Consider the following 57671-nt stretch of genomic DNA (forward strand, 5'->3'; position numbering starts at 1 on the left):
ACCGAGGCAGACGCTCAACTTTGAAACACCGGCCGAACGTTTCCAGCGATGTGTTGCAACGACCGGCTGAAGTCGCAGTCGAATGCGGACATTATTGTCCTGTCACCAAGGGATCAGGGTTACGAGTAGCACCAAAGCAAGATACCCAACAGGCGCTGACAAGAGCCCTAGGCCAAAGCGCCTCAGATTTCCCGCAGGCCTTCGAAGAAACGAGACCGCGAAGCCACCGAGTGCTGCCGCCACATAAGCGGCGAAAGTCATCACCCACATTGCGAAGAACGCAAAGATGTCCGACTTCCCTCTGGAAACCAGGTAGCTGATCGTGACCGCGACGTACAACAGGAGCGCTGGAAATACCGCGCCAAGGACCACGATAGCTCGCGGCGTAGCCTTTGGTTTGAGCGCCATCAGGACAATCAACGCGAGTGGGAGGCCCAACTCAACGGCGATAGCGCCAACATTCATCTGCGTTTCGGTCACTCTGCCCCCTCGGTAGATGTTGGCCTTGCGCTTTGGTCCGCTTTGGGTCGGAAGCGGACCTTACCGTGCCATCTGGTAGAGAAGGCTGCCCACAAAGCCAGCTGCCAGGCACATGTTAACGACCACAACCACTCGAAGCGCCCTGACGCGTCCCATCACGGCGACTGGGGCTCGGCTTCGAAACAACACCCACGAATTTACCGGCCCGAGGCGATAGAACACCTGATCAAATGGGGGTGTATAGAGCTGGGCGGCATAGCTCGGGTCTGCATCCACGATGGACTTCCAGAACGCACCGGCCACAGACATTGTCACCACCCAACTGGCGGCACCCATAAGCCCAAGGATGAGTGGAATAGGCAAATCGACCTCTACGCTCGATAGCAGGACGGGAAGCTCTTCGTAATGTCTGCTGTGGGTCGGAAGCGGACCTGCTATTTTGATCGCTGACTCTCTTGCCGGCGCTTTACAGCGAGAAGAATCTTATAGGCCTCAGGCTCGCTTATACGAAGCCGGCGGGCCTCATCTTCGAAGATTTCGTCTTCTCGGTACTCTGCGACGATGCCACCCGCGTCGTACTTGGCAAATACCCGACCATCACGCCGGAAGACCACAACGCCGAAGGCTTCAAACATAGGCTCATCCATCGTTCCCTCTCCGCGAGGTCCGTATATGGACCCCTCCCCAGTTGCAAGCATCCCGCGCTCTGGCGTTCGTGTCGACTGCAAACGTATATCCGGCCTCCGCCACCCTCGCTCCGGAGGATGCTGGGCCTTGATGAGCTAGTCGCGCGCCGGCTCCCAATCGCTTTGTCGTGCTCGTGGCACGTGGACCTTTCAGGGTTTTGCCAGCGCCGGTCCGACCGGTTCGTCATCGTGCAGGGTGCTTCGCAATCGTAAGGTAGGGTTTGCTCGGACGTTACGCTCAGGCGGCCGCCAGCGCCGGTTGATAGTCGGTGCCATGGCGCAACATGGCCCAGGCCATGCGCGCCGTCTTGTTGGCCAGCGCTACGCAGGCCACGTTCGGATGGGATCGCTCCGCCAAGCGCGTGACCCATCGGCTTAACGCATCGTCCTTGGTGGCGGCCGTGCGCAACATCGCGCGGGCGCCATGCACCAGCAGCGCGCGCACATGGGCGTTACCGCGCTTGCTGATACCCAGCAGTCTTTCCTTACCACCGGAGCTGCTCTGGGCCGGCGTCAGGCCCAACGATGCGGCGAGCTGACGACCGTTGGTGTATTGCCTGGCATCGCCCATCGCGGCCACCAGCGCGGTGGCGATCATCGGTCCCACTCCACGCAGCTGCTGCAGGCGCACCGCCGCCGCGTCGGTTTTGGCCATGACGGTAATCTCCTGATCAAGCTCGGCCACGCGCTCATCGAGCAGCATCAGGTCGTGCCACAAGCCGTCGAGCAAGTGGCGGAAGCGCGTCGTCAGTCCGTTATCCGCATCTTCCAGCCAGCGCGGAATCGCGCAGCGCAGCGACGACAGTTCCTTGGGCGCCACCAGGCCGTACTCGGCGACCAAGCCACGGATCTGATTGCCTTTAGCCGTCCGTTGTTCCACCAGACCGGTGCGAATGCGGTGCACGGCCTGCATGTCCTGCTGCTCGATCGTCTTGATGGGCACGAACGTCATACTCGGCCGGCTCATCGCTTCGCAGATGCCTTGCGCATCCTTGGCATCGTTCTTGTTGCGCGGCACGTACGGCTTCACGTACTGCGGCGCCATCATCTTCACGCGAAAACCACGCGCCTGCAGTTGCCTCGCCCAATGGTGGGCACCGGCGCAGGCCTCCATGCCGATCTCACATCCCGGCTCGGCCGCTTCCGTCACCGCTTGCAACCAGTGGTCTCTCGATAGGCGCTTGCGCCACACCGTCTTCTCTCGCTGATCCACGCCGTGGACCTGGAACACGTTCTTGGCCAGATCGACCCCAATGCGCTTAAGCTTCATGGGTGGACTCCTCTTCGCCGTTGACTGGTTCTATCGCTTCCAGTCTGGCACTCGATGCCGAAGGCGGGGAGGAGTCCATCTCATTGCTTTGGGTCGGAAGCAGACACTTCAGTTATCCGAACGAAGCTGTTGAACAAAGCTCTGGACAGACTGTTCAAGATGGCTCGACTCCCCGGATCTCGCTTGACCGTCAGTCCCACTTACCATGACGACGCGACCCTTTAGGTTGACCAGCTCTGTGTACACCTGGCTACCATCCGGCATCTGTAAGGAAGCACATGCGCGATCGGGTTGATCGCACGTTAGACGTGCACCCCCTAGCTCGCTGGCAAACCTGTTCTTGACTGAACTGAACTCAATTGAACGTATCGGCACAGGTCCAGACCTTACGTCATCAAGGACGACTATCACCTGCCGAGGTTCCGGCGATTGAACCACCGCGGTGCTTGGAACAAAGGCACCAATGAATAAGCTTTTGTCGACTGCTTGACCTAATCGCGTGTTTGTTGCGGGGTCGACAAGCAAAGGTTGCCAGCCAGACGGAACGCTCATGGCGAGCGAACTCTTAGGCATACGGCCGACTCGTAGATGCGTTTCACCGCGCGGTTGGCAATGTGCGTTGTCACCAACGCCAATGTGGATGGAAACCGATTTGAGACTGGTCGGTTGCTTGCTTTCATTTGACGCAGGCGAAGCAAATTGCCGATCAATCAGAAGCCAGTCATCCTCTATCCGATAGCCCATCTCTGCTGGCGGGGCCTTGGGCTTTCCTGTGACGGCATCAACGGGGGTAACTCGAAGGCGGCCTGGGCCGACTACCTCGTAAGTCGAGAGAGTCTCCGTTACGCCTCTCTCGTCGTGGCAGCGCGAACGGGATTGAGCACCGTCGTACTCGACGACGCAATCACCATTGATATCGCGGTGAATGCCGTCAGGCATCGTTAGCTCAACCTGCTGACTGCGCCAGCATCCTTGGAGAGAAGGACCTTGCCCTGCCGCGGCTGCGCCGCACAGGGAAGCCGCTAGAACAAAGGTCAAACCCTTGGCTTTGGATCGCACGAATCTCTTCCCCCAGTGATGTTGCGATGACACTCCACTTTCCATTCACACAGGTCAGCCCGTCAATTCCTGACCGCTAAAGGTTCTTAGCAATGTCCGCTTCGGGTCGGAAGCAGACCTTACAAACCCGTCTGGCGCTTCGCTATTCACGACGTAACTACATGCGTCGCAGTACTTATCCCCGCTGGGATTTTTACGCTCGGCGCCGTTCATACATGTGAAGCCGGAGTCCCAAGCATCGCTTTCGCCCTTTTGCGCGGAGCACAAGGAAACGTTCGGCGGTGGGATCCAAGCTCGGTATGGACCACCAACCGGTCGATAAGGAGCATCGCTCATGCCTTGCAGCCGGAGTATGCCATGTCGCCCCCGGGGCCTTTTGCGCCCTAGCCTGCTTGCCGCAGCGTTGTCGTTGGTCTTGGCCCATCCGGCGACGGCACAGACCACCTACACGGTTAATGCGTCCGCCACACCTAACTCCACCACGGATAACACGCTCGAGGCACTGCGGTTGGCGGTCGGCACGTGGCAGTCGGGGGATGTTATCAACATCTATAACAGTGATAACTCCCTCACTGCGGGCTTCCGATTTGGCGCCGCCAACATCACCATAAACAACATGCAGGCGGGTGGCGCTCCGATAACCATCGGTCAGGCCACCGTTAACGACGGCACGCCGCTGTTTGGCAATGCCAACAACGCCACCACCGGCAGCATCACCTTCAACGGCAACTTCGTAGCCAACGGGGTCGTGTCGAGTACCTACCACGGCGGTGTCATCAGCACTGGCAACTTCGACGTGCCTGTGAGCTCCTCGTTCATTCGTATCAACGGGAACGCGACGTTTGCAAACGACGCGCAGACTGGCTCCTCCTCCAACTACGGTGGTGGCGTACTGACCACAACGGGATCCGTGGTGATTACGGGTGACGTCAGTGCCACCAGCAATACCGCCTTCAACGCGGGCGGCATGATCTATTCGCAGGGCCCGGTGGCCATAGGCGGCCACTTGTATGCACAGGGTAACCAGGTCACCAGTGCAGGTAGTGCGGGTGGCGTCATCAAGTCCGCAGGCATTGGGCCTACGGGCGAAATCACCATCGGCAATGGCGCCACCTTGATAGGCAACACGGCGGGCAGCGTGGGCGGCGCCTTCTACGTCTGGGACGACCAAAATGTATCCGGCGAGTACGTCGCGATCACCGGCCCAACCATCTTGCAGAGCAATCGCGCGGGTGATGCGGGTGGTGCCATCTATTCCTATGGCAACATCGTTCTCAACGGCGACGTAACGGGAACCAGCAATAGCGTCACCAATGGCGGGAGTTTCGGCGGCATGTTGGTGGCCCTTGGCGGCGACGTCGACATAACGGGCAACCTGACGGCAAACGGAAACACAGCGGGCGCTCATGCCGGCGCTATTTACGCCGCCGGCAACGTTACCGTAAGCGGTGGAAGCACTATCGGGATGGATAGCAACATCGCAGGCACCGCGCGAGGCGGCGCCATTTATACCTATGGCAACACCTCGTTGAGTGCAAGCTCCTCTCTCTCGTTGACCAACAACAGGGCCGGGTCGACGGGCGGCGCCATTTATACAGTGGGCTCCACCAGCCTCGACAGCCCGGGCTTAGTTGTTCGGGGCAATACGGCAGGTTCGTACGGTGGCGCCATCTACGCGGCCACCAATATTTCAGTGACGGGTGCAGGTACGTTCACAGGTAACACGGCGGGACTCGACGGTGGCGCTCTCTGGTCCAATGGCACGGTGACCCTGAGCACCAACGGGGGCGACCTCGGCTTTACCAACAACATCGCCACGTCACACGGCGGTGCGATCTACCTTGACCCCACTGCACTGATACTCAATGCGACCGGCGGCAATCTGATTTTCTCTGGCAACACACAGGAAATCTCGGGTACACCACGCGCCAACGCTGTCTATATCGCCAACGTAGGCGGTGGCACGTCGGTGACGCTCAACGCCAGCGCGCCATACGGCATTCTGTTTTACGACCCCATCCAGAACGACGGCACCAAGGGACTTATCACCGTCACAAAGACTGGTAATGGCTTGGTGAGCTTTGATGGCACCCACTTCCCCACCCTGAGCGACCACCAGGACCGCTGGTCGCAGATCTACGCCAATACCGAGGTACAGGCCGGTACCTTTGAGGTGGCCAACGCGGCTGCGTATGGCGTGCGTGCGGCGGATGTCGGCAGTACGACGCCAAGCACCTTTACGGTAGACCCTGGTGCCGTGTTGCAAGGCGGTGTGTTTGGCAACGTGTTGGCCGACGAGGTCGAGTTTGCCAATGGGTCGACGCTCAATCTGGCCGGACGCCAACCCGGCGTGCGTAGCGTCTTCGCTATCGATGCCGCTACGGTGCATTTCACTCCGGGCAGCACGATCCTGTTCAACACCGAGCTCAATAGCGGCGCGGTGCAGAACAGCGATCTGCTGGTGATCAGTCGCGCTGCGGTGAGTGGCACAGGATCGATTCTGGTCAACAACATCGGTGGAACAGGTGCACTGACCGTCGGCGATGGCATTCGCTTAGTGGCCACCATCAACGGGGCCACCACTGCGCCGGATTCGTTTGTGCTCGGCAACCGCGTTGTGGCGGGTGCGTACGAGTATCTCCTTGAACGCGGAGGCGCGCAGAACGGCGACGATTGGTTCCTGCGCAATACCGTGGAGCCACCCGCGCCACCCGCGCCACCATCACCGCCTGCGCCTCCGGGCCCGCCTGATCCGCCGGTGCCACCGGCTCCGCCCAATCCGCCCGCGCCACCCGAGCCAGAGCCACTGATACCCATCTATCGCCCAGAGATGGGGGCCTATCTCGCGAATCAGGCAGCTGCGGCGGCGATGTTCACCATGACCTTGCACGACCGCCTGGGTGAAGTGGACTTCACCGAGCGCCAGCGCGGCGATGGCAATGACCCGAACGGTGCGGCCTGGGCTCGCGTGCAGGGAGGGCAGACCAATGCACGAACGGGCGAGGGGGAGATCAGCACCCGGACAAACAGCTGGCTGCTGCAGATTGGCGCCGAGCTGACACGCTGGGACAGCGGTGACAATCGCTATCACCTGGGCGTGATGCTTGGCACCGGTCAGGCCGACACCGACGCAGCGTCCAACCTCATTCCTTTTGATGCTCGCGGCCATGTGCGTGGCAACAGCGGTGGCATCTACGGCACCTGGGTGGCCAATGCAGAGCAGCGAACCGGACTGTACGTCGACACTTGGGTGCTGTACGGGCACTACGACAGTCATGTGAACGGACAGGGTCTCCCTCAGGAGGACTACAGCAGCCATACGCTCACTGGTTCAGTGGAGGTCGGTTACACCATGGATGTTGGTCGCCAGGGAAACGAGGCTTATTTGCTTGAGCCGGAAGCTCAGGTGATCTATACGGACTATCGCGGCGGCAACCATGTGGAAGTGAATGGTACTGACGTGCGCCGTGTCGATGCCGGCGGCCTGGTGACGCGTCTGGGTGCGCGGTTCTTCATTCGTCCATGGGACCTGTCTGCCTATTCGCTATTGGCTCAACCATTTTTTGAAGCGAACTGGTGGCATCACGATCGCGATAACAGCATGAGCTTCGACGGTATCAATCTAAGTTCTGGAGCGACTGACGTGGGCGAGATCAAGGGTGGCGTGCAGTGGGAGTACGGGCATGGCTGGACCGGCTGGGCGTTTGTGGGCGTGCAGCTTGGCGATAAGCATTACCAAAGCGTAGGTGGCTTGATGGGGGCGAAATACAGCTGGTAGCCACGACATTTTGAATTGCTAGCAAAGAGGCCAGTCTCAACAGGAGAACCCGTATACCAAGCGCGCTTCACGGGTCCTGCGCTACATCTTCAAGCGTGTATCGGCTTGTCCGCTTTGGGTCGGAATCGGACTTGGCGCTTTTCATTTCTCACCGAAATCATAAGGATCGGAGCCAGCTAACGGATCGGTCAAGGGCACGCTTTCCAGCGAGGATCTGGAGGTTGAACTGATACTCGTGACCAAGCGGCGGCTGGTAGTCCCGTGGGTAGAAAAGGGTTGTCACATTGACGTGATGGCTTGAGAGCGCCATGGCTAAAGCAACTGATTGGGGACCCAGTGGATCGGCATTACCTGCACTAATGTATGTGGGTGGGAATGTAGAGGCTATATGCGGCGTGATCGACATGGTTCCGAACCCAGGGGCCTCGTGCCAGTCCCTCTTCCCGCTGTACGCCCAAGTGGTCGACCTCACGAACCAACCGATGACCCCGCTGCCTTTCCCCATGTCGGTGATGTCATAGACCCCGCAATAGAGAAGAGCTCCAGCAATCTGGTTACTGGAAATGCCTGGGGCGATCCCCAGGGCCTTCGCATACTCTGGGTTCGTCAGCATCGCGGCCGTCTGTGCGGCAATTTGGGCGCCAGCGCTGTCGCCGGCTACGACAAGCTTGTTCACATTGATCTTCAGCTTTGTGCCATTAGCAGAAATATAGGTGAGGGCTTTGTTTGCCTGTCGAATCGGTGTGGGATACGTCGCCTCTGGGGCAATCGTGTAGTCCACATTGACGACCGTAAAGCCTTGCCCGGCCAAAATTCTTAGGTAGTTACTGATGTCGGCACGCCGGCCGGAAACGAAGCCGCCGCCATGAAACCAGATGACCACGGGGCCATCCAGAGTGGCGGCGGCTCCACGGTAAATATCGAGCTGCGCATCAGGATCATTCGCGTCATAGGTCAATCCTCGTTCGACCATGACATCGACTGGGACCAGGGGCATGAGCGCTTCGGATGCCTGCTTTGCTCCGTGGTCGAAGACGGAACGAATGAGGAAAACACTTGGCCACGGAGAGACATAGAAAGTAGCGATCGCTATGGCCCCTACCACGAGGACTGACATTGCGACTATCTGCTTCGCCATGCGACAACTCTCCCCGGGGCTACACTGGGCCAACACTACAATCGATCGGGCCACCGTGTTCGCCCAATGTTCGCTATCAACCGTGGAATGTCCGCTCCGGGGCGGCAGCGGACGTAAGAAACCTCTTCAACCTCGAACCAACGTGAAAGAGAGATTTCCTCGTTTGGCGAAGTTCTGGAGCTTTAGGTGAGCATTTCGTGCCAGTCGACCAGCCGCCAACTTGCCACCACTCCGTTAAGCACGAATGGGTCCGCCTGAATGAACGCTTCTGCCTCATCCCGGCTGGTGAAAACTCCAAGGGCACCTTCTGGAGGGTTTCCCCAATGGTCCAGCCATCAGGAGCGTCCCTCGCGCGTGGAACTCATGTAGACGCGCTCGATGGGCCGAGAGGTTAGCTGGTACTCGGGCTAACCCGCCCGTGGCCAAGTCATAGATCATGAGCACTTTCATTGCGACTCCCCCGAATCGACCTGCTCTTCGCAGATGGTAGCAATATCTAGAAAGCCCAGACATTCAAGCGGACCGCGCGAGGAGCCTTCTACCAACGCAAGACCGTCCGCTGTGGGTCGGAAGCGGACGCTTCGATCGACTATGTATAGGGTATGCACGTTGCCGTCACAAATTCGCCCGATTGATCCTGGACCTCAACCGGAATCGCATACTGCGTAATCGCGCGGTTCAATGCAGTGATGAATTGCCCAGGCATCTCTACCCTCGTATCGAGTAGCAACCGTTGCCTGCTCCAGAGGGGAAAGCGGGATTCGACTTTGCCTATGATCTGAATTTCCTTGAATGGCTCGGGCAGGTTTCGCCCTTGGGCATCCCGGACTGTGACGAGGGTGACGTCCGACCAGTTCGCGGTCGCCCAGGTACTACCGAAAGAACGCCTGCAGACGCCGTTTGTATCAACGTGCGTATCGGAGAGGGCGACCAAGCTAAGGCAGCCGACATAGAGCATCACCAGGAAGGCCCCTGCGATAAACAGGAACTCTTGGCTATAGGGGTCAGTACCGTACAGGACTTGGCCGAAGATAAGGCAGAAAAAGAAGCCGGCCGGTGCAAGGGCAATCAGAGAGATTCCTTTCACCAGTCGACCGCCAAAGCACTCAAAGGTCTGACCTCCCACTGTCTGGTCCATGCTTCTTCCCCTCATATTAGGTCCGTCACGGATCGGAAGCGGACGTTCCCGACTTGAATCCCCAATCCGCGATGCAGTGGTCCTTGACCGATCCACGATCTCCCATAACATCGCAAAACACTTGCCAAAGGGGGCAGCAGTGCAACGGCTCATCATAGTTCTTGTGATCATTTCGACACTTGCCGCTTGTACCCCAAGGCCACAGGTCCGTGGATATGCGGCCATCAGGACAAGGTTCGAATTCACGAATGAGAATCCAGATGTGCCTTTGCAACTAACTACGTACGAAGACGACTACGACTGCTTTGGCCAGAACATATGGCAGTTCGCGAAATTATGGTCACAGTTCGCGATGACGGAGGGGCAGCGCCCATACCAATCGGTGAGCTACCACTATATGGGTATTGGGAATGAATACGGGCACCTCGAATCGATTATTTGTGGTGGTGTCGTTACATTCAAAGCCGATGAGTCAAACCTGTACAAGATAACCACATCAAGGTCTTCAGAGATGTGCAGCATCAAGGTGCTGAAGTCAGATTCTTCGGCTCCCACCGGGTGGACTAGCGTGCCTACGTTATCGAGGACCGAGCATGTACCTTTGATCGATCATAATGGTCCATGGTGCAGCGCAGGTGCCGAATTTAAGGGCTCATCGGTACTAGCTGTACCCAGGGGCTAATTCCATGGAGCTGGCCGCTTGGGGTCGGAAGCGGACTGTTTAGTTAAAGCGCGTTTCTCGCTGCCAGGGCTTGCTCGGCCTCAGCGATCCGGTCAGAAAGTGGAGCCGCCGTGCCCGAAATGGCAAATTCCCCAGTGGCTTTCGAGATCACATAAGGCCCGTTCCCTACGATCGACTGGGAAAAGTCACCCGACTCTACCCAAGGCTTCGATTGATAGTGAATGACCCAAGACAGTTCGCGCTCGTCTACACGCACAACGACTAGCTCGGGCATATCCGGCCAGTCCAGGTTTGGCTGATTGATTTCGCGATAGCAGATAGCTGTCGCCTGTTCCTTACTGATCGACGTCATCCATTCCCCCCCCTGCTATCCAATCGCGCCAAGGTCCGCTACGGGTCGGAAGCGGACCTTAGAAGTTAGCCAACCACATCTATCCGTTTGAGAACCAATTACCCACTGCTGACCCAAGCGACACCAGGACAACGACCAGCCAAGCAAAGCCGTTCAGAGACAATCCTCTCCAGGTACGGACAGCATTGGCGAGGCCTACGCCCGCAGCAATGCCAACGGCAACGAGAGGTTTGAACAGGCGAGCATCGAATACGGCAGATACGAGCATCAGCGCGATAACCATAGCTAGCGCGCTCAGAAATGACATACCAAAGGAATTCAGGACTTTCATAGGCACCTCCCTATACTTGATCGCATGACTATGTGGCAGGCGTCCCACACCATTTTCCGCGAAAAGGTCACTTCGGCTCGGAAGCGGACCAATGCGCACTATCAACGCTTCGGCATACAGTCGAACCGAAACAGGACGCCCTCAACGTTCTCCGGCCAAAACTTTCTTGTCGACCAATACGTCAAAGGCCTTGCCAATTTGCTCATGCGTAAAGTCACAGTGCCCTTCGCCTACTGGCGGCAACACCGTCACTTTCGATGAATTGCCTACGGTCTTTGCGAGGTCGGGATAAGCCGCATCAAAGCGTGCCGGAACCGTCTGGTCGAAGACGTTTCTCTGCAGTACGACAGGTGCGGTGATTCGCCCAGTTAAAGTCACAATCTTGGCGAGATAGGCCATCGCCGACGGCGCACCTTTATAACGACGCACTTTGCTGTTGAAGGAACTATCGTCCGCAAATTCGGAGTAGTCGGTCTTTGTTGTATCAACTGGCATGCCGCCCGCGCGCTGCCCGATCTCACGCAGCACCATATAGTCAAGCATCAACGCGCCAGGCAAGGTCGCACTGGTTTGCTGCAACCGCTCCTCGAGCCGGGCGGCTTTGGTCTGGTCGGTCTGGAGTGCTTCTTGAATTCGATCAGGGGCAATCATAGGCGGAGACGTTGAATCCGCTAGATCTGGCAGCACCCCCGGGAAGTACGTATCAAAGGCGACCAGAGGGGTCACAACGCCGCGCGCGACAATATCCGGGGCCGAAATATTCACGCCGCAAACTGACAACGCTCCGCTGTACTCATGACCATGGCGTTCAAGAGTCGCCAGCGCCTCCAGGCCGCCCAGCGAGAATCCGACCACGTAGGTTCTGCGTGGCTTTCCGTTCTTCCTGATGAAAAGCTGGCGAAGCTGCTCGCTGTCCTCCAGTGCGTCCCCTACGGCCCAGCCTTGGGAGGCAAACGCGCTGGCGGCAACGGCATAGCCACGAGAGAGGAAAACGGGAGCCTCTTCATTTTGCGGCCACGGACTCTGTCGCGGCACGCCTTTGGGCTCGTAGCCATGCATAAGCACGACAAGGTTGCCATTCCAGTTCTTCGGTATATCGATTCGGTAGGGAACACCTTTGAGCGAGCCCACCGACGTACTAATCGTCGTCTCGGCAGCCACATCCGATGCGGCCATCGACGTATTGAACGGGTAACTGACACCACAGGCCACCAGCAGGCCAAAAAGCAAACTTCCGGGTTCGCAGCGCATGCAATTCCCCTTGGGGATTGGATTTCAGGCTAACACGGCCTTGGCGTCCGACCGCGACGAAATTTCCAACCAACCGCAAGACTTCCAGTAGCCAGCAACGACAACGCTAGAGTCCGCTCCGGGTCGGAAGCGGACATTTGCTGAAATGTATCCGATACAGATTTGCTACGTATAACTACCTAGACCGTGCCCGTGCTTATACGGTTGATCACGCTGAGCAGGTCTCACAGTGTATGGGCAGTACCCTGATCGTCGATGCAGAAGGTCGACAAAGATGGCGCCCACAACTCTCGGAGACCAGGGCCATGGCTAAGCGGATAGTGCTCTCGTTGTTAATGGCCGTTCTGGCCTTCCTATCAGGCGTCCAGGCCGTGACGGCGCAGAAGATTCTTCCCCGGCCGGAGCAAACATTCTCCGACGCGAAGATCGGGCAGAGCTTCAAGGACTCCAAGCCTGGCACGATCAACCTGGTGAAGGCGCCACCCGGTGCGCCCAACATCCTCTACATCCTCATCGATGATGCGGGATATGGGCAATGGGGCACGTTTGGCGGGCAAGTGCCGACACCCAACCTCGACCGTATCGCGCGGATGGGCCTCCGTTACACAGACTTCAACACCACGTCGCTTTGCTCTCCGACGCGAGCGGCCTTGCTTACCGGACGTAATCACCACTCGGCGGGTACAGGAGTGATCACCGAAGTTGGTGACGGTTATCCCGGTTATAGCGGACAGATTCCGAAGAGCACCGCCATGTTTGCGGAGGTGCTGCGCCAGAATGGATACAGCACAGCCTGGATCGGCAAGAACCACAATATTGCTGATTGGGAAACGAGCATCTCGGGTCCATTCGACCGGTGGCCCAACCTCCAAGGGTTCGACTACTTCTACGGTTTCGTTGGCGGCGAGATGGACCAGTGGGAGCCGGTGCTGTATCGCGACAATCAGCGCGTATCTCTGGAAATTCCCAAAGGAAAGGAAGGTCACTACACACTGAACGATTCGCTCGCCGATGACACCATCCGCTACATCAAGCAAGAGAAATCAGTTACCCCGGATCGTCCCTTCTTCGTGTACTACGCTCCTGGTGCAACGCATGCCCCGCACCACGTTCCCAAAGAATGGATCGAGAAGTTCAAAGGGCAGTTCGATCAGGGCTGGGACAAGTACCGAGAAGAGACCTACCAGCGCCAGTTAAAGCTTGGGGTCATTCCTCCCGGTACGAAGCTGACTCCGCGTCCCAAGGAAATCCCCGCGTGGGATTCGTTGACGCCTGATCAGAAGCGGGTGGAAGCACGGCTAATGGAAGTCTTTGCAGCGTACACAGCGCAGACCGACTATGAGGTAGGCCGCGTACTGGATGCGTTGGAAGAAGTTGGGCAACTCAACAACACACTGGTCTTCTTTGAGGTTGGTGACAACGGTGCATCGATGGAAGGCACGTTGAACGGAGCATTCAATGAGATCGCTACGTTGCAGGGCGTCCAGGAAGACACGGAATTCCTTGTTAAACACATGGACGAGTTCGGCACGACCAACGCTCACAATCACATCCCCGTGGGTTGGGCATGGGCTGTCAACACGCCATTCCAGTGGGGCAAGCAGGTTGCATCGCATTTCGGTGGAACGCGTAACCCGCTGGTGGTCGCTTGGCCGGATCGCATCAAAGACGCTGGGGGCGTCCGCGACCAGTTCCACCATGTCATTGACATTGCGCCCACGGTACTGGAAGCCGCGCACCTTCAAGAGCCCACCGAAGTGAATGGGGTCAAGCAGAAGCCCTACGAGGGCGTCAGCATGGTGTACACCTTCGATGATGCAAAGGCCGCTGGGCGCCATCACATTCAGTACTTCGAGATGTTTGGCAATCGCGCCCTGTACAAGGACGGATGGATAGCGGTCGCCCGTCACGGCCGCTTGCCGTGGCAGACGGTGGGCGGAAGTACGGGGGACTTCGACCACGACAAATGGGAGCTTTATAAGCTCGACGATGATTACAGCGAGGCAGACAACCTGGCGTCGAAGTATCCGGATAAGTTGAAGGAGTTGCAGGCGGATTTTTTGCTGGAGGCCAAGAAGTACAACGTCTTCCCGCTGGACGACCGCTTTGCCGAGCGCGGCGACCCTCGCCTTCGCCCCAGCCTGATCGCCGGACGAACCCACTTCGTGTACTACCCCGGCGCTGAGATTCCGGAGCCCTCGGCGGTCGACACCAAGAACAAGTCACACAGCATCACGGCCACCATCGATGTACCCAAAGGCGGCGGCGACGGTGTACTCGTCGCGGAGGGTGGAACTACCGCAGGGTTCTCGCTTTACGTGAAGGGCGGCAAGCCGGTCTACGAATACAACTACTTTGGGCAACAGCATTACAAAATCGCTGGTAACGCGCAGCTTCCCCAGGGCCCGGTTACGATCAAGGTGGATTTCAAGTCGGACGGTGGCATTGGCAAGGGCGGCTCGGTGACCATGTTCGTCAATGGCAAGCAGGTCGGCGAAGGACGGGTCGAGAAGACGGTCTTCGGGCGATTTGGCGGCGAGAGCCTGAGCGTGGGCATGGATACCGCCTCACCAGTCAGCGATAGCTACGAGTCGCCATTCACCTATGCCGGCGATATCAAGAAAGTAGAAATCGACATCATTCCTGTGGCGCTGAGCGCAGCCGATGAAGAGAAGGTGCATGGCGCCAAGCGCGACACGGCCCTTGGGACAGAATAATCGGCGGGCCTTCGTAATATGGCGGCGACCTACGCCGCCATCGGCTCGAATCGCGGGAGTGGCCGCTTCGGGTCGGAAGCGGACCTTAACTAGATAATGCTCGGTATGTCGTACCCATCCACTGGTTGACAACCGGTTGCCGGGCAACAGCAATTTTCAATTCTGCCCAGAGTGGTCTTCGTCATTCAGGTGATACTCAAACCAGCAGCCGCCCCAAGGGCCACTGTCTGGTGGATAAACTATTACCTGCCCGCCAGATAGCGCGTTCGTCTTTTGATCAAAGACTCCCGCCCTCTGGCTGATAAGTAACGTCTGCCCCTTGTACAGCACGGGATAGTTATCGATCAGTAGCGCAGCAGGTCCCCGCTTGACACGCAGGTCCGGGCCGCTCAAGTCCGGCAAAATCACAAATGTGCGACTCCAACGAAACGACGTGCTGCCCGGACAGCCCGGAATGGCTCGCGAGCCAGCCTTCGACGACAAGAGCGCAATCGTTTGGATCCCGGAAGGAGCTGGGTCTTTCGGTGTATCACCGAAGTACGCAAGCAGATGCGTATGCCAGATTTGGAGCGTGTAGCCTTCTCTTACGAGATCTCTGGCATGGGTGCGCGCACGCTCCCATTCTGGCGGTGGATCTTCTTGCAGTGCTTCCCCCCAACGCGGGGAAACCGGCACACTGACATAAAGCAACTTCGCGATTAGATCAATGTGTTTGCTAGCGTCGAGCGTCTCCCAAGGTGGACTGTTGAACTCGGGATACGTCGGGACGGCCACTGACGTACAGCGGGCGCTTGTGTGATTCAAACGATAGAGCAATGCTCGACACAGCTCTGCGTTTGGGGCGTCGGGATGGGTCGTGGATACCCATCCGGCCGCATACGTCGCAGAAAACCCCAATAGATAACAGCCAGCTACACGCGCCATCCATTTCAGGGAAGTCAAGCGAGCACCCTCCAGTCTTCTGCTCATGCGCGGTCTCTTTGTGTCTCCTGGAACCGTCCGCTTTCCGGGTCGGAAGCGGACCTTACGATCCCAGATCGTGCAGTCTTAATCAGTGCCTTTAGGCGCATATTCACTCGCTCCTGGGCCACTTTCAGTTGGGGTTACACTTGGGATACTGAGCAAACGCGCATGCGGTGGAGGTAAAACATGGCTGGCATAGCTAGTGGGACATCGCCAAAAACATTGACGGCAAAAATTGTCTGGTGGTGTGCATTTTCGATTGCGGTACTGTTTGTTCTGTACGTGCTGAATGAGAACCTGCACTGGTTTTGAAGCGCGTCGCAATGACTGGTTGCCTCATCGTTGCATCATGTTTGGAAACTGCCGCTTCGGGTTGGAAGCGGGCCTTAGACAATTCCAGAACGGATGGCATCGATATCAAACACTTTCACCACACTCGACGGCAGATCTCCCTTTACGGTCAACCAGTACGTGCCCGCCGGAATGACCGCCTTGTGCCCTTTACCAATGGTAGTGGTGTGACTGTCTATCACTATCTCGACTGTACCGCCCAATACAAATATCTGGTGTTCTTTGCCTGTCCCCGGAAACGAGGTTCCTGCCTGGTATAAGTTGGGCGACACCCGAAACCTCGCCGGTGGTTGAAACGCGGCTCTTATCTCGTCCACTGAAGAAAACGTGTGGGGAGATATCTCTCCAATGCCCCCGGTCATGCTTCCCCCTAATTCCGTTCTTTCACATTTTGAGCGTCCGCTTTGGGTCGGAAGCGGACATTTTACTCAGCCGTACAGACCAAGCTCGTACTTGCACTGAGTCTGGCACGGAGAAACGCGGACGCTCGGCGCCGCGGCCCCAAATCCGTTTCCGGTTCTGCTTCGTCGGGCAGATCGCTCAGGGAGCTCGGCAAGGAACTGACGCCGGCCACATTGCACAGAAGATCGAAGTAGTAATAGTCGACATCATTGGCATCGACGGGCGAGCCTTGTAGAGAGAACTCCAAACCTTCTGCGCTCGCGATGTACCCCGGCACCTCGTCGAACCGATCGGTCTCCACTAGCCGCTGAGGTGCCAAGAGGACATTCAGCTCATCGGCAACAGCGTTAAGTGGCCGATCCGCGACGATCGTGACGGCTCCCCAGTAGCGCTTTGTCATCATCTCCCCCTCAGAATCCCTTCCGTTCCGTGATGTCCGCTATGGTCGGAAGCAGACGTAAGAATCTCATCGCCCCTTCGGCTTCCAAAGCGCCCTTGGCACGTAGGGAACCCGTCCTGTCCCATCATTGACGGTGATGACCTTGTGCCCAAAACACTCCAAAAAGGCCACCATGCAACCCGTGCCGCCGAACGGGTAACTTTTCGGATTGAATAGCAAGTGATGGCTGTGTCCGCGATCCTCGATGGTAATCAAGTCGTACTCGCCATCGGCAAGGGAATCCAGCATAGATCCGAGATCCCACTGCGGCCCTGGCAGCAAGTGGCGTTGACCCGGTGGTGTTCCAAACCACATCGCCGACCATTCCGCTCGCTCTTCTTCCGACGGACTCCAAAAGAACGACCTTTCTGCCTCAGTTAGCTGTGCGGAGAACACCGAGTCGTCCAAAGTCGCCCCTACTTGTTTCGAGGCTCGAATTTGTTCGAACAACGCCGCTGTCCGGGCCAGCGCGGCAGCGTCGACTGGCACGAATTCGACCGAACAGCAGTCCATTCTCTCCCCCTGTTAGGTCCGCTACGGGTCGAAGGCGGACATGCCGATGACGATTGCAGACCAGCTCGACCGCGAGACTAGGTCAGCGCGATTGTCCCGGCCGTGATAGCGACCAGGCCCGCAATCCATAGCCCAATGATTGCTCGGTAATACTGATGCTGCCTGATCCCAACGAACAGGTAGCCCGGAACCACAAGGAATGCCAGCCCCTTCCCGGGGCTCATGCCAAAGCAAAGTATGGCAGCGGTTAGCTGTGCAAGCGCCGAAGCGAACAATCCCGAGACGACAACAGTCACCCAAACCCCTTCCATACACCCTCCTGATGATTGGTCAGCCTAAGCCGTCGAGACTGGTCGAGCTGCGTTGATTATGTCTGCTTCGGGTCGAAAGCGGACCTCTCCATCTTGCAGAGCCAACCGCTCTGGCCGCACTCAGTACTTGGTGGTTCCGAAGGTTGCGTTCACGGCAAAAATGTCACCTGAGGCGTACGTCAGCTCGCCACCCCTCTCGACAAAGCCGTCGAGCAGACTTTTGGCGAGCGATATCGCCAAGCACAGCGCTTGAAGTGAACTTCCACCATGGATGTCTCGTAGATTCTCGTACAGCGGAAAGATCTTGAGCGGGCACGCCCACTCTTTTTCATCTCCCTGCCACTGATAGGGAGTCCCAATTTCTACGACAACTTCAAATCGCTCACCGTCCGCAACGCGACCGAAGAGCGCTTCTTTGGCTATGGTCTCCATTTTTGCCCCGACGGTTCCCTCTAAATGAGACTAGGCGCGAAGCGCCAACATTGATGTCCGCTCCGGGTCGGAAGCGGACGTCCTCAATTGGTCGTTATTTTCTTGAGCTCTCGGTCATAAGCCAGGGCATAGTCCTCTGCGACCTTGATCAAACGTCGGTGCTCCACACTTTCAGCGGCATCGCTAGTTCCGTCGAGACATCGAATGCCAAACTCAGGTGGCGGCAGGTTGCCTTCGGGGCCGGGAATGCTGCAAGTGAACCCATAAATGCCTACGGGCCTTACGTCCCCCTGGGCTGCGCGCGCTCTAGCATCCGCGCCAGGGTCTTTCAGATTCAAAGACGAAAGCGTAGCCCTGAGGCGCGCCGTTTGAGCCCCAGAGTGTCCCTCAGAATGGCCACCGCCTGAGCATGCAGCCACAAGTGCACCCGGTAGGACCATTAAAACCAGCCGTCTCAGGATCAATCCTGCTCTCCAGTAGTTAGGGTGACTAGCTAATGTCCGCTACGGGTCGGAAGCGAACCTCCTCTACCACCCAAGCATCACACCGGTTATGCCGACTGCGACAAGCGCCAGTCCGATAAGGATGGAGAACGCCCCAATAGCCGTAGCATCTCGCCCGATATAGGTTTGGCTCGGCCCGAATCTTCGTTCCTTCACCGTTATGCGTCGACGAACGATGCCGATGACACCGTGCGTTGCAGCCAAAAGGCCGATCACACCCACTCCAATAAGGAATCCGCCTCTATCGGTCATCGCCCGGTCACTCTCCCTACCATCAGATTCTATGTCTGCTTTGGGTCGGAAGCGGACCTTAGCTCTTACGTCATTAATGAAGCGATTTTGTGCGGTCGCTCATTGTTCGAGCGGGATGCTCGGCTGGAACTATCGATGTCGGCACGTCCTTCATCAAGAGAACCGGCATTTCCAGCGCCCGACGTACGAGTTCTTCATCCGTCATTGGATCAAAACACTCAACGATGAGTCGATATGCCCCAAGCGGGTCGGGACAGCCGGCACAGAAGTTGATGAGCACCAGCTCAAGTGCCGCTTGACTGAGCCCATGCTTTCTAGGCTGGCTCATTACACCCAACATTGCCAACAGGTCTTCTTTGCTTGCGATCCTGTCCACATCTTGCCCCTGGATGGTCCTTATTGGACGTGTCCGCTTCGGGTCGGAAACGGACGTCACTCTGGATGATAGTCAAATCGTGAATACCGGCTCTCGTAGAACTCTTCCAACGAAGTATTCGCCTCAAAGAGCTCGGACCAAACTTCATAGCCATCAATCAGTCGGTCCCCGTCCTGCTCGTAACCCACCTGGTCAGGATGGGCTACAAAGCCCAGCGCTTTTGCATAGGCATCGGCTTCGGTGTGCGCCTTCGCGTGAGCCTCATCCCAAGAGGTCGCCTCGAAGACAACGATCCTCTCTTCGAAGACCGCAGTACCGTCGGTCTTAGTGCCCCAGTCGTACACGGTGCGGATGGCATACCACGACATAAGCTAATCCCTTAGTTTCTAAGTACCCAAAAACTGTCCGCTATGGGTCGGAAGCGGACATTAGCCAGACTCGCTTCTGCAAGAACCGTAGAAGTCCAGCGCTTCCCGCACCAGCGAGGTTAGGTCGCTTCCATCGCAACGAAAGAACTCAGTTTCTCCAAGCCTTCCTCCTGACAGAACGACCGTATAGATGTCAGGGCTACCCGCCAGCAGTCGGGCGCCATCCACCTTTATGACTGCCACTGCCCCCTCTTGGGCCAGCGCCTCGATCTCTGAGAACGCCGCCATGAATAGTGCGTCCATGCATCCTCCTAGGTTTGGAGCTTTATGTCCGCTTCGGGTCGGAAGCGGAATCTCACCTAGTAATTGCGACAAAGCCGGGCAGCCCTGCGCCCCCAAAGTGCCACGCTTCCGGACCGGTTGCCCGAGGGTCCGAGGTTAGAACAGATACCTTGGCGCCATTAGCGAACGAGATGGACAGATCGTCGTTTGCGCCACGCTCAACAGCAGTGACTTTTGACGAGATGAGCGAAACCAGTTCGTCACAGAATCCCGGCTCACCAGGTCGAAACCTCTCGCCGCCACTGGTTAAGGTCGGTGGTGTCAGAAGCGTGAAGTACACATCTTGAAAGACGAGTTGTAGATAGTCGTGGATGAAAACGACTTGGCTCAATTCGTCCTTTGGAGTCATGTCCATGCTCGCAACTCTCCTTGTGTCGGGTCGCCCCTTAATGTCCGCTTCGGGTCGGAAGCGGACCTAAACAGCTTGCCGGGAAGGCTGCCGACCGGCAATGCCCCGGAGCCGCTAGCGGCCACCTTGCCTTGTCGGTCTGCCGGGCCCGCTATAGCCGGGTCCTTGTTTCCTTGAACCAGGGAGAGAGCAGCGAGCCGCTTCTGGCTAAGCCCCATTTCTTACGATTCGAGGCTTGCACAGCGATGAGGCTCCGCCCCTTGTCCGACCAACTACACCTCTGCAACCTCGCACGGCATGATGTGGAAACAAACCAACTGATTGAGACCGGCGAATGCATGTCTTTCGGGTACCTGTCGATCCATCCAAGCTCCTGGACATTCCAGAATCAGCCCGAGTCTTCTTGGTCGGGGCCGCACATATCACAAACGAAGTAACGCTACTTCAGCGGCTCTGCACGGCCTTTCCAACCAACCCCCGACAGGCAACCTCAGGCGCTGAAGAACTAATCGGCACGATGCAGACTCTATCGGCCATGCGTCTGCTTGCAGGAAAGCTCCTAGAGGGATGGGAGTTCATCAATAAGGCATTCTTTGCAACGAAGCTCGGTTGCACATGGAATGACGAGGCTATCGGCAGTGATGCGGCCGAAGCACTTTCCAAGATGAAGAAATACTTTCAGCCCAAAGACTGTCCAATACGAATCGTTAGGAACGAGTTCGCCTTTCATCATGACCACAATAATCTTGCCAAGGGCTTCGATCACGTCAGCACAAGCGAACCCTTGGAACTCGTGCTAGCAACTGGATCCGCAAATACGTTCTATCTACTCGCAGACCTCATCGCGAACGCTGCGCTTCTAAATCGACTCCCGGTAGCTGAAGGCGAAGAACCAATGAGTAAGTTGGTGGCTGATGTCCTACAAGTCTCTCAAGCATGGCAACACTTCATTCAAGGGTGCTGGCTCCACGCATTACAAACGTACCTAGCACCTGCGGGAGACATTAATAATTGGACCGCAATCAACATTGACTCTGCGCCACGCGTTACCGATTTCTTCATCCCTGTATTTTTGAATCCAGGAGACCCTCAGACAACTTTACGGTAGCGTCCGCTATGGGTCGGAAGTGGACATTACGTTGAAGGCCTATTCTCTGCCGTCAGATGTCGAAAAGTAATTATCGACATAAACAGGGACGCCAAACTCGGCCAACCTTACTAGTAGCGTTGCAGAGAAGGTAGGCCCGCCATCAAAGCTGGTTTGGAAGTGCCCGCACCACCAAATGACATCGAACCGGCGTGAATATGTGGCGATCAAGGCGCGTTTCGACCAAAGGGCATCCATGACCGAAAGCAGCCCTTCCTCTAGGCTGTCCCACTTCCTTATCTGGCCATCGACCGAAGCGCCGTAGGACCACATGGAGTCGGCCCAAAGCTCGCTAGTGCTCCTCGGCTGCCCCTTCCCTCTCACTAGATTGGGCATCAAGCCGAGATCTTCGGTGATCTCGTCAGGGTGAAGCTCCACACCACTGATCCTAAGTTGCACGGAATACGTGTGCATGGTCGATCTTTCCATGTCCAAATACTTTCCACGGCCGATATCAAGGATGTCCGCCATGGGCCGGATGCGCACATCAATGATTTGCCATCGGACGAACCTATTTTAGGCTCCACCAGGTCTAGTCGCTTGGGCCATTGATCGGCCATGTTCAATTCGAAAATATCGACACGGCTGCTAAGAACCAACGAACTGCACATCAGCGCCAGATAAATCGCGCGCGCGCCAAAGACTGCTGCGCACGCGCGCATGGCCGTGCGGCCACATCGCCTGGATCAGTTCGACCGAGTCGTCGAGCGCCGGACATAAATCGGAACCGAGCCAATCACCTCAGTAGGGAATGCGCTGAGCTGATTGGTCTCAGCCTTGCTCAACTTCCACGAAGATCAGTCAAGCTCCGGCGGCTTGAGATTTGGGTGTATTTCATACAACGGATTTAAGATATCCAGAAGGATAGTTCCCATAACTTTACCAATCGCACGTCTATATGCTTTAAGTTCCTCCGGCCCACAACCGGATTGAACGAGAGCAACCGAGCGATCAAGTTTTCCACCGCATTCAAGCAAGACCTCACTGATTTGTTTGGCAATATCTGCGTTCTGAATCATCTGTATGCTCTCTTTCGAAACTAAGTGTTCAAGTGGCTGGGTTCAAAGCCAAACCAATAAGAATGAGGATAATCGCTGTCAACGCGGAGGTTGCTGTTCTCTGCTGCGTCTGAGGGTCCGGGGCAGGTATTGACGGAACCTGATCAGGCTCTGGAAGTGGCTTGCCACCTGGGCCGCAGCCATGCGCTTTTAAGTATGCATTGACACAGTTCCAGAAACGAAAACCGTTGTCGCCTGACGGCAGCGCTGTGTCAGAACATATTTCAAGAGCATCTTCATGAACTTTACGGCAGCGATCCTCCTCGCACAGCCCCAACGGATCCGCGATGTTCAATGGCCGACCACCGACATAGTCGTATAAATTCGGCCCGGCTTTGAGACCCATGGGATCTGGCTGTAGGTAGCGCCCCGTCACTGCTTCATAAGAGCGGTTTACGTTGTACGACAGCCCGCTTTCTGCATCGAAGTACTGGCCGGGAAATCGGAAGTTCAATACAAACCCACTCGTGCTTGACGGCTGCTGCTCAGCAAAAGGATTCCCTTGGTAAGCAAGCTGCCAAACGGTGGTAGCACTGGCGTTGGCCACTGCACGCGGCGTGTTCAGACCATCCGCGTGCACATAGTTCACGGTGCTGGTCGTACCTGAAGTATCGACGACGGCGACCGGAAGATTGTCCAGCCAAATGTAGTCACGGGTGTTGCTGCCGTACTCACCAATAAGCTGACTGTTTTCGTCATAGACAAAACGCAGACTGATCGATGATGGAATGGTGGCGACTTTTGCTGTGCGCTGCCCCAGCGCGTTGTAGGTGTAGGTACCTACGGTGCTGCCATTGCTCTGCACAACCGTCATCCGATTGCGTCCGTTGTAACCAAAGCCATAGGTGTTGCCACCCACCGAGCTGGCCGTAGTGTTGCCGTTGACATCAAAGGTCCGCGCCGCATTACCGATGCTGGTGAGGTAGTGCGTACCCGTCTGGTAGGCGTAGGTTCCTGTCGCCAAACCGCTGGCGGTCTTGCTTAGGCGATCACCGGCCTTGTTGTAGGTATAGGCCTCCTCCACCGTGCCACCGGCGTTCTTGAGCCCCGTCAGACGATACAGTGGATCGTAGCTGTAGGTTTCGGTGGCCGGGTTGGCGCCGGGCGCGTTGCCGAGGGCGATGATGTCGCTCATTGCATCGCGAGCAAAGTGAAGGCCCAGCACCGGACTTGCCACGTCGGTCAGTGCGTAATTGGCATCATAGGTGCGCGTGACCGTCTGGCCGTTGCCCAGCGTATAGCTGGCAATTGGGCCGAATGGCATGTAACTGATCGTCGTCACCGCATTGCCCGAGCCACCGCCACCCGTCCCCGGGGGCAGCACCGTCACACCACTAATACGACCCGCGGCATCCCGGGTGTACTGCGTGGAGGTACCACTTGGCGTCAGCGTGCTGGCCACGCGATCAGCCAGGGTATAGCCGTACCCCATGCTATCTGTGTTCGTGCCCTGCGTTTGCTGCTTGCGGATCACATTGCCGCGCTGGTCGTAGCAATAGATCGTGGTGACAGCATTCTCGATGAGTCGCGTCAACCGGCCAACTGGATAGGACGTCACGCACCCTGTGACGCTATTCGCATCGTCGTAGTGATAGCCGATATTGAGCGTGCTGTCCGTGTAAGTCGTGGCGGTGCGCCGGTTCAGCGCATCGTAGGCCATCGTGGCGACCACGCTCTTGGCATCGGTCCGCTGGATGGCATTGCCGGCAGCGTCATACACGTAGGACGTGGTGCCTGTATCGGGGCTGTGCACGGCCTTGGCGTTGTTCAGGCCATCGTAATCGTAAGTGGTGTTCAAGCTTGTGGGATCACTGACACCATTCAGATTATTGCGTTCGTCATACGCGAAGACGCTCTGGGTATTCTGGGTGGACTGATCCGTGCCGTTGTAGTTGTCGATGGTGCTGACCAGGCGATTCATTCCATCATAGCCCAGTTGGCGTTGTACGCTCAGGGCGTCGACCGAGTGCACCAAATTGCCATTGCCGTCGTAGCTGTCGCTGTAGGTAGCCGTGAACACGGTATGGCTGAGGCCGTCGGTGATTTGCGTCAGCTGGTCCAGCGTATTGAACGTGCGCGACAGGGAACGCCGCACTGTATTCCCTGAATCGAACGTCTGCTCCTGGGTTTTGTTGCCCAATGCATCCAGCGTGTAATGGATATGGTTACCGACTGCATCAGTCACATCAGTTAACCGGTGTGCCGTGTCGTAGGTATAGCTGACATACGCACCATCGGGATCGGTCACCTTGGTGATATTGCCGACACTGTCGTAGTTGATTTGCGTTATCGCATCATTGGCCGAGGTGGAACCGTCCGCGTTAGCGCGCACCGTACGGCTGAGCAGCCAGCCACGCGGGTGATAGGTCACATCCGTGATGACGCCATTGGCGTCCTTCTGACGAACTACCCGGCCATTCTTATCGTAGGCCATGGCGGTGGTCACGTGACCTATGGCATCGGTCACCTGGTAAAGATCGCCAGCCTGATGGCAGGAGCCACCCACCGTGCCACAGCCCGAGGTATCCGAGGTTAGGTAATAGCTGTACTGGGTCACGCTGGTGAGATCGGTACGCGGCCCGGTCACTGTCAGTAGTAGACCAACCTCCGGACATTGCGTGCCATCCACCACATCGCAGTAGGTGTACACCCAGCGACGAACGCCCGCTGGCGGCGTGCCCGTGGCGGCGCACGTGTAGCTTCCTGCCTGGGCCGGGTCAATATCGCACCGAACCAGAGGTTGACCGCGACTGTTGTCGACCCAGACAGTTTTGGTGGTGATGGTGCCTTGGGCATTGGCCACCGTCCGAAGCACCGGCACGTGGAAGCTGGTGTTCCAATTCGTGGCAATCGTTCGTTGCTCGGACAGGCCGACGGCCTCGACCCGTTGATCTTCCAGGCCACGCGTGTCGAAGGTGAAGTTCGTAGCGTGGTTGTTGAAGTCCGTAGCGCTGGCCGGGTACCCGTTGGTGTCGTAGGTCTGGCTCTTGGGTGGTTGACCGCAATAGCTACACATAGCACTGAGGCTCGCCTGGCGGGCCACGCCGTAGCTCACGCTGAACCCAAAGGTGCGCGCCTGACCCAGCGCGTCAGTGACCGTGGTAGTGCCGTTGCTGTTGTACGCAAGACTCGTGCGATCGATAGTGCCGCCCGTATATGCGCCGTGCACGCTCAGATTGGCGCGGCCATCCGCGGTATAACCCCAACTAGCGTACCGCGCACTGTTCTCATCGACGACACCCGTCAGCGCATTCGGCTGGCTGGTACCGGAGGTCTGTCCGGTCTCGTTGTACTTGTAGGTACGGGTTACGGTGCTACCGCCGATCGTCGGATAGACCACCGTGGCGAGATTGTTGGAACCGTCGTAGGTGTAGGTGATGACCTGACCGAGGTTATCGGTTACGGAGGCCAGGCGCCCGCTCGTGTCGTACCCGAAGGTTAGGCTGCGCCCCTGCGAGTCAGTGACTTTCTGTACCGCGTTGGTGGGATGGCTGGCTGTGTTGATGTAGCTCAAGGTTTGGGTGAAGCCACCCAGCGCGGCGATCGACAGGAGGCGGCCCTCGTTGTCGTAGCTCTCGACATCGTCCGTCGCCGTGGTGATCTGCCAGCCTGTCGACGTTGCCAGTAACTGTTCACGAACGTCGGCATCCGGCTTCCAGGTGCTCCCACTCAATGAAAACGTAAGCAGTCGTCCATCGGGCCGATAGGCCCGCACGCGATCAATTCCACCGCTGGGTACCGAGGGGTAAGCGATCAAATGTCCCGAATAGGTATGAGACCATCCCATGCCCATGGGTGTCGGCAAGTTGGACACATTCATGTTGTGCGAGTAAGTGCGATCGAAACGCAGCGGGAACGGACCGGTTCCGACGTAATCGTTGTCCTTCTGGTACTTGTTGCCGCTCGCCGTGTGGATCGGGTTCGTTCCGTTACAGGAGACGCAACAATTAACGTCACCCGCAGTGCACTTGGGTGAACCGCACTGCTGCGTATCGGGATCGCCATAGCCACTGATACTGCAGGGCTCGGCACTTCCAAATGCTCCATAGACAAAGGTATCGACTAATTCCAATGTGACCCAGACGTTGGCGTAGGTACGCTCAATGTCGGCTCGACACTCGAACTCGCCCAATCCATCATCAGCGCTGACGCTCAGGGCGCTGACGCGATACTTGACGCTGGGATTGGTCTCGCTGGCTCGGTAATTCTGGATGCGCGATTCGACCTCGCCAGTCACGCAAGCCTCGGCAGAGGTGCGATAGTGCGGCAAGGCCGGGTTGTTGTTCGAATCGAGGTAGTAGATGTCCGCATGTGCCACGGACGAGATGAGGAAAATTAACAGCACCAGCGCCCACTTCCTTACGGACTGCACACTCATACCGCCTCCGGTGATGGAGTGAAGCCACCATCGCGGTGGCAGCGACAAGAATCGAAACCTGGGAGAACTGCCTTCCCCTAAGGCAGTGGGCGCGAGTTTGCGCGGTCAACTTGCAGCGGAAACGTGCGACTCATCGCACTATTTTGTAGGGTCACGCGGATTTGACGACTTCGTAAATTTTCGCGAACAGACGCAAATCAACTCGCGTCACGCTTGCCAACTCGAATGTTAATCGGCCATCCAAAGAAGAAAACGAGTTAGTGTGATTCGAGGTCCGGTTCATGACGCACGCCGACATCCGCACTGACTCTCGTAGCGGGAGCGGCTGTGGCAGCACGGAGTATCACAAAGCTTTCCGACCTTCCGCCATCAATGAGAAAACGGCGTGACCTAAAGTTTCCGTACGCACTGGCTTTGATCATGCCCGCTGGTTCGAATGCGCGGCGATCTCGGTGCGCATACGCCACGACATTGAACGGGTGCGGTCCCGGCATGCGGGGAGCCATCCGCGGATTGTCAGCAAATCCTCGCTGACTCCGGCACTCGCGCCGAGATGGTCTCTACTAAATGGGGATAATGTTCTGAGTCGACGCGAAGCCCCTTCGTACTGCCTGGAAGCATTTCCGAGTCGTTCGTGATTTCTTCGTTTCGGACATCTCATTGTCCATCGTTCTCCACTAACAGGCGATGGTGGACAGTAGTGGTCAGCGGGACGTCTGCATGCACACATCCGCCGACAATCAGGGTGCTAAGCACAGGGCAGATTGCCCGATGCCGACGCGGATTCATCCCCTTTCCATCTTTACCCCAATTGAGTCTCGCTTAGGTCCGCTTTGGGTCGGAAGCGGACCTAACGATACCGATCCCGCACCTGAAAGCTGACGAGTCTATTGGCAAGCAATGGCCGCTAGTGCCACAGCAATAAGTACGACACCTACCACCAGGATTACGGTAAGTCGCCGACTAGTTTCGCGCACCAGATCTGGCGCTTCGCTCGGCACCCACTTCGAGTCGCCGGCGACTTGCATCTCCCATGGCCCCCAGGTTCCGCGGCGGTAAAAGAGCACTTGGTATGGCCGAAGCTTTTCACCAAGGCCTGCAAGAAGTGCGTCAAATTCAACCAACCCTCCGTCGATCTTTGCGAGGCTGGCATCATCTCGATTCAAGAGCCACGAATCCGTCCCACCTCTTGGAGAACTGACCGTGATCACCCGCGAAATCGAACTAAGCGGAATGAGCTTGGTGCAAAACGCGCCCGTAATGGCCACGTTATCGGCACCAAGGGCAATGACGTAGCGGCTTACATACAAGTAGCCCCATGCCAGCACAGCAAGGACGCAAGTTCCGATCATGCCGAAAACGATATTTGATCCAACGCTTGAACTCGGTGTAGGTGTCATCGCCGCATAAAAAGCGAAGCCAGCCACCGCGACGATGAAGCCCAGCAAGGCGTATGAGATCCAACTTGGAAAGCGGTATTCCATGGCTGATCGATCGCTGTCTCGTAAACGGTTGGACGAACCAGATGGGCAAAAGTAACCCGGCCGATGGCTTTTGCTAAACGTCCGCTTCGGGTCGGAAGCGGACCCTGGCTATAGTTACTTGGACCAGCCAATTTGGCGAGCCACGCCGGTAACTTGGTCAATGGCGTAGGTGTTTCCGAAGAAGCGCCTAGCTACAAGCGAACCGTCAGTCGCTCGGGACAGGGATACGAATGAGTCCCTCTCATAGAGGCCCGGGTTTGCCTCGATCTGCCAAAGGACTTCGCCGCCAGTCGACAGGCAGTAGATGTTCGCGTTGTACGTGGCCACATCCAGACCTGCGACATCGACCTCATCCAGAAGCACGATCGTTCGCTCTGGCATGTCGGCCAAAGAGACCGCGATTCTGGAAACCTGATCAGATGAAAGTCGCCTCATCCACTCTCCCCAGGGTGACTCGCCGCTAGTTTCTGTTACGTCCGCTTCGGGTCGGAAGCCGACATTCAATTACCGTGGCGAAGTCGAAGAGCTTCTTGGCGGATCAAGCAACCAGGCCAGGAGCAGCAGCCCAGCCTCCGCCGGGATAGCCCATGCCAACATGCTTGTCACCGTAGGCGACTCCCCCGGGTAATCCATGGCTGCAAACGGGCTGAAAACTCCGATTGGAAAGATGATTGCGGCAAGAAGGAAGAATGCGGCCGCTAAGCCGCGCGCAATTTGGTTCATGCACAACAACCCTATGGCGAGCGTCAGCAGGCCAATCGACAGTGCAGCTGCACCGACAGGCGCCACCTGTCCACGAAACGCCCCGTAACTTTCGTCGCCGGCCCGCCAAATGCACCAGACGGCTACGAGATACGCCGCAATCCGGCGAGCCCAATCCAAACGCCCCATGTCTCCCCCGTTATGGTGTGTCGCTCACTTTGCCTATCTGAAATGTCCGCTTCGGGTCGGTAGGGGACATTACGATGGTGGCCAAAATGCGTATCGCATCATCCAAGTCCCGGCGCGTGACCGTCAATGGTGAAGGTCCTCATTGGCGCCGTTCCCGTGATGTTTTGAGATATAGGCGTCCAGCACCGTGAGGGTGTCGCCATGCTGCATCTCTTCGGCGAGCGTCTTACCCTGGGCGACTTGTTCTTGATTGAGAAGCCGGGCTAGCTTGTCGCGAATACTCTCGATCTCGGGAGCATTCAATTCGTCGCTTCGAATCAACCATTCGGTGGAGATGTCAAATAGCGCCGCGGCGGCAACAGGATCTTTAGGTACACCAAAGCCGTTTGCATACATGACGCCGAGGGAAAACACGGCGTTCTTGTCTCCGTGCCTTACGCTCTTTCGATACCACTCAATGGCCTTCGCATAATCCAATGGCAAACCACTTCCATGCTGGTAGGCCAATCCAAGGCTGAATTCTGCGTCCGGGAGGCCCTGTGCTGCGGCCTTGTTGAACCAAAAGACGGCCTTCGAAAGGTCCTTGGGCACCCCCCATCCACGCGCATTGAGGAAACCGAGGGCTTGTTGTGCACGCGCATCACCGGAATCTGCGGCTTTTCCGAACCAAACGGCAGCCTCTCTATAGTCGGGGGAGGCAGGGGCTCGCGCGTACATGTATGCGATACCAAGGTTCAATTGAGCATCAACGTCACCTCGCTCAGCGGCCTTTTTCAGCCAAGCCAATCCGGCAGCCTTATCTGGTACGACGCCATCTCCCCGGATATACATGACGCCAAGAATGTTTTGAGCGGGCGCATATCCGCGATTCGCTGCATCGGTGAACCAAAGCAGCGCCAGTTTCGGATCTGACGGCACGCCTTTTCCGCGGCTGTAGAGGAGCCCCATGTGGTACTGGGCTTCCGCATCACCCTGGGTTGCCAAAGGTTGAAACTCAGCGACGGCCGCCGAGAAGTCCTGCCTCTTCTCGGCTTCCAATCCCTTTTTCAGGCTAGCAGCGGCGCATGGAATGCTCGCGGACGTCAGCAGTGCCAACAAGGCCAATAGAGGCAACCTCATTCACCCTCCTTCAAAGTGCCAGAGCACGCCACTTACTTCGCGCCCAGTCTGTTTCGATCCATCGTCAAGTGTTCGGACATCTCTGGGAGTGTCCGCTTCGGGTCGCAAGCGGACCTTAGAAGGAAGCCCCTCCAAAGGCGTCAGCCACGGCCTCGCTTGAAATCCTTAGCCAAATCAGTCGCTCAATCAAGCGAATCTAGCCGCAATGAGCGCGGATACTTACGCCTTAACTTCCAGAACATATATAGCCCTGCAATCACGTACATCAGACCGGCAACTATGATCGGAAAGTGTTCTGATGTGGGCGTTGTATTGAGTGAATGAATCTGAGCCGCTGGGGCAAAAGTGCCATACACGGTACCCACTAACCCAGCCGCCAATGCAAATATTGATATTGCAGCTCGTGGGATTTGCACAGTTCCCGATGAAGAGAAAGGTACGCGGACGTTTCTCGATTGCGGGGAGAGAATCTTACCGACATTCTTGAAGCCATCCGGCAGCCCCGCGATGGTTCCTTGAAGGACCAAGTGCTGCCGAGGATCGGTATGCATAACTTCAACAACGAACCCGTCATTGGGGTCTAAAAATTCGAATGAAATGGATAGTTCGCGTTGTGATGCCGTAATTGCACAGGTTGCGCCAACCACGTTGCGACTGACTTTGATGATCGTCGCTGACAGAATTCTCTCCCCGTCGTCGAGTCCAATCCGTAAGGGGTCCGATGCGACGATATCGCTCCCACGAATGATGATTTGACCGCCATTCCATATCACCACAGTCGATCGCGTGAGCCGGGGTATTTGTTGCCCCTTAAACAAGACCGAGACTTCATTAGGAAAAGTAGACTGCGAGACGCCCAGCAGACGCACGCCCCTCATTCCAAAGGCCAGATGGACCGCTTTCTTGAAGCCAGAGCAATCAGTACCGCAAGAAAAAGGCTCAGTAAGCCGATGAGATTTCCGACAGACGTTGATTGAAGCAGGCCGCTAAAGAAAGACATCCTTTACTATTCCCCCTGAGTCAGATCGAGCCTGTTACCCATTGCTACCAAGGTCAGGCAATAAGAAGTCCAGCGAAGCAAGAACCATCGCGAGCCTTTGATTTTCATGGCGTGGCGGCAGAAATGGAATATTCACCGCAACGCCGTGATTTACAACAAACTAATAGACAGCCACTTAACTAGCCACCCCCGCTCGTCGGCTGGCGCACGCAGAGTCGACGGCTGAAGGATGAGGCTTCGTTGTGCTGGCGGCAGCGACGTTGCAGGCTCGCGACGCCCAGGCCGAAAGCGCCCCCCCGAGCTAGGGCTAAACAAAGAGCTCCTAAGTGCCGTTGTTACTGATCGTGTCCACCACTCTCTGTTGTGACTACCTGTCAGACATCACCACCCCGGCGGGTAATGCCTTGCCGGACCAGGCGCCCTACCATGGGGGCGGGTGGCGATCACTCCGATGTACGGCGCTGAGTTGCGTTCAACCTTGCCACTACCGTACATTCTTGCTGTGGTCGGGGAGAGAGGGCCACAAGGGGACTTGCACACCAAGCTGACGATTCTGGCACGCGCGAGCTGGCCTTCTCAGATCGCGTTCACTGCAAAGCCAATCGAGCGAATGCGCAAGAGTCGTATAGGGGACGACTGCTAGGGAGATGCGCATGCATTGCGCTGGAAAATGGATCGCGGCTGCCTTTTTTTCGGTCTACGCGCTTTCAGTGGCAGCTCAAGTCACGGTCGATGACAACTTCAACCAGTTGATCAAACCGCGTACCGAGATCTCGACGTTGGGGCCGGATCTCTTTGGTGACCAAGTGGCCTTGTACACGGGCACCACGGAGTTCGACGTCACCGACGTCTCCGTTCCCGGAAATAATCAGCTACCCGTCGCGGTAGGACGTCGATTTGTTGTTGAGGATCGCAACAAGAGTGTCGGTGCCTACCCTGGGATATTTGGTGACTGGGACCTCGACATTCCCCACCTCCACGGATCCTTTGCGGCGTCCATCGGGTGGCAGGTATCTACAGCGGGCTCGCCCAACGCGCGGTGCTCGGTGCCCGCCCAGTTTGTGACACAGAATGGCGTCATTAACGCCACGCCGCCCAACGCCAACGGCACCAACGCCTATCCCTTTGCCAGTGCCGAGTACTGGTCCGGCAACCATCTCTACATTCCCGGCCAAGGCGACAAGACCATGATGGTCGTCGATCCAGGCAATGCGAATCTGCCAAGCGATGGAAAACCCCATCCGTGGGTCACCGCAGACAACTGGACGTTTTCCTGCTTGACCGCCACCGCGAACGGCACCCCGGGCGAGGCCTTCGTTGCTATCTCGCCGACCGGAGTGCAATACACCTTCGATTGGTTTGTCTCGCGCGGCTATCAACGGCTTGAGAAGCCGTGGACCGTCTGCACCGTCCCGAACCCTTCATGCCTGAGCGATCTGGACCGGGTCGAGATATGGGTACTTCCGACAAGCGTACGTGACCGATTCGGCAACACGGTGACGTACACCTACGACCCGGCCAATCCGTGGCGGCTGACCAGCATCACGTCAAGTGACCAACGAAGTATCACCCTGTCCTACGGCAGCAACGGTCATGTATCAACCGTGACCACCGGCGGCCAATCGTGGGGCTACGGGTACGATTCGAACGGCGGGCTGACCACCGTGACATTGCCTGATGGCAGCGCATGGCAGCTCGACTACTCGTTAGCCGGTGGTGCGATCAACAGTGGCACCACGATGCATTCGTCCTGTGCGGATGCGCCGAACTATTTCGCCGGTGGGGGCAAGGCCGTCGTGACGCACCCGTCGGGTGCGACGGGCACCTTCCTCTTCAGTGCGCATCAGCACGGCCGCTCCTACGTGCCGCGCAACTGCGTCGGGCAAGTCGGCGGCGGAAGCTACGCGGGCGAATCCGACACCATCAACGTCATCTCGATAGACAGCAAAGCCATCGCGGGCGCTGGCTTCGGGTCGCCCCTCACCTGGGCCTACACCTACGGTCCAGAAAATCGCAGCTATGTGGATGAATGCTCGGGAAGCAGCTGTCCCACGACCAAGACGGTCACCGTGACGAATCCCGACGGTACCTGGTCGCGGCACACCTTCAGCAACCAGTACAACGTCGCCGAAGGGCGCCTACTCCTGCTCGAAACAGGCACTGGCTCTTCGGTGGTTCGAACTGAGACGACGAACTATCAGCTCAGTGCCACTGGGCAGCCCTATCCCGCCATTGTGGGAAAGTCCCCGTGCAACCTCTGTGACCGGGAAGGCTGGCAACCACTCCCCATCAGCTCCACGGTGATTGCGCAGGACGGGGTGACCTACACGACCACCGTCAACACATTCGACCTGTTCGCGCGCCCAACCAGCAAGACCAAATCGAGTTCCATCGGTTACTCCAAGGCCGAGACCGTCGAGTATGCGGACAATCTCAGCAGTTGGGTGATTGGCCAGATCAAACGCACGACCACCAACGGCATCGAGGTGGCGCGCGCGGACATCGATCCGGTGTCGGCACTCCCCACGGCGCGTTACTCGTTCGGCCTCTTAGTTGACCAATATGGCTATGCCGGTGACGGCACACTCAGCAGCGTCACCGACGGCAGAAGCTATACCACGCAACTGAGCAACTGGAAGCGCGGCATCCCCCAGTCGGTTGGTTACCCGGACTCCAAGACAGCGACGCTAGTGGTCGATGACCTGGGGCGGATCACTTCCCTCACGGATCGCGCCAGCAACACCACGGGCTACACCTACGACGGCGTCGGTCGCGTCACGCGCATTGACTACCCGTCGGGTGATGAGGTCGCGTGGTACCCGTCGCTATACACATACGATTTCGTGGCTTCCACGGAGCGAGGGATTACCGGCAGTCACTGGCGGCGTACTGTCTCCAAAGGAAATGCTGTTGCTGTTACTTACTATGACGCGTGGTTGCGCCCCGTACTAACCGATACCTACGCGTCGACCGACGGTTCTTCGCATTCGACGCTAAGGAAAGACTTCGACTGGAACGGCAACGTCGTCTTTCAGTCATACCCTGTTGCTGGGTCGCCTGACTGGGGCAGCGTTACCAGTGGTGTCCACACCTCCCTCGACACGCTTCAGCGCGTGACGCAGATCAACCAGGATTCTGAAAAGGGGGCGTTGGCCACGACGGTGACCTATTCCCAAGGCGAGCTCGCCACGGTGAGGACAGATCCTCGAAACGGCGTCACCACGACACATTTCCAGGCCTTTGAGAAACCGGCTTACGATGCGCCCGTTCAAATCCAGTCGCCGGAGGGCGTCACGCAAGCGATCGGTCGCGACGTCTTCGATAGCGTGACATCCATTGCGCAGTCCGGCGTATACGGTACCAGCACGGTCAGCGTCACGAAGAATTTCTATTACGACGCCAACCACAAGCTGTGCCGAGTCTATGCACCGGAGAGCGCGAGCAACGTCACGGCCTACGACCTCGCTGGCAACATCAACTGGACGGCGGTCGGGCAAAACATTGGCACCTCGGACTGCGGTCAAAGCACGGTGCCGGAAGCGGCGAAAACATACTACCAGTACGACCCGATCAACCGGATGACGGCCGAGCAGCCGCCGGCGAACACGCAAAGTTCCGCGTTCACGTACTACCCGACAGGCGAGCTGCAGACCGCGACCTCCGGTATTTCCACCTGGACGGGTACGCGCAACAAGTTGGGTCAGTTGACCGCGGAGACGTTTGGGGTCAGTGGTAACGGTAACAATGCCATTCGCTACACGCACGATGCCTACGGTAGTGTCCAAACGGTCATCTATCCCGACGGCGCAGCGATCGACTATGCGCCCGATCCGCTCGGGCGTCCGACCAAAGCCGGCACCTACGCCTCCGGCGCCACGTACTACCCCGACGGAACCCTGCAACATTTCACGTACGGGAACGGGACGGACTATCTCGCGCAACAGAACCAGCGCCTGCTGCTTAGCAACGTTACGTATGCAAAGGGTTCGACGCTCAACTTCAGCGAAGATCTTGGCTACGACGGCAATGGCAATCTAGCGTCGGTGAACGATCTCGCTGGCGGGCCGCGAAGCAAGACCTTCACATACGATGGTCTAGATCGATTAACCAGCGCGACGGCATCGAGCTTGTGGGGGACGGAAGGCTACAGCTACGACCCACTCGACAATTTGCGAAGTCGTACCGCCCAGGGGCAAACGTTCACTTACAACTACGATACCCTGAATCGACTCAACACCATTTCGCAGGGTTCCAGCACGACCGTTAGTTTGGGTCACGATGATCGCGGCAACGTCTCAAGCCGAAACGGTGCTGCGCTTACCTTTGATCAGAAGAACCAGCTGCTGAACATTGCGGGCTACGACAACTATTCGTACGACGCCAATGGACGTCGCGTGTTGCGGTCACCTGCCAGTGGGTCGCCAGGCACCTTCTATTTTTACAGCCAAGCTGGCCAGCTGTTGTATCAGTACGAGGCCGCAACGACCAAAACCACGGACTACATCTATCTCGGCAAGAAGCTTATCGCGCGAAGCGAAAGCTATGCCTCCATGATCCGAGGCAACATCGACGCCGTTCCCATCGATGGACAGGGTAATGCAACGATTACCGGCTGGGCTTGCTCGTACGGGTCAACGCAGTCGGTGAACGTCGACCTGTACCTTGGCAGCGCGGCTGGTACCTACGTGAGTCGTACGGCTGCCACGCTGGCCAGTGAACCGGCCGTGGCCAGCGCATGCGGCGTAGGGAGCGGCAGCTTCCGATTTAGCATTCCCTTGAGTGCTTCCGTGCGCTCTCAAAATGCCGGCCAAGGAATTTATGTTTACGGTATCAATACGGCTGGCACGGACCACCTGTTAGTACTCGGCGCTGGGAAGTTCCAGGTTCCGGCGCTGCCGTCGGCACCTTCTGCTCCGGGCTCCGCCTCGGCGACTGCAGCCGGTGATCTTTCAAGCATCTCGGTGTCCTGGTCCACTTCCTCGGGCGCCACTAGCTATACGTTGCAACAACGATTCAACAATGGCTCGTGGGCCAATGCCTACAGTGGGACGGCGACGAGTTTCACGCTCAGTAATCCAGCCGATGGCACCTATGCGTTCCAGGTACAGGCGTGCAACTTAGGCGGTTGCAGTACACCTACGGTATCGAACAGCGCCACCATTGCGCACATACCGAGCCCGCCCGGCGGGATCAGCGCTCCCGCCACGAGCAACGGACCCATGACCGTCAGTTGGTCATCCAGTACCTACGCGACCTCGTATACGTTGGAGCAGAATGTCAATGGTGCAGGCTGGGCGGCCATCTACAATGGTTCGGCAACCAGCTATGCATTCTCCGTGGGTACCACAGCCAACTATGCCTATCGCGTAAAAGCATGCAACGCGAACGGATGTGGCGGATACACCACCAGCGGGACGGTTGTCGTGACGATCCCACCGTCAGGGGCTCCCGTGGTGTCGGTGCCGGGCACGGTCTATACCTCCAGCTATACCGTTACCTGGACGGGTGTGAGCGGCGCTACCAGCTATGACTTGCTGGAGCAGGTCAATGGCGGCGGCTGGAGCGCCGTGCAAAGTGCTAATGCGTTGAGTTGGGGAGCTTCCGGCAAGCTGCACAATACGACCTATGGCTATATCGCGCGCGCCTGTAATGCCGGCGGTTGCGGTCCATGGAGCGCAACCGCCAGCGTCTACGTATGGCTCATCCCCGGCACCCCGTCGGCACCTTCGTTGGGTGTCACGCCGGGTGGCCATCTGGCGAACGTGACCTCGAGCTGGCCAGCGGTAGCCAACGCCACGTACTACCAAGTGGAGATCACGGCCCCAGGGGAGGGTGTGCGCCCTCTCGTTAACGCGGGTGCCAACGGTTACAACTGGACGGCTCACTACTCGGGCGTTGCTTATGAACGGGTGATGGCTTGTACCAGTTCCGGGTGTTCGGCCTGGAGCGGCTACGGGTCCGCTTCCATCTACGTCAGTCCATAAGGAGCACAAGGATGAAACGGTCTCTTGTAGTGCTCTTAATTCTCGGCGGCCTCGGCGGCTCTTCGATCGCAACCGCCGGCGGCGCGACGGTCACCTACATCTATACGGATGGTCAGGGGTCGCCCGTGGCGGAAGCCGACGGCGCTGGCAATGTCACGGCAACCTTTGACTACACCCCCTTCGGAAGCACGTTGCTTGGCACCCAGCAGAATGGCCCCGGATATACCGGTCACGTGAGCGATCCCGATACCTCAATGACGTATATGCAGGCGCGCTACTACGACCCCAGTATGGGGCAGTTCTTGAGCGTGGATCCGGTGATACAAACGGCTGGGCGGGTTTCCTCATTTAGCGCATACACCTACGCCGATAACAATCCAACGACGCGCATTGACCCCGACGGAAAGGCAACTTGCGTAGATAAGGATTGCCATATGTCCACAATCGACACCCACCCTGCAGGCCCAAATGGGCCAACAATTACGTTCGATAACGACAATCCCAACGGAGCTTCACCGAACCAACCCGTCTCCACTGAGACAGCTAAGATGGTTGAGGCCGCGGTTATCGCCTCTGGTGTGACCTCAGTAAATATCAACAGTACAACTGGTGGTCAGCATGCAGCCACTAGCCGCCATTCTGGTGGCCGGGCCGTTGACATCAATAAGGTGAATGGCCAAAGCGTTCGAAGCCAAGGTGAATCTAAAGAAGTACAGGATCTCCAAAAGGCATTCGAAAAGCAGTCCAACTCGCGGGAAAATTTCGGACCGGCTGTTATGGAGAAGACGGATAAGTCAGGCGGGAAGCCCGAGCACTTTGATGATCCAAAAATCACAGAGGATCATCAGAATCACATTCATGAGAGCGGTCAAAACTGATTGTTGATGCGGTTTGTTCCAAATAGGACGTGCAATAGCAACTCAATGAGGATGGTCATGCCAAGTCCCTATCTTAGACGGCTCACTTTGCTTTTATTTGGATGCGTTATTGCACCAGCAACACTTGCTGATACAGGTGGCACAGGGCCAATTTGTGCTGACAGCATAAGATTCGAAGCAGCGGCGTCTATATCTATGAACTACTTGGGCTGGCTATCCAGTCCGATGCCGGCGTATTCGTCGCAAGGTGCAGTCGTGTTTTGGTCATTCGATACCGAGAATCGACCAACGCAGGGCGACTGGTCTGCATTAGGCGTGGTTCTGGCAAATTCAGGTGACTTAGGGGCTAGCTCTGTCGGAGGTATCGTTTGGGTAAGAAAGTCAATTGGACCCACGGCTAAAGTCAGGATGATCTCAGAACCGACTGCCGCGGCGCTATTTTCTTTTAATGAAGCCACAGGTGAATGCAAGGACCCGGTCAAGCTTGAAGTAACAACTGGCCAAGAAGTAAGGTTTGGAGGGCGCGTTGTTGGGAAGCTAGGGCGATAACGGGGCGTAACAGTGGCAGGCGGTTGACTGACTGCATCGCTCTCTCGGCGACCTGTCACCGGTCAACTATGCCATGGCATAGTTGACCTCATCTACTTTCGAATGACTCGAAAATACGACGATGCTTCGAAAGGCCGAGGTGATCCACCGGCGTGCGTGGCCACGCAGGGAAAACGCGGAACTGTCCACTCTGGAATGAGTGGACTGGTCATCCATAGGTGACTGCTCTCGTCGATCGGGTACCACGCACCCGCTCAGGCCGAAGCTCATTACTATCAACTCGTGGGCAAACTGCCCATGGCGGCGTGACACAGACCAAACAGCCACCGATGAAGCTGGGGCTGTTCAGCATCGACTTCAAATTCTTGTTGCGTCGGAGCGGTCGTCCGTGCGCTGCGGCAAATCATCAGTTGCCGCCGTTCGAGTACGCGAAATTCATGCGGGCCGTACTGATCAAGCTGGTGCTGTTGTGCAGCGCTTTTGGCGCAAGTGTGCAACTTAGTTAGCGCTACTGTGCAATTGTGCCGGTGTCGGTGTGCAATTGTTTGGCGTTTAGCAGAAGGTGCGCTGCGGTGGCATCCAGGCTCAGATTCTTTGCTCGAATGCCAGTAGGCGGGAAGTGCCTTAATTTCAGGGTGATCCGACTTAATGGCACAGTAGAATGGTTAGATGGGCCACCAGGAAAACGTAGTAGATTGATATTCCACGCAGAACGATCTCATCAAAGTGTTGCGTTGACCGGTTGAAACCGCAACCCATAGCGGACATGCCAGCTTCATCTTTGAGACGGTGAATACCCCTGGTCGCCTACACTTGGACCGTCAGGGCTCGGGAGGGGAACCATGCGGGACGACGACAACCTTGAAAGGGTGCTCGCGACAACCACTGAAATGTTGGCCGCCGAAGGCCTGGCCGACGCCGCTGAAATCGTGCGCACGTCGGACGCTCGCATCGAGGAAACGGGTTACGACAACTGGAACGGTGGAACCACGTTGTGGACTATCTACCTTCCAGTTCAGCCTGCCGAGTATGCGCGACTGGGCGGAAGGCGCACTCAGCTCGAAGAGCAGATTGGCAACCGCCTATCTGCGGCCGTCGCTCAGTTGTCGAGTGACCGCTATTCCATCTCGATCGTGCCTCAGTTGTCCGCCAAGGCCGATTGGCGAAACGGAGCCCAAGAGCTCCCCAAAGGCGTTCGCACAGACATCATTGATGGTCTGAAAATGGATGCTGTGATCTACAACGGTCAGTTGGATGACGTGGAATTCCTCCAACGTATATTCGATCTGAAGAAGTTGCCGTCCAATGACTCTCGCTTCAAAGATGCAGCTGGCGACATTTGGCAGCACACGATCAATAACGATGATTGGGATAGGGATTGGGTATTCGGTGACAAACGCTTTGACCTGATCGGTGGCCCGACCGAAACGTTTCTTAGGTTTCTTTGCGAGATGATCCATCCGTTGGTGCGGCCAGGTCGAGATGAAGCACTTCGGCTGGCCAATCAGTTCAATGATGCCCTGCGGCCAGAAGGTTGGGAGCTCTTCGAGGAGCAACGGATTGCCGGGCGCCCTCGGTACGCCTATCGCGCTGTCAGCGACAACGGAACACACGCCGTTTCCCGGGCGCGTAACGTAGCTGACGCACTGGATGCCGGTTGGATGGCCAAAGAGATTGAACGTCTTGAACGTTGCATCGAAGGTGACCCCGCCATGGCTATCGGCACAGCAAAAGATCTGGTCGAAAGTTGCATCAAAACGATCTTGGAGAAGCGGAACATCCCCTTCAATCGTTCGGATGATATTGGAGATCTGACGAAGCTTTTGACGAGGGCGCTTAGATTGGTTCCGGACGACATCCCGGATGCTACGAAGGGTGCCAAGAACATTAAGGTGATCCTCAACAACTTGGCATCTATTACCCACAACCTGGCCGAACTCAGGGGCTTCTATGGTTCAGGCCATGGTCGCGCGGGCAATCATCGCGGTCTTGAGCCAAGACATGCGCGCCTGGCAGCGGGGGCGGCGGCCGCCTTCGTGGATTTCATTTCGGCTACACATCGCCAGCGAGATGAACGAAAGGACGCGACCCCGAATGACCCCCGTCCTAGCACGTGACACCTAATCCCCTCCGGTTCCGATGCTTTGGCGTCGGCCGACAGACGCTGATGTCTGCTTCCGACCCAAAGCGGACACGTCTTCAGGATGGACGTTAGAGTCGTTAAGAGCCAACCTCCTCGATGTCAGGCAATTTCCACGTCTTGTCGAAGAACGATTTGTCTGGACCATACAGCCGGAAGATGACGAGCCATTCGCCGTCTTTTCCTATGGTCACCCAGTTGTTTTCCTTACCCACAGGGGCCGTCGGGGCGAAGTAGATATCCACTGAGCCATCCGAGTTCTTGACCGTTTTCTGGTTGTAGGAGTCCAGGCTGACAACGGGAGCTTCGCGAATGAAGCCAGCGGTATCCCAGTTGTAGACCGTAGCTGACCAATACTGCTTGGCCGGCACATGGGCGGGAACATGCAGCTTGTATGTCTTGCCGCCGCGAAGCTGCTGCCCGCTGTGGTCTTTGACCGTGGATATATAAATCGTGGGCGCGCTCGCATCCATCTTTTTGGGTGGTCCCCAGAACATGAAGCCACCCATGCCACGAAGATCGTAATTGAGCATGTCCGGTGTCTGATACGAGAACTCCGTCTTCATGGCAGCCGCATCAGGAAGCCCCCAGCTTGCGCCGTCCCAGTGTGGTCGAAGTGAACGTGCCTGGAGGTACTGAAAGTAGCTCCGTGCCTCAGCCGCGGTCTCGCGGAAGGTGGCATTCATGGCCGTATCTGGTTGGAACGGCTTTCCCTTTTCGATGCCAATCGTGGCCAGCATGTTCATCATGGCAAGATCGCGCGGATTCACCGGTTCCTCGTCCACCATCTTCGCCAGTACTGCGTAGAACGTCTCGTCCATGTGCGGAAGGCCATCCCACAGCTTGCCCGAGGCATCGATGAACCGTTGCTCAGGTGGATGGCTGGCCTGAGAGAGTGGGTACATGCGAATCTTTTTGAGTAACGCTACGGCAGCGTCCTGATCCGCTTTCGAACTGCCATTTGCGATGGTACGCATCAGCCAGAATCCGCCGAATGTCGACGAGCGCACGGGGATGTACCCCGCAGGCACATCCCCCTTGAAGCCCGGAGGAAGGATCAAGTACTTGCCGCCCTTTCCCTTGTCGTCCCCGCTGGGTCCAACGATGTTGAGGGGAACGTCCCACATATCGCACAACTGTCCATACAGCCCTGCGCCAACCGCTGCCGGTACTTCAAGCACCAAGGGGCCGTCCTGCTTAGTACTGTAGGAACTGTAGATATAGCGGGTGGAGGCGTTAGGTGTGCTTGTCTGGAACTTCCAATCGGGATACTGAGAGAAATAGGCAATGTCGTTGAGCTTCGCGCCAAGGCCGAGGTAGCCCTGCCTGATGGCGTCCATGGCAACGATGGGCATCCCCCAAACGGCCACCTCAAAGGCCCTGCTATGCAGAAGCTGGTTCTGTTGAGGGAAAGGAGCGGGCTGCGCATTGCCGGCCAAAACGATGGGTACAATGGCAAGACATGCCGAAAACAGACTGGCTTTGATGAGCCTGCGCGATAGCTTTTTCGTCATCTCGGTTTTCATGGGCCCGTCCGAATCATCTCGTTGATGATGAATGGTTGGGTTAGAGAGTCGCTCCGGACAACCGCAAAATGACGTAGAAACGCTAAGTAGAATTACCCGGCCAAACATGACATTGGCACGCCAATGGAATGTCCGCTTCCGACCCGAAGCGGACCTGCCGGCGCAGCATTCGATGTCCGACTTTACGTCGGATTGTTATCCTGACGTGCACATCCGTCTATTCGATAGTTGGGGAGTCAGGTGCATGACTGAGTGGGCGATCTCGGCGGCGCTGAATCTGATCGTGCCGGCCTGTATTAGCATCTTGATTGCGCTTCTTATCAGGAACAGACGCGCACCGTTCGTCGCTGCAGCTGTTGCGTGGTTTGCATACTTGGCTTTCAACCTTTACACAGACGGTCACTCTCGCGACAGTGAGCTATTGCGAGGCACATGGCCATACTTCCAGCTCACGGGCGGCACCTTTGTTGCATTGCTGGCAGCCGCTTGCGCGGCCGGCACACTTAAGGTTCTTGGCAAAGCTCGTAACCATTCGTCCAAGCGGAAGAACGGGGCGCCCGCCGCTTAACTCAGGCGTTAGCCACCAGCAAGGGGATGAGTCCGCTTCCGACCCGAAGCGGACGTTACCGGATCCAGTGATCAAAACGGGGAGGAACGTTGAACATCTGGCGTCAAGCAGCAGCCAACATGGCGAATACTCGCGACATGCCCACGACCCTTCGGGTCATTACAGTGCTTGGGACGCTCGGCTGTGTTGTGGGGCTTGTCGCTATGGCAACGATGTCGGTCATCTGGGGAACTGGCAATCAGACAACACCCTTCACTTACATGTGGCGGTCCGGGGCCTGGGTGTCGCCCGTCTTATGGCTGCTCCTAATCTTCGTCGGCTGCCTGGGTGTCGCTGCGCGCAGACCCGGCTTTCGATGGATCTTGGTGTTCAGCCCTTTCCTGATCGAAGTACTAAGCATTCCCTATGTCGAGTTGAGGCTATTGGACGTCGCGTCAGCAGCATTTTGGGGGCTTTCCAGCTACGCGTACCTTTTTCATGCTCCATCGGTGCGTAGCTACTTTGCAGTGTCGCGCCCGTGAGGTAATGGCAGACTAATGCCCGCCTCCGACCCGAAGCGGACAGTCCCCTCATAGGGCAACTAGCTTTGCCGGTGACTTCCGGCAGGCGCTTCAAACGCTCGCTGTGCCTACGCTCGGATCACGTCGTTACCAACCGGGGAGCTTGGTGCAATGCAGGGTCGAAGGATCTTTTTCGTTTTGACTCTCACGGTACTTGGGGGTTGTTCGCAGGCATTTTTCGCCGGGCCGGCAGGGACGTCAGCAGACGGACGGCCATACTTTGTCATCTACGATGGTCCGGGCATGGCTTGTAAGTCGCCAACCTTTGATGGCGCAGCCTGGTCAGGCGGGTATGGCCAACCCGTGCCAGTAACCGCCGGGCAGCATCGGTTCGAGTGCGGAGGAACCGTGATCACACTAAACATGCCCAAGGGCATGATTTACAAAGTGGACTATCGACAATAGTAAAAGGTCTGCTTCCGACCCGAAGCGGACCTAAACTAAAGCAGATGGTGGTCCACGAACTTGCGACAGGGGGCTGATAGTGAATCAAGTGATAGATCAAGGGTACGAGAAATGGCGGAGCTACTTTTTCTTGATACTGAGTGGGCCAATGATGCTTGCCGGGAGCTAGTAAGTCTTGCATTGGTCAATGCGGATGGAAGCAAACGTTTCTATGCGGAACGCGACCCCCTACCTGGAGCGCCGTCAACATTTGTCCGGGCGACAGTCTACCCACTACTGGAACGCGGAGATTCGGCCATTCCTGATGAGGTTTTTACAGAAAAGCTGCGAGCATTCGTCACATCATTCAACAATCCGCGCATCCATTTCGACGGGCAGATCGATAAGGTCCAGCTCACTCAAGCCCTTTCTGGCTTCGGCAAACTGCGTGCAGCCATTCCTCCGTTTGAGCCTGTACTCGTCACTCGCCAAGATGTCATGGATCAGCTTGAGATCTACTTTCAGGGCCACCCGACAGCCAATGCTCGTCGACACCACGCGGGTGTTGATGCGGAAGCACTGCGCTTTGCCTTCATGGAAGTCGTAGGCTGATGCAGCTCTTCCTTGATTGCGAATGGGCGGACACATTAGCGAGCGATCTGGTATCCATTGCATTGGTCTCCGCTGACAGCCGGCATTTGTTCTATGCCGAACGCGATCCGCTGCCATTAGATCCGACGCCATGGGTCAAGAGCGTGGTGTATCCACTTTTGGAGCGCGGTCAATGGGCCATGGACGATTTCTCCTTGGTGCGGAAAGCCCGCGAGTTCTTATCCAGCGTGTCGAATCCGACGATTTGCTACGAGGCAGGTCATGACCGCGCCCTGTGTCAGTATGTATTGGACGGACTTGAAGTCTCACTACCGGCAGGTCCGCTTCCTAGTAATTTGAAATGGGAGCGTCTGGACGAATTGCTGTCCGCCAAGGAGCATTGGTGGCAAACACACCCAGAACTACAACCGTGGCGACACCACGCGCGCATCGATGCGCTGGCCCTGCGCGGAGCATATTTGGGTGGATAGAGGAGTCAGCTGCGAAACCGCGAGCCCGCAGTGACGCAGGCAACGATTCATCTTATTAGCGCCGACTGGTCAGCTGCGTTAGGAAGGCAAGGATACGTCGACGAGGAGCCGGTGATAGCCGATGAAATGTCGTGATCAAGGCGGCTAGGTCGTCGTCCTCGGCAAAGAAATAGGCCACCGGAACTCCCAGCACTTCACCGAGCTTGAGCAACGTGCTGGTATCAGGTGTGTGCTTGCCGCGTTCGTACTGGTTGATCCTGGGCGAAGCCACTGAAGGATCCATGCCGGCTTGCACGCCAAGCGCACGTTGAGAAAGCCCCGCCTCCAGCCGGGCGGTCCGCAGACGCGCCGCGACGACTGCTTCCTTTTTGCCTCCGCGTGCCACGCCTGAACCCACTCCTAGATAGCTCTAGAGCAGCTTCAACGTGGATGGTTTGCCTGCATACTAAGAGTTCCTTAATATGCAGCCGGCTCATTACCTGTCCCCTCCATCGAGGGGACCTTGCCCCACGGGATTCCTAGGTGCGCTGTGAAATCGAGTGACCTGACCGCCAACCTCTACTTTTCGGCGGCCGTACGCACGGCTGCGGACGTAACGCAGACCCGCCTCCTGCCGCTCGATGCGCTGCAGCAGCCACTTGCGCCGCACGAAAACTATTCTCAGCGCGTATTGCTTTCGCTTCAGGCGCTGGGCGTCATAGAGCCCGACCTTTCGCCGTCGCGCGCCGATGATTGGTTGATGCCGCGGGATTGGATGCAATGCGGCTTTGACAGCGTTGCGTGGCGCATACGTTGGGCGCCGCGGGACTGTCGTCGTCAACATGATCAGCTGAGAGAGCTTTTCAAGGAGGTCGAGCCGTCGGAAGACGCGGTGCACACCCTACTTGCAATGTGGGAGGATCTCGCGCTGGCCGAAACGGTCCAGTATGCACATTGGGCCTTGGCGAGATCGGGCTATAACCCGGCATGGGCAGATCTGGCGACTGAAGAGCTTCGTCAGGCGCTCAAGCAATTTAGCGTAGCCAAGATTATGTATCTCATTACTCTGGCAGTGCATTCAGTAGCCATCGCTCGCCAGCGGGGAAACACGGACGCTATTCAACTTGGGCAAGTCTTTGCGAGGTCAATCGCCCACACATCTCGTTACGTGGCTGATGGACATTGGGGTGATCGGGGTCTATCGCGTCCGGCGGAGCTTCCACTTAGCACCCTGGCGACGATATTCGCCTATGAGGTAACGCGGCTCGATGACGAGTACCAAACGCTTAGCCCTTCGCTGGATGCGCTGCGCGCCGCGTTGATCCGCCATCGAACAATTCACTGAGGCGCTCTGTCGCAACCGACAGATTCGGCACCCGAGGCATTTCCCGGAGGTCCACTGACCTCTCTCGAACCATGGCGAGCGAAGGTCTGGCGGATGCCTTAGCCCTTGCTATTCAGGCGCGGCGAGAGGCAATGAAGATCAGTTGGGAGTCGTTTGCGGACGCGATCGGCATGCATCGTGCGTACTCCAGCGGAATCGAGCGTGGTGAACGCAACATCACGCTCGACACCTTTCTTCGTGTTACCGAAGGTCTCCGAACAACTGTCGCCGCATTGGCCATAGAAGCCAGATTCTGAGGGTTCTCGAGCGACGGCCCTAACCTTCACGCGCTGAAGGGGCTTTGGTCTGATCGGGCGAACAAGACCTGGAACGACGCCCACATGGAAGCGAGCTCTCAGTAAATCTTCTTTATGTTCTATGGGTTAGCGGCATTCGCGAGGCGCGGTGACGGACTCACCCAACTGCAGGCGCCATAGGGGGCATCACCCCTGGGGCCTCGGTCTTGGAGGAACGATTTCGATGCGCCCTGCTCGGGTTGCGCCACTGCTATATTCAGCATCGCAGAAGCGTGGCCTTTTCGGGCACTTGAGTTGCTTCCTTGGGCAACTGATCTGCTAAGAACTTCCATACTTCTCCGTAGATATTTTGGTGTCCATGAGTAGTCGTCCATTCTTTAGTAATCTCACCCTGTTTCGCTTTTCCTCCAACGTTTCCGATGACCTGAGCCGCCTCGACGAGGTGTTGGGCGACTATCGACTGCGCCCCTGTGGCCCCATGGAAATGGGCACCAAGGGCTTCGTGCCGCCGGTGGGTCGTGGCGAGGAAGCCGCGCTCACCCACGCCGTGCACGCCTGCACCATGGTCACCGTGGGCAGCGAGGACAAGCTCCTCCCGGGCGCGGTGGTAAACGATGAGCTTCATCGCCGCGTGCAGAAGATCGCCGAAGAAGAAGGCCGCAAGGTCGGCGGCCGCGAGCGCAAGCGCCTGAAAGAGGACGTGCTCAACGAACTGGTGCCGCGCGCCTTCATCCGCAGCTCGCGCCAGCGCGCTTACGTGGACAAGAAGAACGGCTGGCTGGTGCTGGATACGTCCAGTCGCAAGTCGGCCGAGAATACGCTCACCCAGATGCGCGAAGCGCTGGGCAGCTTCCCCGCCGTCCCGCTGGCGCCGGAAGAGGGCCCGCGCGTGCTCATGACCGACTGGCTGGCCAACGGCAACCTGCCGGCCGGTCTGGCCCTGGGCGACGAAGTGGAGCTGCGCGACCCAGCTTCGGCCACGGGTGCCATCGCCAAGTGCCGCCGCCAGGACCTGGACGGCGAGGAAGTGAAGGAGCACCTGCGCAACGGCAAGCAGGTATTCCAGCTCGGTCTCACCTTCGATGAGCGCATGAGCTTCGTGCTGGGTGAAGACCTGATCGTGCGCAAGCTGAAGTTCCTCGACGTGGTGGTCGACGAGCTGGGCGACAGCCACCCGGACGCCGCCGCTGAAGCCGACGCCACCTTCGCCCTGCTGACGCTCGAACTGGAGCGCCTGCTGGGCAAGCTGGAAGAGTGGTTCGGCCTGCCGCGTCCCGCCGAGGCCTGAGATTCCCGCCCCACCCTGGCTACTGGCAGGGGTGGGGCGGTCACCGGCTCGTCTTGCGAAGCCTGCATGCTCCCCCCACATATGCTCTGGGACACTTAAGGGCCTGGACGCCGGGTAGTCGTAGTAGGCGGGGAACATGACGCAGAACCTTGAAGGCGATTGGCTGGAACTGGCCACCGCAAGCGGCAGCACGATCCGTGTGCTCAAAGCGGCGCATCCGCGCGCACGTCGCTTGCGCCTCACCGTGACGCCCAAGGGCGCGCGCGTGTCGTATCCGAACGGCACGCATCCGGCGCAGGTAAGCGCATTCCTGCGACATCACGCCGATTGGCTGGAGCGCAAGCTCGATGAGTTGCACCTCATCGTCAAACCGCTGCCGCCTTTGCGCGTCGGTATACCTACCGACATTCCCATGCGTGGCGAAACCGTGCAGCTGGATTGGGCGGACGGGCCGTATCCCCGCGTCGACGCTGGCGAAGGCACACTCACCCTGACGATACCGCGCCCACACACGCGTGCATTGCCCGTAGCGCGTGGCTTGCTCGCTTCGTTCCTCGAATCACAAATACGACGCGACGTTTCCCGCTGGCTTGCAGGCTACGTGCCGATGCTCGGGTTGGCGCCTACCGCGTTGCGAGTGCGCCCCATGAAGAGCTTGTGGGGCAGCCTCGATACGCGCGACCGCATCAACCTCGACCTCGCCCTTGCGCTCGCACCGCCCAGCGCACTGCGTTACGTGCTCGCGCATGAGTTGTGCCATCTGAAGGTGCGCAGTCACTCACCGCGCTTCTGGGCGCAGGTGGAGAACCTTTTTCCCGAGTGGCGCGAACAGCGCGACTGGCTGCGCATGAATGGCGCGTGGTTGAAGACCGAGCTGGATCGGTTGATTGCCGACGTGGCGGATTGACTGAGGTTATGCGGGTCGCGCACGAGTGCGCTCCTACAAACACGCCAGCTCTGTAGGAGCGCACTTGTGCGCGACCCGCGCCTGGATCAGGCGGTCACCATCAATGCGAAAGGGCGAACGACGTCAGGATACGCGCCGTCTCTTCCGGCTTCTCGAGAATCGGCATGTGATTGCAACCGCTCAAGGTACTGGTGCTGATGGCGGCGGCGTTCTTGAGGCCGTTGCGCAGGCTGTCGAGTGCCGAGATGTCGATGATCTTGTCGTCATGGCACCACAGGCCCAGCACCGGCATGCTCAGCTTGTCGAGCTGGTTCTGCAGGGACAGGTATTGCGAAGGATCACGCAGCTCGTTGAAGGTGTGCTCGATGAAAGCGCGGTCCTTCTGGTTGCGCCTGATCAGCACATCCTGGAAGCGACCGGGGATATCCAGCGGCTTGGCAAAAGCCCACGACGTGGCTTGGGCAAATTGCTCACGGTTGTCGAACACAAACACGTTCTTGCCGGACTTGGCCGTGCGCGAGAAGTCATTCTCGTCGGTCTTCAGGCCAAATGAGCTAAGCAGCGCCAACTCGGCGACGTGCTCCGGATGCTCGGCAGCGTAGATACCGGCGATGGCACCGCCCATTGAATGGCCGATAAGCACGAAGTGCTTCAGACCCAATGCTTCGACGAAACCCTGCAGTCGCGACACTTGCGCATCGATGTTGTAGCTGGCGCCTTCGACGCGGCTGGATTCACCCCAGCCCGGCAGGTCCGGCGCGATCACGTGAAAATGCGGCGTCAGCAGCTCGAGCTGTTTCAGCCACACTTCCTTGCTGGCGGCAAAGCCGTGCAGCACGATCAGGGTCGGGCCCTGGCCACCTTCGAAGTACACCCATTTGGTATCGCCGACCTGCACGGAGTGCTCGTCGACGTGCGCGGCCATCGCCTGTCGCTTGATGTCGGCCTGCATCAGCCACTGCGGGGCGAACAGGTAAGAGCCACCCAGTACCACGACCAGCAACACGGCAATGAAGCCGAGGAACTTGAGTCGGCGTAGGGCCAGTCGTTGCCACAAGGGGCGAGCGGAGGTGGGCGGCTTGGGTGTCGTCGATGCAGGTGTCATGGTGATATCACGGGTTCGGGGCGCAACCATCGATGGCGACGCGCCCCGCCTTTTGCAAGGCAGGGCGCGCACGACTTACTTGCCGTTCTTCTTCTTTGCTTTGTCGAACAGTGCTTCCACCGCCTGCTGCGTCAGCGGGTGATAACCGCTCTTGGCCTTGTCATAAACCTGCTGTGCATAGGCAAGACCTTCCGGCGTCTTCACGAAGGCCCGGTACAGCGGCATGGTGAGGTACAGGCGACCAATGCGGGTCATGTGTTCGGCGGCAGCAGGCCAAACGTCCTTGTCGCCGGCGGCGATGGCATGGCTATACCAGCGCATGCCGATCTCGGCGTTCGGCGTGCCGGTGAGATGCCATGCGGCGTCGAGCTGCTTGATCTTGTCCAGCGGCGTCACGTCCGGCAGGCCGTCGAGGAAGTACATCCACTCCTGCGTGTTCCAGCCCTTCGCATCGAGCTTGTCGGCCGCAAGCGAACCGGCGAGGAACGACGCACGCTCTTTGTCGATGGCGTCAAAACGCGGCGAATCCGGCAGCGGTGCGTTCTTGGGAATGCCCGGCTCGTACACCCACTGCTTCACTTCATCCCAGCTCATCTTGCCGGGATGCTTGTCGAAGAGATTGGCCTTCAGGTAGTCGAGCATCTGTTCCGTGGTGATGCTCTGGAACGCGAAGTGTGCGAAGTAATCCTTCAGGTAGGCATCGAAGGTTTCGCGACCGAAGCGCTGCTCCAGCGTACGCAGGAACCACGAACCCTTGTCATAGGGCACTTCGGAAATCGAATCGTCCGCGCCGATGCCGGGCTTCGGTGCAAGACGTTGCGCGTTCTCCGGCATGTCCTTGAGGTTCTTCTCGAGGCCGCGCGCAGAGATCAGCGCTTCCTCATCAGCCAGCGTCTTGCCGTAGACGGCTTCGGTGATACGGCCCTGCACATAGGTGGTGAAACCTTCGTTGAGCCAGATATCGCGCCACGCGGCACTGGTCACAAGGTTGCCCGACCACGAGTGGGCCAGCTCATGCGAAATCACCGAGACCAGACTCTTGTCGCCCACCAGCAGGGTCGGCGTGGCGAAGGTCATGTTCGGGTTTTCCATGCCGCCAAACGGGAAAGACGGCGGCAGCACCAGCAGATCGTAGCGACCCCAGGCATACGGGCCGTACAGCGATTCGGCGGTCTTGATCAGCTTCTCGGTATCTTCGAACTCCTTCGCCGCCTTGCCGACGATGCTCGGCTCGGCATACACGGCCGAACGCGGGCCCGTTTCCTTCGCCGCAATATCACCCGCCGCAATGGCGAGTAGATACGACGGAATCGGATGCGGCTGGCTGAAGCTGAAATTGCCGTCGAGCGGGTGGTTGGCGTCGTTGAGCGCGCTCATCACCACGCGCACATTCTTGGGCGCAGTAACGCGGGCGTCATAGGTGAAGCGGATCGCCGGCGAATCCTGCAGCGGCACCCACGAGCGCGCGTGGATGGATTCGGACTGCGAGAACATGAAAGGCAGCTTCTTGTCGGCGGTCTGCTCCGGCGTCAGCCACTGCAGGCCCGATGCATTCGGCGAGGTGGTATAGACAATGCGCACCTTCGCCGGCTGCTGCGGCGTGGCGATGGTGAGCTTGCTGCCCAGTTCCTTGTCGCTCGGCGCCAGCGCGAACTTCAGCGCATTGGCGGTGCCGGCCTTGTCGATACCTTCGACGCTGGCGATCTTCAGGTCGCGCGTGTCGAGCACCAGCGACTGGGCCTTCGGGTTCTTCCAATCCAGCGTCAGCGTGGCCTTGCCATCGAGCTGCTGGTGCGGGAAGTCGACATTCAGCTGCAGATCCAGGTGGGTGACGCGGACCTGGTCGGGCTGTGCGTAGGAATGGGGGTCGGCGGCGAAGGCGCTCAGCGGCAGCATGAGGGCGCCGAGGGCAAGGGCGTGGAACGGGCGCATCGGGGCAAACTCCATCAGCAGGAAGGTCGAGTATGCCACTGGAGGGTGGGTGGCCGCGGGTGTGGATGGTCACCGTCGGCGCTTGATCGTCATCTCGGCTTAGGTTTGGCAAATGGGCGCTGGTGTCCTTTGCTCGCCCCCCGGGTAGAGGTGCGTGCTCGCGAAAAAAAAGCGCGTGTTCCCCTTACCGTCATCCCGGCGAAGGCTGGAGGCGCTTTTCAACAGCCGAATGGCTGGTCATCCAGTGACTTTGCGCTTGGTTTCAGAGCTGCCGCCAGCGTGCCGCCTACGCGGCGGGCGTTTCGATCCCCTGCCGGCGCTCGAGTCACTTTTCTTTTGCGGGCCCAAAAGAAAAGTAACCCAAAGAAAATGGCCTCAAGAGCGAGGTTGTCGTAGCGTCGTGCTGAACAAAAGACTTGGCGGCCGCGAAGCCCGGATCGTCACGATCGCCCGACACGCGGTATGGCTACACCGCAACGCGCCACAGCGGAGAGGGCTTAAAGCAGGGCGGCGTTGCTCTTGGCTCTCCGCTCTTACTCCCTCTCCCCTTGAGGGAGAGGGCTGGGGAGAGGGGGCAATCTTGCCTCACCATCCCAAATGAGCCGTCATCCCAGCGTAGGCTGGGATGAACATCGGGCGGTGGATCTCTCGCGGGTGCGCCCCGCGAGGACACGGAATCAATGCGTCGTCGCAGCGGGTGCCGGCGCCGCCGCCGGTGCCGGCCGCTGACCGTTCTGCAGCGCGCGGATGTAGTCCGCCACATCCTGCTTGGACACCACGCCACGATGGTTCTTGTCGATCTCATCAAAATGCGCGCGAATGAAGGGCACCGGACCCTTATCGGCTTCTTCCTTCGTCAACAGCCCATCCTTGTTCTTGTCGGCGATGTCAAAGTTCTTTACCGCGTTCTGAACCTGGTTGGTGATGGGGCCGAGGCCGATCTGCGCGTGGGCGGCGGTTGCGGCGGCAAGCGCGATGAGGGCGGTAAGCATCAGGCGGGTGTGGCGCATGGCGAAGCTCTCTCCTTGAACGAAGGCCCGCATTATCTCACCCGAATTGTGAGTAAGCCGTTCGGGGTGCGCGCCATCACTGCGCACCCCATGCTGTGCGTTCAGCTTTCGAACGTCAGCGCGTTGGTGAGGTCGCCAGGCGCCGGCCCGCCGGCAGCCACCATCGCCTGTTCGCGCATGGCGAGGCCGGGAAGTTTCTCCAGCCCGAAGCGGCGCGTGAGGAAGCGGGCGATAGAGCCGGTGTCATAGATGGTGTGGTCGACATGGCCCTTCTTGGCAAATGGCGACACGATGACGGCCGGAATGCGCGAACCCGGCCCCCAGCGATCACCTTTCGGCGGCGCCACGTGATCCCACCAGCCGCCGTTCTCGTCGACGGTGATGATCACCAGGGTGTGCTTCCATGCCGGCGATTTCTGCAGTGCATCCACGATGTGCATGATGTGGCGATCGCCGGCATCCACATCCGAATAGCCGGCGTGCATGTTGAGGTCGCCCTGCGGCTTGTAGAAGCTCACCGTCGGCAGACGATCGGCTTCGATGTCGGCGAGGAAGCGATTGGTCTGCGATGTTTCACCAACGCCACCATCACGCAGGTGCTTGGCGCGCGCGTCGGTACCTGGCGCAAAACTTTTGAAGTAGTTCAACGGCTGATGATGCATCTGGAAATTGGGCCGCTGTGGGAATTGCTTCTCGTCGCCGTCACCCTTGCCGTCCAGTGCTGCCTGCCACGCGCCCGCGTACCATGCCCAATCCACGCCGCCGGCGGAAAGCACATCGCCGATGGTTTTGTGTTCCTGTGGAGGCAACGTATTGGGGCTATCGGAATCGGCCAGACTCGGGTTACTGCCCGATTCGGTGGCGCTGGGTGCATATGGCGGCGACATGGTGTTGACGGCGAAGAAATCCGGCGTCAATGCACTGCGTGAAGCAAATTTCGGTCGGCCATCCATCGCGCTCTTCGGTGAATCATCCGCGAGCTTCAGACGCGTGTCGGTGGGTTTGCCGCTTTCGGTCACGGCAATGTTGAAGCGGGCGGGGCTCTGGTCCGCATTCGGGTAGAACGGTGGTTGCGCTGCCACCAGATACTGGTGGTTGAGGAACGAGCCACCAAACGCACCCATGAAGAAGTTGTCGCACAGCGTGTACTGGCGCGCGAGCTGCCACAGTCGCAGATGGGCGGCACTATCGCCGTAGTAGCCCATCACCATGGCGCCGGTGTCGCCCCAGGCCACGAAGCCGTCGTTCTTGCCGCCGTTGATCTGCTGCTGGTTATCGTAGAAGCGATGCACAAGGTCGCGCGTCACCACGCCATGCGGCAACGGCTCGCCACTGCCCGTGCGCAGTGCCCACGGCGCGTTGGACAGGCCAGTAATGTCTTCCTGCATGACCTGATAGCTACGGTGGTTCACTGTCTGCTTGTGCGGCGCCACGCCATGCCATACCGGCGGCAGCGTTTTCAGCAGTGAGCCGTCGCGGTCGCGCTGCTGAAATTGCTCCGGCTTCAACGCGCTGAGCGGATGCTCGACGCCGGGGAAATTAGCGAACAGATTGTTGAAGCTGCGGTTCTCCGCATAGATCACCACCACCCTCTGAATGTGCTGCCGCAACGCAGTGTCTAGTGGTGTAGCGGTGGCCTGCGTTGTTGCAGCGGCGAGCGCGTCGCGACTCCCGAGCGCCAGCGCGGCGCCGGTCAGCGCTAGGCCGCCCAGCAGGCGGCGTCGCGACGGGTCAAGCGGTTGCTCGTTGGTGTCTTCAGTGGTGGTTGGCGGAAGTTTGTTCACGGAGCGGCGTCATCGTAGAAACGGGCCATATCAGCCTTGCTTTGTTCCAACGACGGCTGATCCAGATAGATCATATGGCCGGAGGGGTAAAAGCCAAACGATATGTTCTTGCGCTGCGCCGGCTCCAAGCCCAGATGGCTCAGATCGAACTCGGTGGCGTAGAAAGGCGTGGCCAAGTCGTAATAACCATTGGCCGAGAACACCTTCAGGTGCGGGTTGCGCCGCATGGCGCCGCCCAGGTCGTCGGCGACGTAGGTGGCCTGCAGCCAGCCACCGTTCTTCTTGCGCTTCCAGTCCCAATTCTTGCCGACATTGGCGTAGTTGTTGGGCAGGTAGGGTTGGTCGCTGGTGAACTTCAACTCATTGGCGGTGTACTGATTGAACATCGCCACGTAAGCTCCGGTGATGGCATCGCTGGCGGTGTCGCCATCGGGCAGTTCGCCAGCTGCATCCGGGTCGATGCCTTGGAAACGGCCGTCCAGACGTCCCACCGTCAGGCGCTGGTCACGCAGCAGTTCCTTGCGGAAGCGGCTTGGCTCCACGCGAAGGTTGGCGGCCCTAATGTACTGTGGCGATATGCCGAGATAGCGACTCATCTGATTGGCAATGCGATCAGCCTCGGCAGAGTCGATGGCGTCACCCTTCGCCAGCGCCAACGTATAGTCGCCAGCCGCGAAGCGGCGCACTTCGGCGAGGAAGGTCCCGATATCGGCCGGTTTGTTCGGCACCTTGTTGTGATACCAGGCAATGGCGGCTTCGGTGGGCAGGTTCATGATGTAGCCGTGATCGATGCCGGGCGCGGCCACTGCAAAGTCGAGAATCGACGACATCAGAATGACGCCGTTGAACTCCATGCCCTTATCCTGCAGCGACTTCACCAGCACGGCCGAACGCGTGGTGCCGTAGCTTTCGCCGAACAGGAACTTCGGCGAGTTCCATCGATTGTTGGTGCTGACGTAGCGGCTGATCAGGCGGGTGAAGGCATCGGCATCCTGCTCAACGCCCCACACGTCCTTGCCTTCGGTCTTGCCCACCAGCTGCGAGTAGCCGGTGCCCGGCGCATCGATAAAGACCAGATCGCTCTTGTCGAGCAGGCTGCTTTCGTTCGGCACCCAGCGATACGGCGCGGGCGGAATCGGTTTGTCGCCATCATTGGCCACACGCACCGGCCCGTATGAGCCCATGTGCAACCACATCGACGACGAACCCGGTCCGCCGTTGTAGAAGAAGGTCACCGGTCGCTTGCTGTTCTTGCCGCCGTCCACCGTATAGGCGACGTAGAAGAAGCTAACGGTCGGCTTGCCCTTGTCATCGCGGATCAGCATGGTGCCGGCGGTGGCGGTGTAGTTCACCGTGCGTCCGCCAATGCGCACGCTGTGCTTGGTCACGACCTTGCGTTCGGGCGGAACCGGTTGTTCGTCGGTGCTCTTGTCCTTGTCACCCTGTTCGGACGACGTCTTGGGCGGCGTGTCGGCGGCGTGCGAAGGCAGTGTGCCCAGTGCGAGCAAGGTGGCGAAGGCAAGAGAAGCAAGCGAGAGCTGGCGCATATCAGAGGGTTCCTTGGAGCCTGTCACGAATGATGGGTGGCGTCGTAGTAGCGCGCCAGGTCGCCCTTGAGCAGCTGCAGCGCTTCGGTGTTCAGGTAAATCATGTGTCCCGACGGGTAGTACAGGAAATGCACGTTCCCGCGCAGCGATGGCTCGAGATTCATGTGCGACAGGTCGTACTCCGTGATGAAGAACGGCGTGGCAAAGTCGTAGTAGCCGTTCACCGACAGCACCTGCAGATGCGGGTTGGTGCGGATCGCATGCGCGAGATCGCCGGCCACATAGGCCGTCTGCAACGGCCGCTTGATGCCAGCGGCCTGATGTTTCCAGTCCCAGTCCTTGCCGATATCGGCGAAGGTGGGGCGGTACTCCAGATCGCTGTGGTAGTTGAGCTGGCCGGCGATGTAGTCGTGAAAGGCGGTGATGAAGGCGCCGCTAATGCCCGCATCGGATGCGTCGTAGTCCGGCACTTCGCCGGCGGCGTCTTCGTCCATACCTTCGAAGCGCGCGTCGAAGCGGCCAATGGTGCGACGTTCGTTGCGCAGCAGCTCCTTGCGGAAGCGTGCGGGCTCCACGCGCAGATTGGCCTGCTTGATGTAATCCGCCGACAGGCCGGTGTAGCTGGCGAGTTGCCGCGCCACGGCATCCGCTTCAGCGGACGGCACGTTCTGGCCCTTGGCCAACGCCGTGGCGTACGGGCCGCGGGCGAAGGCGCGCACCTGATCCAGATAGGCGGTGAGATCGCCGGGCTTGTTGGCGAGCTTGTTGTGAAACCACGCCGCTGCCGCATAGCTCGGCACGTAGCCGATGTACATCTCGTCGTAGCCCGGGCTGCGCACGCCATAGTTGAGAATCGACGACATCAGGATCACGCCGTTGAACGCCATGCCCTTGTCCTGCAGCGCATCCACCAACGCACCCGAGCGCGTGGTGCCATAGCTTTCGCCGAACAGGAACTTCGGCGAGTTCCAGCGGTTGTTGAGCGTCACGTAGCGTTGAATGGCGCGGCTGAACGCGGAGACGTCCTGATCGACGCCCCAGAAGTCCTTGCCTTCAGCCTTGCCCACCGGGCGCGAATAGCCGGCGCCCACCGCGTCGATGAATACGAGGTCGGTCTTGTCGAGCAGGCTGTCATTGTTGGCCACCAGCTTGTACGGCGCCGGTGCGGTTGCGGTGGGGCTATCCGTCTGGATGCGGACCGGGCCGAACGAACCCATGTGCAACCACATGCTGGAAGAGCCCGGGCC

Annotated in this window: 45 protein-coding genes (1 of these 45 running past the window's edge); 13 read left to right on the forward strand and 32 right to left on the reverse strand. The window is 58.1% G+C overall.

All coding sequences use genetic code 11. The features are described from left to right. Nucleotides 1–102: 102 nt before the first annotated feature. From AC0GUR_RS19010 to AC0GUR_RS19020, 3 genes are all read right to left on the reverse strand, one after another. The gene (locus AC0GUR_RS19010; RefSeq protein WP_472879077.1) at nucleotides 103–480 is read right to left on the reverse strand and encodes a hypothetical protein; all 378 of its coding nucleotides are present in this window, start codon (nucleotides 478–480) and stop codon (nucleotides 103–105) included. 434 nt (nucleotides 481–914) lie between these two features. Beyond that, nucleotides 915–1127, reverse strand: a complete 213-nt coding sequence (locus AC0GUR_RS19015; protein ID WP_472879078.1) for a hypothetical protein — start codon at nucleotides 1125–1127, stop codon at nucleotides 915–917. A 277-nt stretch (nucleotides 1128–1404) separates the two neighbouring features. Continuing rightward, nucleotides 1405–2436, reverse strand: coding sequence for an IS110 family RNA-guided transposase (locus tag AC0GUR_RS19020; protein ID WP_472879079.1), 1032 nt, complete (start codon nucleotides 2434–2436; stop codon nucleotides 1405–1407). A 1435-nt stretch (nucleotides 2437–3871) separates the two neighbouring features. Between AC0GUR_RS19020 and AC0GUR_RS19025 the strand changes: the two genes are divergently transcribed. Further along, nucleotides 3872–7273, forward strand: coding sequence for an autotransporter outer membrane beta-barrel domain-containing protein (locus AC0GUR_RS19025; RefSeq protein ID WP_472879080.1), 3402 nt, complete (start codon nucleotides 3872–3874; stop codon nucleotides 7271–7273). 157 nt (nucleotides 7274–7430) lie between these two features. Here AC0GUR_RS19025 and AC0GUR_RS19030 read toward each other — a convergent pair whose 3' ends face one another. The 5 genes from AC0GUR_RS19030 to AC0GUR_RS19050 form a co-directional block, all read right to left on the reverse strand. Then, nucleotides 7431–8411 (reverse strand): alpha/beta hydrolase, encoded by a 981-nt coding sequence (locus AC0GUR_RS19030; RefSeq protein ID WP_472879081.1) that lies wholly within the window; start codon nucleotides 8409–8411, stop codon nucleotides 7431–7433. Nucleotides 8412–9000: 589 nt separating this feature from the next. Continuing rightward, complete coding sequence (locus tag AC0GUR_RS19035) at nucleotides 9001–9549, reverse strand: hypothetical protein (protein ID WP_472879082.1); 549 nt, start codon at nucleotides 9547–9549, stop codon at nucleotides 9001–9003. Nucleotides 9550–10274: 725 nt separating this feature from the next. Then, nucleotides 10275–10583 (reverse strand): YrhB domain-containing protein, encoded by a 309-nt coding sequence (locus AC0GUR_RS19040; protein WP_472879083.1) that lies wholly within the window; start codon nucleotides 10581–10583, stop codon nucleotides 10275–10277. A gap of 79 nt (nucleotides 10584–10662) precedes the next feature. After that, a complete protein-coding gene (locus AC0GUR_RS19045; protein ID WP_472879084.1) occupies nucleotides 10663–10914 on the reverse strand; it encodes a hypothetical protein in 252 nt (83 codons plus the stop codon). 141 nt (nucleotides 10915–11055) lie between these two features. After that, nucleotides 11056–12165, reverse strand: coding sequence for a hypothetical protein (locus AC0GUR_RS19050; RefSeq protein ID WP_472879085.1), 1110 nt, complete (start codon nucleotides 12163–12165; stop codon nucleotides 11056–11058). A gap of 233 nt (nucleotides 12166–12398) precedes the next feature. Between AC0GUR_RS19050 and AC0GUR_RS19055 the strand changes: the two genes are divergently transcribed. Then, nucleotides 12399–14882 (forward strand): arylsulfatase, encoded by a 2484-nt coding sequence (locus AC0GUR_RS19055; protein ID WP_472879086.1) that lies wholly within the window; start codon nucleotides 12399–12401, stop codon nucleotides 14880–14882. A 156-nt stretch (nucleotides 14883–15038) separates the two neighbouring features. Here the strand turns inward: AC0GUR_RS19055 and AC0GUR_RS19060 are convergent, their stop codons facing one another. The 9 genes from AC0GUR_RS19060 to AC0GUR_RS19100 form a co-directional block, all read right to left on the reverse strand. After that, nucleotides 15039–15851: a hypothetical protein gene (locus tag AC0GUR_RS19060; RefSeq protein ID WP_472879087.1), complete on the reverse strand. Its 813-nt coding sequence runs from the start codon at nucleotides 15849–15851 to the stop codon at nucleotides 15039–15041. 380 nt (nucleotides 15852–16231) lie between these two features. Beyond that, nucleotides 16232–16558 carry a cupin domain-containing protein gene (locus tag AC0GUR_RS19065; RefSeq protein ID WP_472879088.1) on the reverse strand — a complete coding sequence of 109 codons (327 nt, stop codon included), beginning with the start codon at nucleotides 16556–16558 and terminating at the stop codon, nucleotides 16232–16234. Nucleotides 16559–16620: 62 nt separating this feature from the next. Continuing rightward, complete coding sequence (locus tag AC0GUR_RS19070; RefSeq protein ID WP_472879089.1) at nucleotides 16621–16998, reverse strand: hypothetical protein; 378 nt, start codon at nucleotides 16996–16998, stop codon at nucleotides 16621–16623. 66 nt (nucleotides 16999–17064) lie between these two features. Next, nucleotides 17065–17550: a hypothetical protein gene (locus AC0GUR_RS19075; RefSeq protein ID WP_472879090.1), complete on the reverse strand. Its 486-nt coding sequence runs from the start codon at nucleotides 17548–17550 to the stop codon at nucleotides 17065–17067. A 431-nt stretch (nucleotides 17551–17981) separates the two neighbouring features. After that, nucleotides 17982–18293, reverse strand: coding sequence for a DUF6968 family protein (locus tag AC0GUR_RS19080; protein ID WP_472879091.1), 312 nt, complete (start codon nucleotides 18291–18293; stop codon nucleotides 17982–17984). 828 nt (nucleotides 18294–19121) lie between these two features. Continuing rightward, on the reverse strand, nucleotides 19122–19424 hold the full coding sequence (locus AC0GUR_RS19085; protein WP_472879092.1) for a hypothetical protein: 303 nt from the start codon (nucleotides 19422–19424) through the stop codon (nucleotides 19122–19124). Between the two features lie 56 nt (nucleotides 19425–19480). Next, nucleotides 19481–19792 (reverse strand): hypothetical protein, encoded by a 312-nt coding sequence (locus tag AC0GUR_RS19090; RefSeq protein WP_472879093.1) that lies wholly within the window; start codon nucleotides 19790–19792, stop codon nucleotides 19481–19483. Between the two features lie 60 nt (nucleotides 19793–19852). Then, a complete protein-coding gene (locus tag AC0GUR_RS19095; RefSeq protein ID WP_472879094.1) occupies nucleotides 19853–20095 on the reverse strand; it encodes a hypothetical protein in 243 nt (80 codons plus the stop codon). Between the two features lie 52 nt (nucleotides 20096–20147). Next, entirely contained in the window at nucleotides 20148–20489 is a 342-nt protein-coding gene (locus AC0GUR_RS19100; protein ID WP_472879095.1) for a hypothetical protein, read from the reverse strand. Nucleotides 20490–21018: 529 nt separating this feature from the next. Between AC0GUR_RS19100 and AC0GUR_RS19105 the strand changes: the two genes are divergently transcribed. After that, nucleotides 21019–21591, forward strand: a complete 573-nt coding sequence (locus AC0GUR_RS19105) for a hypothetical protein (RefSeq protein WP_472879096.1) — start codon at nucleotides 21019–21021, stop codon at nucleotides 21589–21591. Nucleotides 21592–21630: 39 nt separating this feature from the next. On the opposite strand, the gene AC0GUR_RS19110 is transcribed toward AC0GUR_RS19105, so the two are convergent. From AC0GUR_RS19110 to AC0GUR_RS19140, 7 genes are all read right to left on the reverse strand, one after another. After that, nucleotides 21631–22101 carry a DUF4279 domain-containing protein gene (locus tag AC0GUR_RS19110; protein WP_472879097.1) on the reverse strand — a complete coding sequence of 157 codons (471 nt, stop codon included), beginning with the start codon at nucleotides 22099–22101 and terminating at the stop codon, nucleotides 21631–21633. A 326-nt stretch (nucleotides 22102–22427) separates the two neighbouring features. Then, entirely contained in the window at nucleotides 22428–22649 is a 222-nt protein-coding gene (locus AC0GUR_RS19115; protein WP_472879098.1) for a hypothetical protein, read from the reverse strand. Nucleotides 22650–22677: 28 nt separating this feature from the next. After that, complete coding sequence (locus tag AC0GUR_RS19120; RefSeq protein WP_472879099.1) at nucleotides 22678–27066, reverse strand: RHS repeat-associated core domain-containing protein; 4389 nt, start codon at nucleotides 27064–27066, stop codon at nucleotides 22678–22680. 887 nt (nucleotides 27067–27953) lie between these two features. After that, nucleotides 27954–28550 (reverse strand): hypothetical protein, encoded by a 597-nt coding sequence (locus AC0GUR_RS19125; RefSeq protein ID WP_472879100.1) that lies wholly within the window; start codon nucleotides 28548–28550, stop codon nucleotides 27954–27956. Nucleotides 28551–28664: 114 nt separating this feature from the next. After that, entirely contained in the window at nucleotides 28665–28985 is a 321-nt protein-coding gene (locus AC0GUR_RS19130) for a DUF7957 family protein (RefSeq protein WP_472879101.1), read from the reverse strand. Nucleotides 28986–29564: 579 nt separating this feature from the next. Continuing rightward, complete coding sequence (locus AC0GUR_RS19135; RefSeq protein ID WP_472879102.1) at nucleotides 29565–30560, reverse strand: tetratricopeptide repeat protein; 996 nt, start codon at nucleotides 30558–30560, stop codon at nucleotides 29565–29567. Between the two features lie 182 nt (nucleotides 30561–30742). Then, nucleotides 30743–31429, reverse strand: a complete 687-nt coding sequence (locus AC0GUR_RS19140) for a hypothetical protein (RefSeq protein WP_472879103.1) — start codon at nucleotides 31427–31429, stop codon at nucleotides 30743–30745. A gap of 943 nt (nucleotides 31430–32372) precedes the next feature. On the opposite strand from AC0GUR_RS19140, the gene AC0GUR_RS19145 reads away from it, so the two are divergent. From AC0GUR_RS19145 to AC0GUR_RS19155, 3 genes are all read left to right on the forward strand, one after another. After that, nucleotides 32373–37544: an RHS repeat domain-containing protein gene (locus tag AC0GUR_RS19145; protein WP_472879104.1), complete on the forward strand. Its 5172-nt coding sequence runs from the start codon at nucleotides 32373–32375 to the stop codon at nucleotides 37542–37544. A gap of 11 nt (nucleotides 37545–37555) precedes the next feature. Further along, nucleotides 37556–38422, forward strand: a complete 867-nt coding sequence (locus AC0GUR_RS19150) for an RHS repeat-associated core domain-containing protein (protein ID WP_472879105.1) — start codon at nucleotides 37556–37558, stop codon at nucleotides 38420–38422. Between the two features lie 1391 nt (nucleotides 38423–39813). Further along, nucleotides 39814–41088 carry an abortive infection family protein gene (locus AC0GUR_RS19155; RefSeq protein WP_472879106.1) on the forward strand — a complete coding sequence of 425 codons (1275 nt, stop codon included), beginning with the start codon at nucleotides 39814–39816 and terminating at the stop codon, nucleotides 41086–41088. Between the two features lie 103 nt (nucleotides 41089–41191). Here AC0GUR_RS19155 and AC0GUR_RS19160 read toward each other — a convergent pair whose 3' ends face one another. Beyond that, complete coding sequence (locus AC0GUR_RS19160; RefSeq protein WP_472879107.1) at nucleotides 41192–42637, reverse strand: DUF1254 domain-containing protein; 1446 nt, start codon at nucleotides 42635–42637, stop codon at nucleotides 41192–41194. A gap of 244 nt (nucleotides 42638–42881) precedes the next feature. Between AC0GUR_RS19160 and AC0GUR_RS19165 the strand changes: the two genes are divergently transcribed. The 3 genes from AC0GUR_RS19165 to AC0GUR_RS19175 all read left to right on the forward strand — a co-directional run bounded on the left by AC0GUR_RS19165 (nucleotide 42882) and on the right by AC0GUR_RS19175 (nucleotide 45231). Next, complete coding sequence (locus AC0GUR_RS19165; RefSeq protein WP_472879108.1) at nucleotides 42882–43205, forward strand: hypothetical protein; 324 nt, start codon at nucleotides 42882–42884, stop codon at nucleotides 43203–43205. A gap of 1076 nt (nucleotides 43206–44281) precedes the next feature. Next, a complete protein-coding gene (locus AC0GUR_RS19170; protein ID WP_472879109.1) occupies nucleotides 44282–44761 on the forward strand; it encodes a hypothetical protein in 480 nt (159 codons plus the stop codon). Next, nucleotides 44761–45231 (forward strand): hypothetical protein, encoded by a 471-nt coding sequence (locus AC0GUR_RS19175; RefSeq protein ID WP_472879110.1) that lies wholly within the window; start codon nucleotides 44761–44763, stop codon nucleotides 45229–45231. Before AC0GUR_RS19170 ends, AC0GUR_RS19175 begins: the two co-directional genes overlap by 1 nt. Nucleotides 45232–45286: 55 nt before the next feature. Here the strand turns inward: AC0GUR_RS19175 and AC0GUR_RS19180 are convergent, their stop codons facing one another. Further along, the gene (locus tag AC0GUR_RS19180; protein WP_472879111.1) at nucleotides 45287–45628 is read right to left on the reverse strand and encodes a helix-turn-helix domain-containing protein; all 342 of its coding nucleotides are present in this window, start codon (nucleotides 45626–45628) and stop codon (nucleotides 45287–45289) included. Between the two features lie 132 nt (nucleotides 45629–45760). On the opposite strand from AC0GUR_RS19180, the gene AC0GUR_RS19185 reads away from it, so the two are divergent. From AC0GUR_RS19185 to AC0GUR_RS19200, 4 genes are all read left to right on the forward strand, one after another. Beyond that, nucleotides 45761–46555, forward strand: coding sequence for a hypothetical protein (locus AC0GUR_RS19185; protein WP_472879112.1), 795 nt, complete (start codon nucleotides 45761–45763; stop codon nucleotides 46553–46555). 71 nt (nucleotides 46556–46626) lie between these two features. Next, the gene (locus tag AC0GUR_RS19190) at nucleotides 46627–46851 is read left to right on the forward strand and encodes a helix-turn-helix domain-containing protein (protein WP_472879113.1); all 225 of its coding nucleotides are present in this window, start codon (nucleotides 46627–46629) and stop codon (nucleotides 46849–46851) included. 358 nt (nucleotides 46852–47209) lie between these two features. Continuing rightward, the gene (locus AC0GUR_RS19195) at nucleotides 47210–48139 is read left to right on the forward strand and encodes a recombination-associated protein RdgC (RefSeq protein ID WP_472879114.1); all 930 of its coding nucleotides are present in this window, start codon (nucleotides 47210–47212) and stop codon (nucleotides 48137–48139) included. Nucleotides 48140–48275: 136 nt separating this feature from the next. Beyond that, on the forward strand, nucleotides 48276–49046 hold the full coding sequence (locus AC0GUR_RS19200) for a M48 family metallopeptidase (protein WP_472879115.1): 771 nt from the start codon (nucleotides 48276–48278) through the stop codon (nucleotides 49044–49046). Nucleotides 49047–49146: 100 nt separating this feature from the next. Here AC0GUR_RS19200 and AC0GUR_RS19205 read toward each other — a convergent pair whose 3' ends face one another. The 6 genes from AC0GUR_RS19205 to AC0GUR_RS19230 form a co-directional block, all read right to left on the reverse strand. Beyond that, nucleotides 49147–50151, reverse strand: a complete 1005-nt coding sequence (locus AC0GUR_RS19205; RefSeq protein WP_472879116.1) for an alpha/beta fold hydrolase — start codon at nucleotides 50149–50151, stop codon at nucleotides 49147–49149. Nucleotides 50152–50226: 75 nt separating this feature from the next. Next, a complete protein-coding gene (locus AC0GUR_RS19210; RefSeq protein WP_472879117.1) occupies nucleotides 50227–52083 on the reverse strand; it encodes a M1 family metallopeptidase in 1857 nt (618 codons plus the stop codon). Between the two features lie 677 nt (nucleotides 52084–52760). Next, a complete protein-coding gene (locus AC0GUR_RS19215) occupies nucleotides 52761–53093 on the reverse strand; it encodes an EF-hand domain-containing protein (protein WP_472879118.1) in 333 nt (110 codons plus the stop codon). 101 nt (nucleotides 53094–53194) lie between these two features. Beyond that, complete coding sequence (gene acpA / locus AC0GUR_RS19220; protein WP_472879119.1) at nucleotides 53195–54877, reverse strand: acid phosphatase; 1683 nt, start codon at nucleotides 54875–54877, stop codon at nucleotides 53195–53197. Next, nucleotides 54874–56424 carry a S10 family peptidase gene (locus AC0GUR_RS19225; RefSeq protein WP_472879120.1) on the reverse strand — a complete coding sequence of 517 codons (1551 nt, stop codon included), beginning with the start codon at nucleotides 56422–56424 and terminating at the stop codon, nucleotides 54874–54876. The genes acpA and AC0GUR_RS19225 overlap by 4 nt, the downstream gene beginning before the upstream one ends. Nucleotides 56425–56447: 23 nt before the next feature. Next, nucleotides 56448–57671, reverse strand: the 3' portion of a protein-coding gene (locus tag AC0GUR_RS19230) for a S10 family peptidase (protein ID WP_472879121.1). It continues 318 nt past the right edge of the window; 1224 of the gene's 1542 nt are visible here — the last part of the coding sequence; its start codon lies beyond the right edge, outside the window — the gene reads right to left on this strand; it ends in the stop codon at nucleotides 56448–56450.

It is taken from the genome of Dyella sp. PARNA 12/25 (assembly GCF_055702865.1).

What these genes read in the sequence shown, in the direction of transcription:
- AC0GUR_RS19015 (WP_472879078.1), bottom strand. Translation starts at nt 1,127, where the DNA reads ATGGATGAGCCTATGTTTGAAGCCTTCGGCGTTGTGGTCTTCCGGCGT.
- AC0GUR_RS19020 (WP_472879079.1), bottom strand. Translation starts at nt 2,436, where the DNA reads ATGAAGCTTAAGCGCATTGGGGTCGATCTGGCCAAGAACGTGTTCCAG.
- AC0GUR_RS19030 (WP_472879081.1), bottom strand. Translation starts at nt 8,411, where the DNA reads ATGGCGAAGCAGATAGTCGCAATGTCAGTCCTCGTGGTAGGGGCCATA.
- AC0GUR_RS19035 (WP_472879082.1), bottom strand. Translation starts at nt 9,549, where the DNA reads ATGGACCAGACAGTGGGAGGTCAGACCTTTGAGTGCTTTGGCGGTCGA.
- AC0GUR_RS19040 (WP_472879083.1), bottom strand. Translation starts at nt 10,583, where the DNA reads ATGACGTCGATCAGTAAGGAACAGGCGACAGCTATCTGCTATCGCGAA.
- AC0GUR_RS19045 (WP_472879084.1), bottom strand. Translation starts at nt 10,914, where the DNA reads ATGAAAGTCCTGAATTCCTTTGGTATGTCATTTCTGAGCGCGCTAGCT.
- AC0GUR_RS19050 (WP_472879085.1), bottom strand. Translation starts at nt 12,165, where the DNA reads ATGCGCTGCGAACCCGGAAGTTTGCTTTTTGGCCTGCTGGTGGCCTGT.
- AC0GUR_RS19055 (WP_472879086.1), top strand. Translation starts at nt 12,399, where the DNA reads ATGGGCAGTACCCTGATCGTCGATGCAGAAGGTCGACAAAGATGGCGC.
- AC0GUR_RS19060 (WP_472879087.1), bottom strand. Translation starts at nt 15,851, where the DNA reads ATGAGCAGAAGACTGGAGGGTGCTCGCTTGACTTCCCTGAAATGGATG.
- AC0GUR_RS19065 (WP_472879088.1), bottom strand. Translation starts at nt 16,558, where the DNA reads ATGACCGGGGGCATTGGAGAGATATCTCCCCACACGTTTTCTTCAGTG.
- AC0GUR_RS19070 (WP_472879089.1), bottom strand. Translation starts at nt 16,998, where the DNA reads ATGACAAAGCGCTACTGGGGAGCCGTCACGATCGTCGCGGATCGGCCA.
- AC0GUR_RS19075 (WP_472879090.1), bottom strand. Translation starts at nt 17,550, where the DNA reads ATGGACTGCTGTTCGGTCGAATTCGTGCCAGTCGACGCTGCCGCGCTG.
- AC0GUR_RS19080 (WP_472879091.1), bottom strand. Translation starts at nt 18,293, where the DNA reads ATGGAGACCATAGCCAAAGAAGCGCTCTTCGGTCGCGTTGCGGACGGT.
- AC0GUR_RS19090 (WP_472879093.1), bottom strand. Translation starts at nt 19,792, where the DNA reads ATGTCGTGGTATGCCATCCGCACCGTGTACGACTGGGGCACTAAGACC.
- AC0GUR_RS19095 (WP_472879094.1), bottom strand. Translation starts at nt 20,095, where the DNA reads ATGGACGCACTATTCATGGCGGCGTTCTCAGAGATCGAGGCGCTGGCC.
- AC0GUR_RS19100 (WP_472879095.1), bottom strand. Translation starts at nt 20,489, where the DNA reads ATGGACATGACTCCAAAGGACGAATTGAGCCAAGTCGTTTTCATCCAC.
- AC0GUR_RS19105 (WP_472879096.1), top strand. Translation starts at nt 21,019, where the DNA reads ATGCGTCTGCTTGCAGGAAAGCTCCTAGAGGGATGGGAGTTCATCAAT.
- AC0GUR_RS19110 (WP_472879097.1), bottom strand. Translation starts at nt 22,101, where the DNA reads ATGGCGGACATCCTTGATATCGGCCGTGGAAAGTATTTGGACATGGAA.
- AC0GUR_RS19115 (WP_472879098.1), bottom strand. Translation starts at nt 22,649, where the DNA reads ATGATTCAGAACGCAGATATTGCCAAACAAATCAGTGAGGTCTTGCTT.
- AC0GUR_RS19120 (WP_472879099.1), bottom strand. Translation starts at nt 27,066, where the DNA reads ATGAGTGTGCAGTCCGTAAGGAAGTGGGCGCTGGTGCTGTTAATTTTC.
- AC0GUR_RS19125 (WP_472879100.1), bottom strand. Translation starts at nt 28,550, where the DNA reads ATGGAATACCGCTTTCCAAGTTGGATCTCATACGCCTTGCTGGGCTTC.
- AC0GUR_RS19130 (WP_472879101.1), bottom strand. Translation starts at nt 28,985, where the DNA reads ATGAGGCGACTTTCATCTGATCAGGTTTCCAGAATCGCGGTCTCTTTG.
- AC0GUR_RS19135 (WP_472879102.1), bottom strand. Translation starts at nt 30,560, where the DNA reads ATGAGGTTGCCTCTATTGGCCTTGTTGGCACTGCTGACGTCCGCGAGC.
- AC0GUR_RS19150 (WP_472879105.1), top strand. Translation starts at nt 37,556, where the DNA reads ATGAAACGGTCTCTTGTAGTGCTCTTAATTCTCGGCGGCCTCGGCGGC.
- AC0GUR_RS19155 (WP_472879106.1), top strand. Translation starts at nt 39,814, where the DNA reads ATGCGGGACGACGACAACCTTGAAAGGGTGCTCGCGACAACCACTGAA.
- AC0GUR_RS19160 (WP_472879107.1), bottom strand. Translation starts at nt 42,637, where the DNA reads ATGAAAACCGAGATGACGAAAAAGCTATCGCGCAGGCTCATCAAAGCC.
- AC0GUR_RS19165 (WP_472879108.1), top strand. Translation starts at nt 42,882, where the DNA reads ATGACTGAGTGGGCGATCTCGGCGGCGCTGAATCTGATCGTGCCGGCC.
- AC0GUR_RS19170 (WP_472879109.1), top strand. Translation starts at nt 44,282, where the DNA reads ATGGCGGAGCTACTTTTTCTTGATACTGAGTGGGCCAATGATGCTTGC.
- AC0GUR_RS19175 (WP_472879110.1), top strand. Translation starts at nt 44,761, where the DNA reads ATGCAGCTCTTCCTTGATTGCGAATGGGCGGACACATTAGCGAGCGAT.
- AC0GUR_RS19190 (WP_472879113.1), top strand. Translation starts at nt 46,627, where the DNA reads ATGGCGAGCGAAGGTCTGGCGGATGCCTTAGCCCTTGCTATTCAGGCG.
- AC0GUR_RS19195 (WP_472879114.1), top strand. Translation starts at nt 47,210, where the DNA reads ATGAGTAGTCGTCCATTCTTTAGTAATCTCACCCTGTTTCGCTTTTCC.
- AC0GUR_RS19200 (WP_472879115.1), top strand. Translation starts at nt 48,276, where the DNA reads ATGACGCAGAACCTTGAAGGCGATTGGCTGGAACTGGCCACCGCAAGC.
- AC0GUR_RS19205 (WP_472879116.1), bottom strand. Translation starts at nt 50,151, where the DNA reads ATGACACCTGCATCGACGACACCCAAGCCGCCCACCTCCGCTCGCCCC.
- AC0GUR_RS19210 (WP_472879117.1), bottom strand. Translation starts at nt 52,083, where the DNA reads ATGCGCCCGTTCCACGCCCTTGCCCTCGGCGCCCTCATGCTGCCGCTG.
- AC0GUR_RS19215 (WP_472879118.1), bottom strand. Translation starts at nt 53,093, where the DNA reads ATGCGCCACACCCGCCTGATGCTTACCGCCCTCATCGCGCTTGCCGCC.
- AC0GUR_RS19225 (WP_472879120.1), bottom strand. Translation starts at nt 56,424, where the DNA reads ATGCGCCAGCTCTCGCTTGCTTCTCTTGCCTTCGCCACCTTGCTCGCA.